General features: G+C 28.3%; 44 protein-coding genes, 2 tRNA genes and 2 pseudogenes (1 of these 48 running past the window's edge). 39 read left to right on the top strand and 9 right to left on the bottom strand.

Going from position 1 to position 57671, the window contains the following annotated elements; translation table 11 throughout:
* Positions 1-818 carry the 3' portion of an aminopeptidase gene (locus tag T352_RS0102860; RefSeq protein ID WP_035345062.1) on the top strand. 415 nt of this gene lie to the left of the window's left edge, so 818 of the gene's 1233 nt are visible here — the last part of the coding sequence; the start codon falls outside the window, past its left edge; it ends in the stop codon at positions 816-818.
* 42 nt (positions 819-860) lie between these two features.
* Here the strand turns inward: T352_RS0102860 and T352_RS0102855 are convergent, their stop codons facing one another.
* From T352_RS0102855 to T352_RS06320, 4 genes are all read right to left on the bottom strand, one after another.
* A complete protein-coding gene (locus T352_RS0102855) occupies positions 861-1811 on the bottom strand; it encodes a DUF4097 family beta strand repeat-containing protein (protein ID WP_026391678.1) in 951 nt (316 codons plus the stop codon).
* A complete protein-coding gene (locus T352_RS0102850) occupies positions 1798-2367 on the bottom strand; it encodes a DUF1700 domain-containing protein (RefSeq protein ID WP_026391677.1) in 570 nt (189 codons plus the stop codon). The genes T352_RS0102855 and T352_RS0102850 overlap by 14 nt, the downstream gene beginning before the upstream one ends.
* A gap of 1 nt (position 2368) precedes the next feature.
* On the bottom strand, positions 2369-2677 hold the full coding sequence (locus T352_RS0102845; protein ID WP_026391676.1) for a PadR family transcriptional regulator: 309 nt from the start codon (positions 2675-2677) through the stop codon (positions 2369-2371).
* Positions 2678-2750: 73 nt separating this feature from the next.
* Positions 2751-4310 carry a formate--tetrahydrofolate ligase gene (locus T352_RS06320; protein WP_084301371.1) on the bottom strand — a complete coding sequence of 520 codons (1560 nt, stop codon included), beginning with the start codon at positions 4308-4310 and terminating at the stop codon, positions 2751-2753.
* Between the two features lie 116 nt (positions 4311-4426).
* Here T352_RS06320 and T352_RS0102835 point away from each other — a divergent pair, with 116 nt between their 5' ends.
* Together T352_RS0102835 and T352_RS06845 are read left to right on the top strand one after the other, a co-directional pair.
* The gene (locus tag T352_RS0102835) at positions 4427-4966 is read left to right on the top strand and encodes an NADPH-dependent FMN reductase (protein WP_026391675.1); all 540 of its coding nucleotides are present in this window, start codon (positions 4427-4429) and stop codon (positions 4964-4966) included.
* A 137-nt stretch (positions 4967-5103) separates the two neighbouring features.
* Positions 5104-6690, top strand: coding sequence for an MFS transporter (locus T352_RS06845; protein ID WP_051615783.1), 1587 nt, complete (start codon positions 5104-5106; stop codon positions 6688-6690).
* A gap of 32 nt (positions 6691-6722) precedes the next feature.
* Here the strand turns inward: T352_RS06845 and T352_RS06310 are convergent, their stop codons facing one another.
* The gene (locus T352_RS06310) at positions 6723-8843 is read right to left on the bottom strand and encodes an ATP-dependent Clp protease ATP-binding subunit (protein ID WP_051615782.1); all 2121 of its coding nucleotides are present in this window, start codon (positions 8841-8843) and stop codon (positions 6723-6725) included.
* A gap of 134 nt (positions 8844-8977) precedes the next feature.
* On the opposite strand from T352_RS06310, the gene T352_RS0102820 reads away from it, so the two are divergent.
* The 20 genes from T352_RS0102820 to groL all read left to right on the top strand — a co-directional run bounded on the left by T352_RS0102820 (position 8978) and on the right by groL (position 30688).
* A tRNA-Cys gene (locus tag T352_RS0102820) sits at positions 8978-9052 on the top strand.
* A 460-nt stretch (positions 9053-9512) separates the two neighbouring features.
* Positions 9513-10751, top strand: coding sequence for an HNH endonuclease (locus T352_RS0102815; protein WP_035345059.1), 1239 nt, complete (start codon positions 9513-9515; stop codon positions 10749-10751).
* A 69-nt stretch (positions 10752-10820) separates the two neighbouring features.
* The gene (locus T352_RS0102810) at positions 10821-11945 is read left to right on the top strand and encodes a DNA cytosine methyltransferase (RefSeq protein WP_162151142.1); all 1125 of its coding nucleotides are present in this window, start codon (positions 10821-10823) and stop codon (positions 11943-11945) included.
* Positions 11932-12921 carry a DNA cytosine methyltransferase gene (locus T352_RS0102805; protein WP_162151141.1) on the top strand — a complete coding sequence of 330 codons (990 nt, stop codon included), beginning with the start codon at positions 11932-11934 and terminating at the stop codon, positions 12919-12921. The genes T352_RS0102810 and T352_RS0102805 overlap by 14 nt, the downstream gene beginning before the upstream one ends.
* A gap of 94 nt (positions 12922-13015) precedes the next feature.
* Positions 13016-14053, top strand: a complete 1038-nt coding sequence (locus T352_RS0102800) for a hypothetical protein (RefSeq protein ID WP_026391671.1) — start codon at positions 13016-13018, stop codon at positions 14051-14053.
* Positions 14043-15506, top strand: coding sequence for a hypothetical protein (locus T352_RS0102795; protein WP_026391670.1), 1464 nt, complete (start codon positions 14043-14045; stop codon positions 15504-15506). The genes T352_RS0102800 and T352_RS0102795 overlap by 11 nt, the downstream gene beginning before the upstream one ends.
* A 322-nt stretch (positions 15507-15828) precedes the next feature.
* Entirely contained in the window at positions 15829-16785 is a 957-nt protein-coding gene (locus T352_RS06840; protein WP_162151140.1) for a restriction endonuclease, read from the top strand.
* Between the two features lie 305 nt (positions 16786-17090).
* Positions 17091-17441, top strand: a complete 351-nt coding sequence (locus T352_RS06300) for an ArsR/SmtB family transcription factor (RefSeq protein ID WP_051615779.1) — start codon at positions 17091-17093, stop codon at positions 17439-17441.
* 45 nt (positions 17442-17486) lie between these two features.
* Complete coding sequence (arsB, locus tag T352_RS0102775) at positions 17487-18557, top strand: ACR3 family arsenite efflux transporter (protein ID WP_026391669.1); 1071 nt, start codon at positions 17487-17489, stop codon at positions 18555-18557.
* Positions 18550-18963 carry an arsenate reductase ArsC gene (locus T352_RS0102770; protein WP_026391668.1) on the top strand — a complete coding sequence of 138 codons (414 nt, stop codon included), beginning with the start codon at positions 18550-18552 and terminating at the stop codon, positions 18961-18963. Before arsB ends, T352_RS0102770 begins: the two co-directional genes overlap by 8 nt.
* A gap of 67 nt (positions 18964-19030) precedes the next feature.
* A complete protein-coding gene (gene gshAB, locus T352_RS0102765) occupies positions 19031-21280 on the top strand; it encodes a bifunctional glutamate--cysteine ligase GshA/glutathione synthetase GshB (protein WP_026391667.1) in 2250 nt (749 codons plus the stop codon).
* Between the two features lie 180 nt (positions 21281-21460).
* Entirely contained in the window at positions 21461-22351 is an 891-nt protein-coding gene (locus T352_RS0102760) for a helix-turn-helix domain-containing protein (protein ID WP_026391666.1), read from the top strand.
* Positions 22352-22724: 373 nt separating this feature from the next.
* Complete coding sequence (locus tag T352_RS0102755) at positions 22725-23729, top strand: LacI family DNA-binding transcriptional regulator (protein WP_035345055.1); 1005 nt, start codon at positions 22725-22727, stop codon at positions 23727-23729.
* A gap of 80 nt (positions 23730-23809) precedes the next feature.
* The gene (locus tag T352_RS0102750; protein ID WP_026391664.1) at positions 23810-24229 is read left to right on the top strand and encodes a GNAT family N-acetyltransferase; all 420 of its coding nucleotides are present in this window, start codon (positions 23810-23812) and stop codon (positions 24227-24229) included.
* Positions 24219-25163 carry a ribokinase gene (locus T352_RS06295; RefSeq protein ID WP_162151139.1) on the top strand — a complete coding sequence of 315 codons (945 nt, stop codon included), beginning with the start codon at positions 24219-24221 and terminating at the stop codon, positions 25161-25163. Before T352_RS0102750 ends, T352_RS06295 begins: the two co-directional genes overlap by 11 nt.
* Positions 25138-26058, top strand: a complete 921-nt coding sequence (gene rihC / locus T352_RS0102740) for a ribonucleoside hydrolase RihC (protein WP_026391663.1) — start codon at positions 25138-25140, stop codon at positions 26056-26058. Before T352_RS06295 ends, rihC begins: the two co-directional genes overlap by 26 nt.
* A 26-nt stretch (positions 26059-26084) precedes the next feature.
* Positions 26085-27530, top strand: a complete 1446-nt coding sequence (dcuC, locus tag T352_RS0102735; RefSeq protein WP_026391662.1) for a C4-dicarboxylate transporter DcuC — start codon at positions 26085-26087, stop codon at positions 27528-27530.
* Between the two features lie 149 nt (positions 27531-27679).
* Positions 27680-28687: a tRNA dihydrouridine synthase gene (locus T352_RS0102730; protein ID WP_407918975.1), complete on the top strand. Its 1008-nt coding sequence runs from the start codon at positions 27680-27682 to the stop codon at positions 28685-28687.
* Between the two features lie 121 nt (positions 28688-28808).
* A complete protein-coding gene (locus T352_RS0102725; protein ID WP_026391660.1) occupies positions 28809-29066 on the top strand; it encodes a co-chaperone GroES in 258 nt (85 codons plus the stop codon).
* A gap of 26 nt (positions 29067-29092) precedes the next feature.
* Positions 29093-30688 (top strand): chaperonin GroEL, encoded by a 1596-nt coding sequence (gene groL, locus T352_RS0102720; protein WP_026391659.1) that lies wholly within the window; start codon positions 29093-29095, stop codon positions 30686-30688.
* Between the two features lie 169 nt (positions 30689-30857).
* Here groL and T352_RS07325 read toward each other — a convergent pair whose 3' ends face one another.
* From T352_RS07325 to T352_RS0102710, 3 genes and pseudogenes are all read right to left on the bottom strand, one after another.
* Positions 30858-31799, bottom strand: coding sequence for a transposase (locus T352_RS07325; RefSeq protein ID WP_407918974.1), 942 nt, complete (start codon positions 31797-31799; stop codon positions 30858-30860).
* 195 nt (positions 31800-31994) lie between these two features.
* Positions 31995-32357 (bottom strand): annotated as a pseudogene (locus T352_RS07410) (transposase); the annotation flags it as partial.
* 95 nt (positions 32358-32452) lie between these two features.
* On the bottom strand, positions 32453-33196 hold the full coding sequence (locus tag T352_RS0102710; protein ID WP_051615776.1) for a hypothetical protein: 744 nt from the start codon (positions 33194-33196) through the stop codon (positions 32453-32455).
* A gap of 902 nt (positions 33197-34098) precedes the next feature.
* Between T352_RS0102710 and mgtA the strand changes: the two genes are divergently transcribed.
* The 15 genes and pseudogenes from mgtA (at position 34099) to T352_RS0102635 (ending at position 50031) form a co-directional block, all read left to right on the top strand.
* The gene (mgtA, locus tag T352_RS0102705; protein WP_026391656.1) at positions 34099-36756 is read left to right on the top strand and encodes a magnesium-translocating P-type ATPase; all 2658 of its coding nucleotides are present in this window, start codon (positions 34099-34101) and stop codon (positions 36754-36756) included.
* Between the two features lie 314 nt (positions 36757-37070).
* Positions 37071-37511: an acetyl-CoA carboxylase biotin carboxyl carrier protein gene (locus T352_RS0102700; RefSeq protein ID WP_026391655.1), complete on the top strand. Its 441-nt coding sequence runs from the start codon at positions 37071-37073 to the stop codon at positions 37509-37511.
* Positions 37501-38886, top strand: a complete 1386-nt coding sequence (gene accC / locus T352_RS06290) for an acetyl-CoA carboxylase biotin carboxylase subunit (protein WP_162151137.1) — start codon at positions 37501-37503, stop codon at positions 38884-38886. Before T352_RS0102700 ends, accC begins: the two co-directional genes overlap by 11 nt.
* Positions 38867-39736, top strand: coding sequence for an acetyl-CoA carboxylase, carboxyltransferase subunit beta (gene accD / locus T352_RS06285; protein WP_162151136.1), 870 nt, complete (start codon positions 38867-38869; stop codon positions 39734-39736). The genes accC and accD overlap by 20 nt, the downstream gene beginning before the upstream one ends.
* Positions 39729-40559: an acetyl-CoA carboxylase carboxyltransferase subunit alpha gene (locus T352_RS06280; RefSeq protein WP_051615774.1), complete on the top strand. Its 831-nt coding sequence runs from the start codon at positions 39729-39731 to the stop codon at positions 40557-40559. The genes accD and T352_RS06280 overlap by 8 nt, the downstream gene beginning before the upstream one ends.
* The gene (locus tag T352_RS0102680; protein ID WP_026391654.1) at positions 40543-41460 is read left to right on the top strand and encodes a beta-ketoacyl-ACP synthase III; all 918 of its coding nucleotides are present in this window, start codon (positions 40543-40545) and stop codon (positions 41458-41460) included. The genes T352_RS06280 and T352_RS0102680 overlap by 17 nt, the downstream gene beginning before the upstream one ends.
* Positions 41461-41467: 7 nt before the next feature.
* On the top strand, positions 41468-42400 hold the full coding sequence (locus T352_RS0102675; RefSeq protein WP_162151177.1) for a nitronate monooxygenase: 933 nt from the start codon (positions 41468-41470) through the stop codon (positions 42398-42400).
* On the top strand, positions 42397-43320 hold the full coding sequence (locus T352_RS06275; protein ID WP_162151135.1) for an ACP S-malonyltransferase: 924 nt from the start codon (positions 42397-42399) through the stop codon (positions 43318-43320). Before T352_RS0102675 ends, T352_RS06275 begins: the two co-directional genes overlap by 4 nt.
* The gene (gene fabG / locus T352_RS06270; protein ID WP_035345107.1) at positions 43313-44050 is read left to right on the top strand and encodes a 3-oxoacyl-[acyl-carrier-protein] reductase; all 738 of its coding nucleotides are present in this window, start codon (positions 43313-43315) and stop codon (positions 44048-44050) included. The genes T352_RS06275 and fabG overlap by 8 nt, the downstream gene beginning before the upstream one ends.
* A complete protein-coding gene (fabF, locus tag T352_RS0102660; protein ID WP_026391652.1) occupies positions 44047-45276 on the top strand; it encodes a beta-ketoacyl-ACP synthase II in 1230 nt (409 codons plus the stop codon). The genes fabG and fabF overlap by 4 nt, the downstream gene beginning before the upstream one ends.
* Positions 45276-45695 (top strand): 3-hydroxyacyl-ACP dehydratase FabZ, encoded by a 420-nt coding sequence (fabZ, locus tag T352_RS0102655; RefSeq protein ID WP_026391651.1) that lies wholly within the window; start codon positions 45276-45278, stop codon positions 45693-45695. The genes fabF and fabZ overlap by 1 nt, the downstream gene beginning before the upstream one ends.
* Positions 45682-46206 carry a biotin--[acetyl-CoA-carboxylase] ligase gene (locus T352_RS06265; RefSeq protein WP_051615771.1) on the top strand — a complete coding sequence of 175 codons (525 nt, stop codon included), beginning with the start codon at positions 45682-45684 and terminating at the stop codon, positions 46204-46206. The genes fabZ and T352_RS06265 overlap by 14 nt, the downstream gene beginning before the upstream one ends.
* A 117-nt stretch (positions 46207-46323) precedes the next feature.
* A pseudogene (locus T352_RS06260) lies at positions 46324-48087 on the top strand (ABC transporter ATP-binding protein).
* The gene (locus T352_RS06255) at positions 48084-49871 is read left to right on the top strand and encodes an ABC transporter ATP-binding protein (protein WP_035345051.1); all 1788 of its coding nucleotides are present in this window, start codon (positions 48084-48086) and stop codon (positions 49869-49871) included. Before T352_RS06260 ends, T352_RS06255 begins: the two are co-directional and overlap by 4 nt.
* A 76-nt stretch (positions 49872-49947) precedes the next feature.
* A tRNA-Leu gene (locus T352_RS0102635) sits at positions 49948-50031 on the top strand.
* A 243-nt stretch (positions 50032-50274) separates the two neighbouring features.
* Here the strand turns inward: T352_RS0102635 and T352_RS06250 are convergent.
* Positions 50275-51270: a calcium/sodium antiporter gene (locus T352_RS06250; RefSeq protein ID WP_051615770.1), complete on the bottom strand. Its 996-nt coding sequence runs from the start codon at positions 51268-51270 to the stop codon at positions 50275-50277.
* A 695-nt stretch (positions 51271-51965) separates the two neighbouring features.
* On the opposite strand from T352_RS06250, the gene T352_RS06245 reads away from it, so the two are divergent.
* A partial coding sequence (locus tag T352_RS06245; protein ID WP_156951180.1) for a CvpA family protein occupies positions 51966-57671 on the top strand: 5706 nt, incomplete at its 3' end.

Below are 57671 nucleotides of genomic sequence, written 5' to 3'. Positions count from 1 at the left end.
AATGGTTAGTTGTTGGTGCACCAAATAAAGTTTGGGCAAAGAAAGTTTTCCCAGAACTATCAGAAGAAGAAGCATACTTAAAATTATGGGAAGCAATCTTAAACACAGCAAGAGTATATGAAACAAATGATGTGATTAAAAAATGGGATAATCATAATAAATATTTAAGTAAACACAATGATGTTTTAAACAAATATAACTTTAAACACCTACACTTTACTAATAGTCTTGGAACTGATTTAATTGTTGAATTAGTTAAAGATCATGTTTGGGCAGGTGGAGCTGAAATATCAGGTAATGGTGTAACATTTAATCCTAATATTCCAACTGAAGAATCATTTACAATGCCATATAAATTTGGAACAAGAGGTAAAGTATTTGCAACTAAACCACTTAACTATCAAGGAAAATTAATTGAAGATTTCTATCTTGAGTTTAAAGATGGAAAAGTTGTAGCTTTTGATGCTAAGAAAGAAAAAGATGCGTTAGAACAATTAATTAATGCAGATAGTGGTAGTTCATATATTGGAGAAATTGCTTTAATAAGCCATGATTCTCCAATCTCAAATACAAATATTTTATTTTATAATACACTTTACGATGAAAATGCTTCATGTCATATGGCATTAGGTAAGGCTTATGCAATGAATGTTAAGGGTGGCACTTTAATGACTGATGAAGAATTAGAAAACGTTGGAGCAAACAATTCAGTTGTTCACAGTGATTTCATGTTTGGATCAAGTGATATGAAAATTGTTGGTTTAACAAATGACAATAAAGAAGTGGTCGTTTTTGAAAATGGAAACTTCGTAATCTAATTTTAAATATAATAAAATGGTTCTAAAAATAGAACCATTTTTTTAATATATATTGATATTTCCAGAAACTGAATTTATTTTATATTTTATATTGTATAAATCTAAGTTATCGGTTTTCTCCAAATATTTTTTTCCAAATATTTTAAGGCTTCCTGACTTAATACTAATGTTAAAACCAATTTGATCAGGTGTTCTTTTATCAGTAATACTAATATTACCTGATCTTGATTCAATTAAATTATCAAGACTTAAATTATTTTTTATTCTTAAATTTCCACTTACAATTTTAATACTTGATTTATTTGCTTCTAAGGAATCGATTGTTACATTACCAGACTTTGTGTTTGTTTTAAATATGTTAGATTTAATTGTACCAGTTCCTTTTAAGTTACCACTTGTTAAATTAACATTTAATTCATCTGAATTAATATTATTAAGTAATAAGTTTCCAGAATTTATTTTAATATTGGTTGATGAGTTAACATTTAAGTTATGAAGACTAATATTACCACTAACTGATTCTAAAGTTAATGCATTTATGTTCATACTGTGATCAATCTTAATATTTCCTGATTTATTATAGATATTTATTACATCAACACTTTCTTTATTTAAGTAAATATAAACTGTACTTACATTTCTAGATGTATAACCCATATTTATACTATTTAATAAGTTAAATGTATAATCTATTTTAAAATTTAAGGTGTCACCAATTACACTATTTTCAGCAGTCTCATCTTTTTGATTCAAGTAATATTCAATATAACTAGAAGTAGTTGATTCAATAATTTCAATATAACGGTTATCAGCATTAATATCTAGGGATTTAATATTATCATCAATTAAAATATTATCCATTTTAGTATATTTATAATCGTTATTAAAGATATTTTTAACATCATTAAAAGTTCCACCTTTTGCAAAGCCTAAGGCTAGTATGAATGATCCAATTAATGTAAAAATTATTAGGATTATATTAATTTTTTTCATTTTTCTTCACTCCTTTTAGAGTTATATTTGAGAATAATTTAATTAAATAATTATTTAAATTTTTACATAGTTTAATTAAATTAATTAAAATTATTAATGTAAGTGCACTTAATAGAATACTAGCACCAATTGAGACAAGTAGACTTCCAGTATTTGTAATAAAGACAATTCGGTTAATTAGTTCTAAAATAACAGCGAAAGGTATGGAGATAGTTGCAACAAACAGACTAAATATTACAATATATAAACCAAATATTATTACTAAATAAGTAATACCTAAAGGGATCCATATTGGACTTGTAAGTAAAAAGATTAATAATCTGTTGCTTGATCCAATTGATTCTTTTATTTTTATATTTTCTCGCTTATTAAGACTCTTAGGTAAAAACTCACTTCTAATTTCTTTATAGTTTAGAGATTCTTCGATTTCTTTTAATGATTCACCACTATCTAGTCGGTCATTTATTAACTCTTCATAATATGCAAGGATATCATCAAGTTCATCTTTATTTAAACCTTTTAGATTTTTTTTGATTTCTTTTAATATTTTCTCCATTTTAAATATCCTTTCTAATATTTTGTAATTTTTCGTAAATGTCTAACCATTCTTTGACAAATGATTCAATATGCATAATTCCCTTTTTAGTAATTTTATAGTATTTTCTATTTCTACCATTAAAAAGAAGATTATAAGTCTCAAGTTCATTTGCCTTTTCCAGTCGTCTAAGAATAGGATAAAGTGTTGATTCAGACATTTCAATATGTTTACTTAAGTTTTGAACAAGTTCATAACCATAGGAATCGTGTTTTCTGAGCTCTTCTAAAACATAGATTTCTAAAACACCTTTTTTTAACTGAGTTTCCATAATATCCCTCCACACACAGTATTATACATTGCATAGTATAGATTGTCAATAAAAAGTCTAAAAAATATTAGACTTAAATTGATAAAGCACGAGGATTATCATTTAATCCTGGCATTGTATTAATTCCTTTAGTTAGTGCTACAAAAAATTTAGCACCCATTTGAGGTCTTATTTCATTGATTTCTAAGATGAAATTAGTAGGTCTTCCTCTAAGACTACTATTACTTGATAGAGAACTATGGGTCTTAGCAATAATAACAGGTATGTTTTTAATTAAATCGTGGTAAAGATTTAACTGGAGTGTTGCCTTCTTACTAAAGATAACATCACTTGCACCATAGATTTTTTTTGCAAGTTTTTTTATTTTTAAGGTTGGACTATCTTCTAAAGTATAAGGTCTTGTTATTTTGCTTGCTTCTTTATTAGCTATTTCATTAATAATTAGTTTTGCTAGATTAACTGAACCCTTCGCTCCATCATCAAAACAAGATGATAATTCAACTTTATAGCCATTATTTTTACAATAGTTAATTAAAAAGTTAATTTCTTGCTCTTTATTATAATTATGTTTATTGATTGCAACTATAAAATCTAGATTAAATGATTTAATATTTTCAATATGTTTTTCTAGATTTTTAATACCCTCTTTTAAGGCCTCTAGGTTATCACTGTGATAATCATCCAACCCACCATGATATTTTAAAGAGTGAATAGTAGTAACTAATACTACTAAATCAATATTCTTTTTAGCTTCTAGCATTTTAACATCAATAAATTTTTCCATGCCTAAATCAGAACCAAAACCAGCTTCTGTTATTACATAGTCAGCTAACTTTAAACTAAGGTTTGTTGCAATGATTGAATTAGAACCATGAGCAATATTACCAAATGGACCAGTATGAACTAATGCAAGATTACCTTCTTTTGATAAAACAACATTAGGATTAATTGCTTCTTTAAGGAGAAGAACTAAAGCATTGATGCCACCGATATCTTTAGCATAAATAAAGTTTTTATTATTATCAAAACCAATTAAAATATTTTCAAGTCTTTGTTTTAAATCATCTATATCACGGCTAAGAGCAAGAATCGCCATGATTTCACTTGCTGCAGTTATTACAAACTTATCTTCTCTTAAAGTTGTTTTGATTTTTCTAAGAGAACGATCATTAATATCCATTGTTCTTGGCCAAATGACCTCTTCAATATTTAGTTTGTTACCATGATAGATATGGTTATCAATTAATGATGATAAAAGATTGTGGGCACTAGTAATTGCATGAAAGTCACCATTAAAATGGAGGTTAATGTTTTCCTCAGGTTCTAATGTTGCCATCCCCCCACCAGTTGCACCACCTTTTAAGCCAAACACAGGACCCATACTTGGTTCTCTAAGTGTAACAATTGATTTTTTATTCAAGAGATTAAAAGCATCATTTAAACCGATTGATAAAGTAGTTTTACCTTCACCTGCTGGTGTTGGTGTAACTGAAGTTAGTAAAATTAGTTTACCATCTTTCTTGTTTAGGGTATTTAAAATGGATAAGTCAATTTTTCCTTTATTATTGCCATAAGGAATATAGTATTTCATATCTATGTCATATTTTTTTAGTGTATCTAATAAATTATTCATCTTTAGTCCTCCTTGCTTCCCATATAATAACATATTTTTTAAATTAAGCATATAACTTTTATTAAAATGTAATAAGGGGTATAATAAATAATGAGAATCAAAAAGGAGATTAGAAGATGAAAATAGGTATATTAACAACAACAGTTAGAGAAGGAAGAAATAATCTTAAAGTTGCAAAGTGGGTTTTAGAAAATGGTTTAAAAAGAAATGATGGGACAACATACGAGATAGTTGACTTAAAAGATTTTGATTTACCAATAATGGGTCTAGGAACTAGTGAACAATTTTTAGAAGTTTCAAGATGGCAAGAAAAAATTGCTGAATTTGATGGGTACATTATTATTACAGCTGAATATAATCACGCACCAAGTGGCGTTTTCAAAAATGCACTTGATTTCTTAAAACCACAATTTGCAGATAAAGTAGCATCATTTGTTGGATATGGTGGTGTTGGTGGAGCACGTGCAATTGAACAATTAAAATTAGTATTTTCTGAATACCAAGTAGCAACAACACAAAGACAAGTAAACTTAATGTTAATGGTTGATTTCATAAACATGAGTGAATTTGCACCCAAAGATTATCAATTAGACTCACTTGAAGAATTATTTGTTCAAACAAATAAATGGGCAAAAGCACTAAAAACAATTAGATAAATAAATCAAAGAGCAAAAATGCTCTTTTTTTTATCTAATTGCCTAATATTAGAGGTTTAAATTTAATATGATATTCAAATTAACTACTATAAATGTTATAATTGTTATAGTTTAATAAAAATACATGAGGTGGCTAAATGAAGGATTTAAAATTCGATTATAAAAAAACAATTTATGTTGGTCTAGCATTTTTCTTAATTCAAATGTTTTGGCAAACATATGATAACATTATTGCAAAAATTCTAATAGATAAATTTGGTTTATCACAAGGAATGTCAGGTATTTTAATGGCATTAGATAATGTTTTAGCGATAGTACTATTACCATTGTTTGGACTTTTATCAGATAAGACAAGAAGTAGATTTGGTAGAAGAACGCCATATATAGTAATTGGTACACTTGTTGCAGCATTTGCATTTGTCTCATTATCATTTGTTGATAATAAACAAACAGTTTTAGTTGAACAAGCAGGAATTGTTAGTGAATATGATTTGATGTATGAAAAAATAAGTAGTCCTGATGGTATGACAAGAGAACAGTGGGACCAAATTATTTTAAATGATATTAATATTGAATCTTTAAGTGAAAAATATTTATCAATTGTTACTTATGTGGAAAATGGTGAAGTTAAAGATAAATATAAGGAAACTGATATAATAGGTGTTTTTGATCACCGTGATATAAGTGACATTTATTATAACTACTTAAGTATGAAAGCATGGGATCTTACTAAAAATAATGTTAAGAATTTAGTTTGGTTTATTGGTTTATTATTCATTGTTTTACTTGCAATGTCAACTTTTAGATCACCATCAGTTGCCTTAATGCCTGACGTTACTCCTAAGATGTTTAGAAGTAGAGCAAATGCTATTATTAATTTAATGGGTTCTGCTGGAGCAATTATCTCAATTGGATTAATGACTATTTTTGGATTAAGCAGCAAAAGTTATGTATCATATACACCGGCCTTTGTAGCAACAGGGGTCTTGATGTTAGTATCACTTGCAATATTCTTATTTAAAGTTAATGAAGTAAAAATGGTTAAAGAGTTAGAGTTAGATGTTGAAAAATATCACTTAGATGAACACATAGATGAAAAAACTCATGAAGCAATCCCACTTACAAAATCAGAAAAGATATCATTGCTATTTATTTTATTATCGGTATTTTTCTGGTATATTGGATATAATGCTATAACTTCTAAGTTATCAGATTATGCACCTAAAATGCTTAATATGGGCTTTACTACACCACTTTTAGTGGCTCAAGCTGCAGCGATAGTTTCATTTATTCCAATTGGTATCTTATCTTCTAAATTTGGAAGAAAGAAAATGATTTTATTCGGTGTAGCCTTACTTGCAGTATGTTTTGGTAGTGCATTCTTCTTAACAAAAGATACAAAAATGTTACTATATCCTGTCTTAGCATTTACAGGTGTTGCTTGGGCAACAATTAATGTTAACTCCTTCCCAATGGCAGTAGAATTAGCTACTGGTAAAGATGTAGGTAAGTTTACAGGATTATATTATGCCTTCTCAATGGCGGCACAAATTATTACTCCTATTTTATCCGGTTTCTTAATGGATGAGTTTGGAAGAGGAATATTATTCCCATATGCAACAGTCTTTGTTGTAATATCATTTATCACAATGCTATTTGTAAAACATGGTGATGTTAAAATTGAGAAAAAAGGATTGCTAGAAAGTTTTGATGTTGAAGACTAAATAAAAGAAAAATAAGAAGGATTATCTCCTTCTTATTTTTCTTTTAAAATGAAATTATTATTATAGTCTAGTAAATATTCTGTATTAGGAACTAGTTCATTATTTAGGATTGCTTTTGCTAAGAATGTTTCAATTTCTTTTTGAATAAATCGTTTTAAAGGTCTAGCACCATAATTTGGATCATAGCCTTCTTCTAAAACTAAGTCTCGTACATTCTTACTAAACTCAATTAATATATTATTTCTAACTAATCTTTCATTTAGATTTGCTAATAATTTATCAACAATCTTTCTTTGAACTTCTTTATTCAAGTTATTAAAGATAATGATATCATCAATTCGGTTTAAAAATTCAGGCTTAAAGCTCATTCTTACTAAATCCATTACTTTATCATTTGCATTAATATCATTTTCTAGTAAGTAAGAACTACCAATGTTTGATGTCATAATTATTACGGTATTTTTAAAATTGATAACTCTACCCTGACTATCAGTAAGTCTACCATCATCTAAAACTTGAAGAAGTAGATTGAAAATTTCTGGATGAGCTTTTTCAATCTCATCAAATAAAACAATTGAATATGGTTTTCTTCTAACTGCCTCAGTTAATTGACCGCCCTCATTATAACCGATATATCCAGGAGGAGAACCAATTAGTTTTGAGACACTATGGGCTTCCATAAATTCACTCATATCAAATCTTATAATCTTGTTTTCATCATCAAACAATACTTCGGCTAGAGCTTTAGCAGTTTCTGTTTTACCAACCCCGGTTGGTCCTAAAAATAGAAATGATCCGATTGCTGAATTTAAATTTTTAATCCCAGATCTTTGACGAAGAATTGCCTCACTTACAAGCTTGATTGCATGATCTTGGCCAATGACTCGATGTTTCAAGTTTTCTTCTAAATTAATTAATTTTTCTTTTTCTCCTTCAATTAATTTATTAACTGGAATATTAGTCCAGCGATAAACAACTTCAGCAATTGCCTCCTCAGTTACAGTTTCACTAATAAGTTCATGATTTTTTTGTAATAGTGTAAGTTCTTCAATTTCTTTTTCAAGTTTTGGAATTATACTATACTGTAATTCAGCAGCACGAGAGTAATCATTATTGTTAAATGTATTTTGTAGGTCGTTTCTTGCACGGTCTAATTGCACCTTTTTGTTTTTAATTACTTCTAGATTATTTTTTTCTTTTTCCCATTTTTCAGTTAACACACTATCTTTTTCTTTTAACTCTTTAATGTGTTCTAAAACTTCTTGTAGTTTTTCTTTAGAATATAAGTCTTTTTCCTTTTCAAGAGCACTACGTTCAATTTCCAAGCTTATTATTTTTCTTTTTAAATCATCCAATTCACTTGGCATTGAATCGATCTCAATTCTAATGGTTGCACAAGCCTCATCAACAAGATCGATTGCCTTATCTGGTAAGAAACGTTCGGTAATATATCTATCAGATAAAGTTGCAGCACTTACTAAAGCTTTATCGCTAATATTAACCCCGTGATGAGCCTCAAAACGGTCTTTTAGTCCTCTAAGGATACTTATTGTATCAGAAACTGTTGGCTCATTAACTAATACTTGTTGGAATCTTCTTTCTAATGCTTTATCTTTTTCAATATATTCACGGTACTCATTAAGTGTGGTTGCTCCAACACAGTTTAATTCACCTCGTGCTAACATCGGTTTTAACATGTTAGAAGCATCCATTGAACCTTCAGCACGACCAGCACCAACAATGTTGTGAATCTCATCAATAAATAAGATGATTTTACCATCTGACTCTTTTATTTTCTTTAAAACAGCTTGAAGTCTTTCTTCAAATTCACCACGGTATTTAGCACCGGCAATTAGAAGTGCCATATCTAGTTCATATACAACTTTATCCTTTAGTCCTAGTGGGACATCATTTTTATTTATTCGCTCAGCAAGACCTTCAACGATAGCTGTTTTACCAACACCAGGTTCACCAATTAAAACGGGATTGTTTTTAGTTTTACGTGATAAGATCTTTATCACTCTTCTAATTTCATCATCTCTACCAATAACTGGATCAACCTTACCTGATTTAACAAGCTCATTTAAGTTTCTACCAAATTTTTCCAAGATATTTGGATCATTATTATAATCATCCATTTGATTCATTTTCATATTATCATCCCTTTCATTGTTATTATACAACTAACAATTGGCACTGTCAAGTAATGAGTGCTAGTTTATTTAATCTTCTTTAACATTGACTTTTTACCAGATAAAAGTTATAATAATTAAGCGTATATTAATAGGGCTCCGTAGCCAAGCGGTAAGGCAGAGGTCTGCAAAACCTTTACGCGTCGGTTCAAATCCGATCGGAGCCTCCAATAAAATATTTGATTAGTAGCTTAAAAATAGCAAAAAAGTAGCAAAATCACCCTAAAACGGGTGATTTTTTGCATTTTTAGGGCTTTTTATTATTAAATTTAACATGTTTTTAAAATTAAAAATAATGAAATAATAAAATATAAAAGTCCGGGGTATGTGGTTGAACCTAATTAAATATATTCTGGGATATGCGATTGAACTCTATGAGAACAAGGGTTTGAACTGAAAACGATGGCTTTATAATGCTAATAAAAGATAATGAAGTTATTAATTATTTTAATAATATTTTTTAATTTATTTTTGAGTTCGAATCCGTTTAGTAGTCTCAATGTTTTTCTTCATTGGTTTTATATTTTATAAAATAACTATTTTTAGCATAAGTAATACGATTAAACTTTTAAATTTTTATTAAAAATGTTAAAATTATTATAAGGTAAACAAGAATAAAGGTGGGATATAATGGCAAGAAAAATGGTCATAGTTAGAAATAAAGAATACATATATGATATTTTATCTGATAAGTCTATATATTTATCTAAACACTTAAATGAGAGTGATTCTAAATTTATACTATATTATAAGTATTTAACACATTCTGATCTTCCAACTTTTGGTAAGGCTACAAGACCCAATATGATACATAAAAATTTATTGTACTATTTAACGGTTGATGAAATGAAAGAAATTGAAAAAAATACTAACAGACCCTTTGAGACTGCTCACCAATCCAATATAGGATTACCGAGAAGTTTTTGGATTGACTTAGGAATGAATGATCCAAGAATAAATGTAAAAAATAATGATGAATATGAAAAGTGTATTAATAATTTTGCAGACGTATATCTTGTTAACGATTCATTGAAATATTTTAATCATAAATATACCAATAAAGTTTTTGGAAAATTAAATAAAGGTATAGAACGACCTAACGAATGGAAAAAGGAAAATTGTGATATTTATTTAGATTATTCAAGTGATCTAACACCATTAAACTTATCACAAGCAGTACATGGAATTGGAACAAGTAACGATATTGAATTTCATAAACTTAGACACAACATGTTCAAAAATGATATTCTCTTTTTATTGATAGAAAAAATTAAAGATGGAAAAAACAAGCTTTATATTGCTCCAAGTAAAAATCCTACATTCTATACAATCATAGGTGAATCTAATTATGTTTGGGAACAATATTTAATTGAAGAAAATAAGAAAATTGAAAGTTTAATATTAAGGGAAGAGAATCTTTTTGAAACCATTGAATCGCAAACAAGAATACATCAAGATAAATGGCGTAGAATGCTAGCAGAAGAGATGATGAATTATACAACAAATGATGACGAAGTATTTTGTCCTTTTACATGGGTATCAGCTGATTTTAACAAAGTTGGGACTGTTTTTAGAGCGTCACATATAATTCCGTATTCAGAATCTAATGAAGATGAAAAATATGATATAAATAACGGATTATTACTATTAGCTAATGCTGATGCATTATTTGACAAATATCTGATATCTGTAGATGAAAACAAAGAACTAATTTATTCCTTTTTATTAGTAAACGATAGGAAGTTAATTAATCAATTATTATTACATCAACCTATTTTTAAGGATGTTCTTAATGAAAAAAGAATGAAATATTTAGAAAATCATAGAAAAACATTTTTCGAGAGAGAAATTAAAAGAAAAACTGAATAAAATCAAATACGCAGGTCTAAAAGTGTTGCTACGCAGGGTAAAGTATGATACAATTCTAGTGGTGATGAAATGATTAGATTAGGAACGGCTTTTAGCGGAATCGGAGCTATTGAACAAGCTTTAGAAAGAATGAATCTCGAACACGAGATTCTTTTTGCAATTGACAATGGTAATATTGTGATTGACATAAATGAAGATGAGGAATTGTCTAAAATTAAGTCAATGAATACAATTAAAGAAAAATTAGACTATGCAAATGGTTTATATAAAAAAAAGACTAGGAGAACTAACTTTGTTGAAATAACTTATTTAGAAAATTACAAAGTGAAGGATAATAACTTTTTCTACGATATAAAATTATTTGATGGTGAAGACTTTCATAAAAGTCTTGATCTATTTGTAGGTGGAAGCCCTTGTCAAAGTTTTTCAATGGTAGGATCTAGAGGTGGATTCGAAGATACTAGAGGAACATTGTTTTATGATTATGTTAGATTAGTGAAAGAAATTCAACCAAAAGTATTTATTTATGAAAATGTATTTGGACTTTTAAACCACGATAAAGGACGAACATGGGCAACTGTTCAAAATGTCTTTGAAGAACTAGGTTATCATTATAAGTGGCAAGTTTTAGATTCTAGAGATTATGGTATTCCACAAGGAAGAAGAAGAATATTTGTTGTTGGATTTAAAAATGAAAAATATTTAGAAAAATTTGATTTTCCTGCAACAAAAGAACTTGAATTTACGATGCAAGATTTTTTAATTGATAATTGTTCTATAGGGAACTTTAAAAGTGTAAATGGAAATATTAAAATTAAAAGAACAAAAGGAATACCAGATGATAAGTTATTTTTATCTGAGAAATTATTAGCTTACGTACTTTCTCCGGGAACAAAGAACTTTTACCATCCTAATGGAACTAAAACTGATTTACCTATAGCTAGAGCAATATTGTCTACACAAGGCAATAGCCATAGGGCTAGTGTTAACAATTATGTTACAACAGATGGTCGATTAAGAGCTTTGGATCCTAGAGAGTCTTTAAGACTAATGGGTTTTCCAGACACATTTAAAGTACCGGTGTCAAAAGCACAGTCTTATAAACAAAGTGGTAATTCAATTGTTGTTGATGTTTTAATAAATATAATGGAAAGTATTATGAAAACTGGAGTGTTTGAAAATGGAAAGAATTGAACCTAAAAAATTTAAATATAATGTAGTAAGTTTGTTTGCTGGAGTAGGTGGATTTGATTTAGGTTTTCATTACGCTGGTTTCAATATTATTTGGGCAAATGACTTCGACAAGTATGCTGTACAAACTTACAAGGAAAATGTTGGCAAGAATATAGTTCTAGGAGATATTAGGGATGAAAAAGATAATATACCTAGTCACGATGTATTAATTGCAGGATTCCCATGTCAGCCTTTTAGCACTTTAGGAAATCTTCAAGGATTCCAAGATGAAGAAAGAGGAACTCTGTTTTTTGAGATTGAGGAAATAATTAAAAAACATAAAACTAAAGTTGTTGTTTTAGAAAATGTTAAGAATATTATTAATCATGATAAGGGTAAAACTTTTGCAAAGATGATTCATAAGTTAGAATCATTAGGATACAGTGTTTATCATCATGTTTTTAACTCAGCAGATTATGGTGTACCGCAAAGAAGAAACAGAGCATTTATTATTGGATTTTTAGGCGAAAGTTTTAATATTGTAGACCCAGTTTTTCCTCCAAAACAAAAGTTGAAAGTAACAACACAAGATTTATTGGATAAAGAAGTAGATATTAAATACTTTTTAACAAAGAAAATTACACCAACAATTATGGGAACGGGAACAAAAAATTATGTTGTTAAACCAACAATTGATCAACCTATTTCTAAAACTTTAACAGCTACTATGGCAAAAATGCACAGAGCAAGTCAAGATAACTATATTACGGATGAAAAAAACTTTAATCGATTTAAAGATCCAAATAAAAATCCAATAAGAAGATTAACTCCAAACGAATGTAGAAAGCTACAGGGATTTCCATCTAATTGGAATCAAGTAGTTTCTGACAGTCAAGCTTATAAACAGTTTGGTAACGCAGTTACAGTTAACGTTAGTTATGCTGTAGCAAAAATGCTTTTTGATTATATGGAAAAAAACTTAAAAACTATAGATTGATTTGTTCATATCATGATACAATTAACATAAGTACATATCGGCAACAGTATAATTTTAAAATACAATCTTTTGAATATTAAACGAGGGGATATATATGCACGAAAAGAATACGAATAAAAGATCTGCAAATAGTCTTGCAAATGGTATTTCATTTCAATATGCTGCAGCAATTTTAATATTTATAACAGAGATGAAGAATATAAAATTTGTTGGAATTGAAGATACTGATGACATAAGAATTGTATTAAAAGATAATACAAACGTTTTCGCACAAGCAAAATCATCTTTAGAACCGGATAGACTTTATAATGAAAGTCACTTATCAACAGACATAAAAGATAGCTTAAACACACTGTATGATAACAAAGATAATGCTACTAAGCTTATATCTATTTTTAATTTTCACAATCCATTTGGTCAGCAGCCAAAATTTAATGAGACAAGAAGTAGTATAAAAAAATTTGAGGGGCTAACAACTGAATTAAAGAGAAAGATTGGAAAATACTGCCATAACGATGAAAAAATGCTTAAAATGCTTGAGTTTTGGTTTCTAAGATTTGAGGATGACTATAATCCTTTTAAAGATGTTGAAGAAATTGTTAATGAATATATAAAAAGAATAGACGCTAGTTATATTTATGCGAACGAATTAGTTACAGAATGGCATATGATTTTGGCTAATAATGCAAGAGATAAGAAAAAATTAATTGATTTCAAATATATTATTGGGTCTATTTTTAGTCATATCTTAAAAAACTCTATAAGATTCGATGATGTTATAAGTATTATTGACCCTATGGACATTGACATTTCTTATATTAGCAAAATGTCGCAATTTTTCAATGAAAAAATAAGGAACTTGGTTACTTTTGATGAATATGCAAAAGTGTTAAGTTCTTATACTGTGTTTCGTAGAGAAAACCCAATTCTATCAAGAGATGCCAATCTTTTATACAATGAATTTGCAAATTACTATTGCAAAACAATTGATAGTAATGTTGTGAAAATGTTTAGTGATGAAATTGATGCTACTTTATTAGCGACTACTTATCAAAAAGCATTAGTTATATCATATGCAATGAAAAGTGATGTTATTCACAGGATAAAAGAGGTGTTTAATTATGAAGATTAAAAAACTTATCATTCATAGGGGTATTTTAGAACCGATACAAATTTCATTTGATAAATATACAATCATAACTAGTGATGAAAATGCTAAAGGGAAAACTACTTTGATAAGATTCTTATTACATTCATTTGGTTATAAAATACCCTCTACTAAGAAAGTCGATATGACAGAACATATAACTATTTTGGAAATTGAAAATTCACAAGGATTGTTAAGACTTGAAAGAGATGGTGAAAATTTAACAATTACTTTTGGTGATGGAACTTTAAAACATTTTAATCTGAATAGCGACGACAATAGACTTCTCGTGCAGTCAATCGTTTTTGAGTCTAATAATTTCGATTTTTTGAATAATTTATTAATGGTCATGTACATAGATCAAGATAGAGGGTGGACATTACTTAATAGGGGAAAAGCGATTGGTAACAATAGATTTGATATAAATGATTTTGTGGCTGCAATATCTGGGATAAATGTTGGAGAAATAAATAATAAACTTAAAAATGTTGATAATGAAATAAAAAAATATCGCGCATTAAGAAATATGGTTTCGATAAAAGATAGTTTTGAATATGAAAAAAGCCATGATGAACAACAAGGTGTCGAAGAAAGAAATAGACTTTTAACAATAAAAACAGAATTGAAAATCAAAATTGACAAAATATCTAACCAGATTAAAACATTAGAAAACATATATAAAGGTAATGCAAATATGGTCGAGTATATAGCATCTTATAATTTACTTATTAGGCACAGAAGTGGTGAGAGGTTTGTGTTAATGCCAGATGACATAGTTGATTTTGATATTAATCAAAATATATTAGACTACCAAATCAAAAATGAATATCTAAATATAGAAAGATTAAATCAAGAATTAATTGAAATAAATTCAAAATTAAGAGAATATGATCAATTATTTAATGTTCAAGAAAGTACTAGTGAAATAATTAATAGTGTAATAACTTCAAATATTGATGTTATTAGCATTGATAGAATAATAACTAGTTTAGGCAAGGAAAAAAAATATTTGAATAAACAAAAAAATGAAACTATAGTCCATAGAAGTGATGTAATAAATAAAATAACCAATAATATTATTAATTTTTCTAAAGAGGTTGGTGTATATGAAAATTTAATTGCCAAAGAAAAAAACTTGCTTTTTACTAGTAATCTAAAACAATACTCTGGATCAATTTTACATAAAATAGTTTTTGTATTTAGGTTAGCATTAAATATTGCCGCTTCAGAAAAAATTGGTATAGACTTACCATTTATTTTTGATTCTCCGGGCGCAGCAGAATTGACAATAAATAATATAGAACAACTAATTTTATTAGCAAAAAACAATTTAAATAGTAACCAGATAATAATATCTACTATACATAAAGATATTCTTAAATTATTTAAAAAAAACACAAACAATGTTCATTTAGGTAAATTATTATTAGATATTTAACAGATTATAAAGGTTAAAATTACCACTTTTATAATTGGACGCCCCAATCGGATTTGAACCTGAAAACCATTTTGTTCATAAAATTCACTTCTCACGGTTTCCACTATTTACCCACCATTACTCAAACTGGTAAGAAATTAACCAATTACTTACTTACGCAAACTTTCTGTCGTTTTCCCATAGAGATAAATAGATTCCCTTATTTACTCAAAAAGGGTAAAAACTAACCAATAAAGGTAAACGAGAAGAAAAAGTGCTCATCCACCAAAAGAAAACCTTGGCTCCAAAATAATCTTAATTATGAGTAAGGAGATAAAATTATATGAATGTATTTGACTTTTCTTATGAATTTCCATCAACTATTGAAGAATTAGACAAATTTAACGGAAAAGAATTTGAAATATTTTTATTTAAGTTTTTCCAGGAATTAGGATACTCCACAAGAATGACAGATGATACTAATGATAATGGCATTGATTTAATTGTAAAAATGCCAATTGAACAAGGTACTAAAAATGTAGGCATTCAGGCAAAGCGTTGGAAATCAAAAGTTGGTGCTGATGAAGTTAGAAGCATGTTGGACGGTAGAGAACACTATAGTTTAAATGAGATTTGGATAGTCACCACCAGTGACTTGACGTCTGCTGCAAAAACTACTGCAATGAATAATAAAATTGAGATTATAAATCGAGATCGTGTTAAGATTTTTTTAGAAGAACTTAAAAAGAGAGAAAATGTTAAATTTAGGCAAAATAAATCTATTAAAAAGCAAAGTCCAGTTATACCAACTAGTGAAAATTTGGAAAAAGATGACAATGATCCATTTTTCATTGATTTAAAAAAACTGCGTAGTATGATTTCAAAAGAACATAAAATTTATCCAATTTACTTTGTTTATAATAATGCAACAATCAAAGAAATTATATTGAAAAAACCTGAAAACTTGGAAGAACTTAAAAATATTTCTGGATTAGGTGATCAAAAAATAAATTTGTTTGGTACACAAATAATTGAAGTTGTGAAAAAATATTTAGTTAACAAAGATGTAGAAATTAAAAATGAACTAATTTTACTAAGAAAGAAAATTAGTAAATATAATAAACTTAATAATGAATATTCTGCATATAATGATAATGTGTTAGATGAGTTAGTAAAACTATTACCAATAACAATAGAAGATTTAAAAGGTATTAAAGGCTTTAAAGAAGAAAACATTCAATTGTTTGGTCAATATTTGATTAAATCAATTATTGAAATTAAAAGTAAATACTTGAAATGATTATTATCTAAAGTATAGCAAGCTATACATAGAGCTAAATAAAAATTTAAATATATTATTAATTTAAGGGCTAAGTTTTGTGTTGAACGTGAGTTAGCCTTTTTTTATTTCGATGTATTGAAATTAAACTTGGGACACTTTAATAAGTAAGTATTCAATAGTAATGTTTAAATTTTCTTTATAGCCCTAACATTTCTTCCAATTGAAATGATTTGTAGATATAAATTACTATATTGACAGATATCAATATCAACTGTATAATTAATACATCGATATTTATCGATATCATTTTGGGAGGAATAACAATGTCTATTGAATATAGAGAATATGCAAATATTTTTAAAGCTTTAAGTGATCCAACTAGGTTAAAAATAATTGATATGGTCTCATGTAGTCCAATGTGTGCATGTGATATTTTAGAAAAAGTTGAGATTGTGCAATCAACCTTAAGTTATCATATGAAAATTTTAACAGAAAATAATCTAGTTACTTCAAAACAAAACGGTACATGGACTTGGTATTACATAAATCATGAAAAAGTAAATGAAGTCGTTTCATTTCTAAATGTTCTTTCATCTGATAAAAAATATTGTATTTGTAATATTGATATATTTCCTGATGAATATAATCAAACATGTAAATGTAGTAAAGATTAAACTTAAAAGTAGTTTAATGGATTTAAAATAAATGAAGGTGAATAGATGACAAATAGTAATTATAAAAATCAAGAAGGTATAAGTTTATTTCATAAATATTTAACTTTTTGGGTAGTAATTTGTATGGTTGTTGGTGTTTTAATTGGATACTTTATTCCTAGCATACCTAAATTTTTAAGTAAGTTTGAGTATGCACAAGTATCTATTCCAATTGCAATTTTAATTTGGATAATGATTTATCCAATGATGATGAAAGTTGATTTTAAGAGTGTTAAAGATGTAACTAAAAATCCTAAAGGTTTATTTATTACTTGGATTATAAACTGGCTAATTAAACCATTTACGATGTTTGCTATATCGTGGTTTTTCTTTTTTGTAGTATTTAAGGTCTTTATAACACCGGAACTTGCGACTAAATATTTAGCAGGTGCAATATTACTTGGTGCTGCACCATGTACGGCTATGGTTTTTGTATGGAGTCATTTAACTAAAGGAAATCCATCTTACACTGTAGTACAAGTAGCAACCAATAATTTAATTATTTTAGTACTCTTTATTCCTATTGTTAAATTATTACTTGGTGTAAGTAATATTCAAGTCCCATGGAATACCTTAATACTTTCTGTCTTATTATTTGTCTTAATTCCATTGGCATTTGGAATTGTTACTAGACTTTTTATAACAAGAAAGAAGGGAAAAGAATTTTTTGAACAAATATTTGTTAAGAAATTTGATCGAATTACGATTTTTGGTTTACTTGCAATGCTAGTATTATTGTTTATGTTTCAAGGGGAAGTAATTATTAATAATCCACTTCATATAATACTAATTGCAGTGCCACTTTCAATTCAAACATTATTAATTTTCGCAATTTCTTTTTTTGTAAGTAAGAAGGCTAAGTTAAGTTATGATATTGCAGCACCAGCTGCTTTAATTGGTGCATCAAATTTCTTTGAGTTATCTGTAGCAATGGCAATTGCAATATTCGGATTAAACTCACCTGTAGTTTTAGCAACAATTGTAGGTGTATTAACTGAAGTACCATTAATGCTTTTCTTAGTAAAAATAGCAAATAAAAATAAAAATAAGTTTATAGGAGGTAATTTGAATGAATAAACCAAAGGTGGGGTTCATTTGTGTTCATAATAGTTGTAGAAGCCAAATGGCTGAAGCTTTATCAAAACTCTATGCTAGTGACACATTTTTAGCATACTCAGCTGGAACTCACGAGAGAGATATGATTAATCAAGATGCGGCAAGAATAATTAAAAAATTATACGATTATGATATGAATGTTGAACAAAAGCCAAAATTAATTGATAGTCTCCCAGAATTAGATATTGTTATTACAATGGGTTGTAATGTTGATTGTCCGTGGCTACCAAGTAAGCATAGAGAAGATTGGGGACTAGATGATCCAAGTGGTCTTTCTGATAGTGAATTTATTAAAACTGCAAATTTAATCGAAGAAAAAGTTAAAGAGCTAGCAAAGCGAATAAATAATAAAGAAATAAAAATATAGTATAATTATAAATCCCTATTTTATAGGAATTTTCATCTGAATAATAAATGAAAGAGAAAATAGTAGTATGAATAATAGAAATATATACTCTGGTAATTTTGGCATTGAAAAGGAAAATATTAGAGTAGATAATAAAGGAAGAATATCAAAATTACCACACAGTAAAATATTTGGTGAAAATAACCCCTATATCACAAGGGATTTTTCTGAATCCCAAATTGAAATTATAACATCGGCTTTTGATACAATTGAAAAAGCTTTTAATGAATTGCATAACATTACTCATGTTGTTTTAAATACATTAGATAATGAACTATTATGGCCTCAAAGTAATCCACCAATCATAGAAGATGAGAAGGAAATAGAAATTGCAAACTATGAAAAAGAAACTAAGAGAGTATATAGAAATTACTTAAGTAATAAATATGGTAAGAAAAAAACAATAATTTCAGGGATTCATTTTAATATTTCATTTAGTGATGATTATCTTTTAAATTTATTTAATAATCAAACTAGTTTTAATGAAATTAATGATTTTAAAAATAATTTGTATTTAAAAATCACAAAATATTTTTTAAATGAAAAATGGTTATTTACAGAACTTTTTTCTGCAAGCCCAGTTTTTCACGAAAGTTATGTTGATAAATGTATAAAAAAAGCTAGTTTAAGTAAAACAAATGATTATTTGAGTTGTGAGTTAATCTCACTAAGAAATAGTGAGTGTGGATATAGAAATACCGAGTCGTTATATTTAGATTATAGTAATATGGAAGAATATAATAAGAGTTTAAAATATTATATTGATAATAAAATAATTATTAGTGAAAGTGAAATATATTGTCCTGTTAGAATAAAGAAAGATGCTTTAGGGAATATCTCATACATTGAACTTAGATTTATTGATATTAACCCATTATATTTTAATGGGGTTTCCTTAAATGATTTAAAATTGATTCATATATTTTTTATGTATTTTTCGAAGTTGGATGATTTTTATTATTCTATAGACCTACAAAAAGAATCAGATCAAAATAATTTTTTAGTAAACTACTTTGAAAAGAATATGGATATAGTAAACTATGAAAAAGAAAAACTATTATTAAAAGGAATTAAACTTTTAAATAATTTGAAAAACTTCTCTTCAAAGATAAAAGGATTACCATATAACTATGAAGATATTATAGATAGTGCAATTTTAAGACTAAAGGAAAATGATAAATCTTATTATAATATTATAAAAAATGAAATTGATAAAAGTAATTATGTTGACTATCACTTAGAAGTAGCAAACAAACATAAAAATTATGCTATAAATAATCCGCTACTCCAACTAGAATATGAAGGTTTAGAACTATCTACTAAGATATTATTGCAATCGGCAATCAAGTTAGGATACAAATATGAGATATTGGACCGAGAGGAAAATTTCATTTCCCTTACCGATTTAAACGGGAAAACCGAATACATAAAACAAGCAACAAAAACTAGTCTTGATAATTATAGTAGTGTCTTAATTATGGAAAACAAGTCAATCACTAAAAAAATATTAAGACAAAATAACATTAAAGTACCAAACGGATATACTATTACATGTAAAAAAGAAGGAATAGAATTATTTGAAGCAAAACTATTAACTAAAAATCTAGTAATAAAACCCAATAATACAAACTTTGGTTTAGGAATTACGATTTTTAAAGAAAAGTATACAAAAAAGGATTATTTAGATGCATTGGATTTCGCATTTAGTCATGATAAAACAGTTTTAATAGAAGAGTTTATTGAAGGTCTAGAGTACCGCTTTATTGTAATTGATGGTAAAGTAGAAGGTATATTGCATAGAAAACCGGCAAATGTACTAGGAAACGGTAAAAATACAATTAAAGAACTAATAGAAATAAAAAATAATCATCCGTATAGAGGCTTTAATTATACTAGTCCACTTGAGATAATTAAAGTTGACGATATTGTAATAAACTTTTTAAAAGCTCAAAAACTAAATATAGAATCAATCCCGAAAGAAAATGAATTAGTATATCTAAGAGAAAATTCTAACATTTCAACCGGTGGTGATAGCATTTCTGTAACCGAATATGTCGATAAGTCTTATTTTTATAAAGTTATAGATGCAGTTAATGCTCTTAACGTGAAAATTGCAGGCGTTGATGTTTTAATAAAGGACATTAAGGAACAAGCAAGTGACACAAACTATGCAATTATCGAACTTAATTTTAATCCTGCAATACATATTCATTGTTATCCGCTAGAAGGAACAAAAGAAGATATTGGCGATAAACTTATCTTGGCTATTTTTAAATAAAAAATAATAATACATAATATATAATGAATGTAGGAAATAAATTTAGATAAATTGATAAAGATTAATTACTTTATTTAATTTTAATTATACTAATATATTCGCCAAAATAGAGAGTAATTCCTTATATAAGATACATAATTTAAGTAGTATAAGATATATAATGTAAGTAGGGGGGATCTTATGAACAATTTAAAAAATATTATAAGTGATAACAGAAAAAAACTTAATATGACACAAAGGGATTTAGCTAACAAAATAAATGTTAGCGATAAACAAATTAGTAAGTGGGAGACAGGTATTAGTTATCCGGATATAACTATAATAAATAGTTTAGCAAAAGCACTAAATATTAGTGTCTTAGATCTATTAGAAAGTGAAGAACTAATAGGTATAGAAAATGAAGTTAAAATAGACTATAATCTCTTAGCTAAAGTTAGACAATCAACAATAATAGCTATATCATCAATCTTATTTACAGTAGTGTTAGTTTTAGTTTCGAGTTTAATTGGTGCAAGCTATGAGCAAGCGGGTATCATATTATTAGTAATATCTTTAATGTTGTTTTTTATAAGTATTACGTATTTACTATTAACAAACAATAAAGAAAAAAATAAGTTTAGTAATTATATGGATGATCAAATTTATAAAAAACCATATTATTATAAGAATGTTATTGTTATTTTGATATTAGCTATTCCTTTATTAATTTTACTTATAACATTTAAATATCAATATTTAGTCTTTAAAAATATAACTATTAATCAAATTATAATTAATATTATTTTACTAATAATACTTTTAATTATAGAAATACCAGGATATCTAAGAAAGAAATTAAACATAAAGCCGCTATTTAAAATCTTAAATGATGTATTCAAATATAGTGTCTTGTTAGTATTGATGTTACTAGCAATAAATACTTTGTTAATTAATGTATATCAAACTCATATTTTTAATTATGATTATTTATTTAAATACATTAAAGTATTATCTGTACTAACAAAAATCATCGTAATTATTCATTTGTTTTTTAAAATTTCCTTAGTATATTTAATTAAAGTTAAAGACTAAAAACCGAAAATGTGTGATAAAAAAATAAATGGTTAAGGCATTTGATTAACTTTTTATTATCTTTTAATGTTGGCAGGAGATAAAGGCTCATTTAAACCTGGTAGGCATATCATAAATTTCTTTACTAATTACTTTCATATCAAAGATATATCAAGTGAAAACTTAGAATGGTTGCATAAATGGCTATATATGTCTAATAAGAATTATTAACTTCATTTTATATAATAAATTTTAAAATTATCCAATAAGAAACTCTTTATTTTATAAAGTTAGCTTATTTTCTAACAGCCATAAATAAATAGTTTCTTATTTTTTTATTTAGTAGAACTATTTAATAAATATGTTATCATAAATGTAGAAGTGAGTTGATTTGATGAAAAAGATAACAATTAAAGATATTGCTAGAATGGCTGAAGTATCACCGACGACAGTTTCGTTAGTGTTAAATAAGAAACCTTCTAGAATATCAGAAGAAAAAAAAGAATTGATTTACAAATTAGCTAAACAGTACGGTTATACACCAAATTTAAATGCTAGAGGTTTAGTAAGTAATAAAACAAATATGATTGGTTTGATAATACCTGATATTGAAAATCCATTTTTTGCTAGTTTGGCAAAAGTTATTGAAGAAGAAGTTGATAAAAGAGGTCAGTCTTTAATTCTTTTAAATACTAATGATTCATATGAAAAGGATATTAGTGGACTAAGACTTTTAAATATGCGTGGTGTTGATGCTTTTTTAATTGTTTTTTCAAATGAAGCCTATAGTCATGAAAAGGAATTAAAGGAATTATTAGCAGAATTAAATAAGCCATTTGTATTATTGGATAGAACATTTGATACAATAAACTGTAATCAAGTTATATTTGACAACCATAAGGGACAAATGTTAGCAACTGAATTTTTAGTAGATAAAGGATTTAAGAATATCGGCTATATCGCTGCACCTGAACACAGTCTTAATGGAGAAAAAAGATTGATGGGTTATCTAGATGTTATGAAAAGAAATAATTTTCCAACTAATTTGTTTGTATATGGAAATTATCGATTTGATAGTGGTTATGAATTGGTTGAAGAATTAGTTAAGAAGGATATTGATTCTCTAGTTATTGCTAATGATGTTATGGCATATGGAGCATTAAAGAAATTAAATGAATTGGGAATTATGGTTCCTGATGATATTAGTGTTATTGGCTATGATGATTTAATTTATTCAAGCATGAGTTTAACATCGCTATCTACGGTTAGACAAGATCAATCACATCTTGGTCGTATTGGGGTAGAATTGCTATATAAAAATATAAGAGAAAAAACACACATAGAAAAAATTATTCTAGAACCAGAATTAATTATTAGGAAAAGTATAAAAGAAAAATAAAAAAAGTATTGACAACGCTTACAAGTTTATGATATTATATTTCTGTAATTAGGTAAAACGTTTTACCAAGAGGTGATAAAATGTCTTATATAATCAAAAAACAAAAAGAAGTTAACGTTTTAGATTTTATTGAAGTAAGAAATACAACTAACTTTATTAAATATACTAAAGAAGAACATGAAGAGAGCCTAAATAACTCTTTATTTGTTGTTGCACTATATGTAGGTAAAAAGCCTATTGCTGTAGGACGTCTAGTTGGTGATAACATAACAACTTTTTTTATTAAGGATGTAATCGTAATTCCTGAATACAAAAGTAATGGTGCAGGGAAAATAATAATGGAAGAGTTATTAAAATATATTAGCTTAAATGCAGCAAATCATGCATATATTGGTTTAATGGCAAGTTTAAATAGTGAAGGTTTTTATGAAAAGTTTGGTTTTAAGAAAAGACCTAATGATGAAATGGGAAGTGGGATGATTAAGTTTTATGAAAAATAATATATATGTGTTAGGAAGTATTAATATTGATTTAGTCATAAATGCACCAATTTTTCCAAATCAAGGAGAAACTGTTGCTGGTAAAGATTTTTTAATTAATTCTGGTGGAAAGGGAGCTAATCAAGCAGTGGCTGCTAAGAAATTAGGGGCAAATGTTAGTTTAATCGGTGCAGTTGGAAATGATCAATTTGCTCAACTAGCTTTAAAAGAAGCAATAGATAATAAAGTTGATATAAGTAATATTGTAAGAAAAGATTCTTCAACTGGCGTTGCAATGATTATTAAGCATGATGGTGACAATAGAATAATTTTAGATTCTGGAAGTAATGAACTCATAACTAAAAAAGATTTAATTGAAGGATTAAAAAAAGCTAAAGAAAATGATATTTTTATATCTCAATTTGAAGTTAATGAAAGTGCGGTCTATGAAGGTTTAGAAATTGCTAAAAATATTGGCATGATAACAATTTTAAATCCAGCTCCTGCAAAAATTATCAGTGATGATGTTTATAAAAACATAGATTATTTAGTTATTAATCAATCTGAATCACTAGTACTGACTAATATTTACCCAAATGACTATGATGATGTTTTAAAAGTATTTGAATATTTTAAAACAAAGGGACTCAAACATTTAATTGTAACCTTAGGTTCAAAAGGTAGTGTATATTTAGGAAGTGAAATATTTAAAACAAATGCCTATAAAATTAATCCTGTTGATACAACAGGTGCAGGTGATTCATTTATTGGAGCTTTTGCATATGGATTATCAAAAGGCATTAATCAAAAAGATAGTTTAGAACTTGCTAATGCGACCTCAGCACTAGTATGTTTAAAAGAAGGGGCACAGCAATCTATGCCTAATTTTAGTGAGGTAGAAAAATTTATGAGAGAAAGAGGGAAGAAAGATGAAAAAAAGACCAATAATCATTGATACTGATCCAGGAATTGATGATGCAATTGCTATAGCAATAGCACTAAAGGCCAAAGAGTTAGATGTTAGACTTTTTACAACTGTAGTAGGTAATGTTAGTCTAGATAAAGTTACTAATAACTTGTTGAAACTATTGACATTTTGGAATGTCGATATTCCAGTTGCTATGGGTGCAAGTGAACCATTAATTGAAAAATTAGTTGATGCAAGTAACGTTCATGGTGAATCAGGTATGGATGGATATGATTTTCCATCACCAAATAAAAGTAATCTTTTAAAAGAACATGCAGTAGAAGCTATGAGAAAGACAATTATGGAAAGTAAAGAGAAAATAACAATTGTTCCAATTGGCCCATTAACAAATATTGCTTTACTACTTAAGACATATCCTGAAGTTAAAAATAAAATTGAAGAAATTGTTTTAATGGGTGGTTCAGCGGGAAGAGGAAATCGTGGTGTTATGAGCGAATTTAATATTGCAACAGATCCAGAAGCAGCACAAATCGTATTTTCAAGTGGTCTAAAGATCGTAATGGCTGGACTTGATGTTGGTTGGAAGGCGTTAGTTTATCCTCATGACAGTGTCTTAATTAAAGATATGGGTAAAACAGGTGAAATGATTTATTCTTTACTACAAAAATATCGTGGTCGTGGTTTACAAAACGGCTTAAAAATGTATGATAGTACAGCAATAGCTTATCTATTAGAACCAGAAATGTATGAAGTTAAAGAAACGTATGTAGAAGTAGAACTTAATGGTAAATTAACAAGGGGAACAACAGTGGTTGATTTACAAAACTACTTAAAAAAAGAACCTAATGTAAAAGTTCTAACTGATATTAATGAAGAGATGTTTAAAAATTGGTTATTAAACGCACTTAAAAAATGCGACTAAAAAAAAGAGGAAAAAGGAGTTAGAAAATGACAGTATTAATGTACTTACTTGCGGCAATAGGAATTGGCGTAGTTGTTTACATGTTGATTAAAAAGTTAGATATTAAAATAACTTTATTTGTAGTAGGGATGCTTTTAGGTGTTGCAGCACTTATAATGAAGAAAGTCCCATTTGAAGGAGCAAACAGTCTATTTTATCCATTCAAAATGATTGTTGACCAATTTAAACGTCAGTTGCCAGCAGCAGGATTGATTATCTTAATGTTAGGTGGATATACTGCCTACATGAGTCATATTGGTGCAAACGATGTAACGGTTAATACACTTACTAAGCCACTTAAAAATATTAAGTCAGTTTATGTATTAGTACCAATCGTATTCTTAATTGGTAACCTATTATCTTTAGTTATTCCAAGTGCATCAAATTTAGCTGTAATTTTACTTGCAACATTATATCCAGTTTTAAGAAAATCTGGAATGTCCAAATTAACTGCAGCTGCAGTTATTGCTACAACTGCGACAGTTATGCCAACACCTCTTGGTGGGGATAATATTGTTATAGCTGGATTATTACAAGAATGGATGGGTGTAGACTTTACTCCTGGAGATTATGTGTTTAAATATCATGCATTAGTTTCAGTACCTACATTATTTGTAATGGCATTCTCACATTATTTCTGGCAAAAACATTTAGATAAAAAAGCTGAAAGATTAGGAACTGTAGTTGTAGAACAAGAAGAGATAGAATTAGCAGAAGTTAAAATAGAAGGTGGAGCACTTTATAAAACTGTTTATACATTACTACCTTTAATGCCAATTATTTTATTACTTTTAACTTATGGAATTAATTTCTTTGTTAAAAATTCAGCAAGTCAAATTCAGTTATCAGTTGAAATAGCAACAATTATTAGTTTTATAATTGCTATTATTTCAGAATTAATCTCAAAAAGATCAAGGGAAGCAAATTTAAGAACTACTTTATCTGATACAGAGTCGTTCTTTAAAGGAATGGGTGGAGCAATTGGTATCGTAGTATTATTAGTTGCAGCAGGTGTATTTGTTGATGGATTAAAAGCAATAGGTATTATTGATCATCTACAAACAACAATGCAAAATGCTAATTTCCCAGGATTTGTATTACCATTAATCTTAGTAATATTTAGTGCAATCATTGTAATTATTAGTGGTAGTGGTCTAGCGTTATTCTATGCAATGGCTCCACTTATGATTCCACTTGCAGTGGCAGCTAAAATCTCTCCACTTGCAGTAACAATTCCAATGGGACTTGCAGGAAACTTGTTAAGAGCTGTATCACCAGTGAGTGCAGTTGTTATGATTGTTGCAGGTACTACAAAAGAAAGTCCAATGGATATTATTAAGAGAACTTCAATGCCAATGGTCATTGGTACAGTGTTTATGTTTGTATTATCAATGGTATTATTCTTAACAGGTATTGTGGCATTACCAGCATAATATTTCAGAAAACAAATAAAGCAAATGATTTGATATTAAAATCATTTGCTTTATTTAATTTAATAAACCAAGTCTCTTTTATTTTATTTAATCTAAATAATAAGTTAATATCTTATTATATATTTGGTAATATGTTAAAATAGATAAGTATTAAAAGTTGCGAGGTAGTTATGAAGGAAAATTTTTGGAATAAATTAAATAAACCATTTTTCATTTTAGCACCAATGGAAGATGTTACAGATATAGTTTTTAGAAAAGTAGTTGCTAAGGCCGGTACTCCTGAAGTATTCTTTACAGAGTTTACAAATAGTGATAGCTATGCCCATGAAAAAGGAATATATTCACTAAGAGGAAGACTAAAGTTTGATCAAGATGAGAAACCAATTGTTGGTCATATTTGGGGTGATAATCCAGAAAACTTTGAAAAAATGAGTATTGATTTAGCAAAAATGGGCTTTGATGGAATTGATATTAATATGGGTTGCCCTGCCCCTAATGTTTTTAGACATGGAAGAGGTGCTGGTTTAATTTTAAGACCAGATGTTGCTAAAGAATTAATTGCGGCGGCTAAAAAAGGTGGCCTTCCAGTTAGTGTAAAAACAAGACTTGGTCATAGTAAGCTTAGTGAGTGGAAAGAATGGCTAACCCATTTGTTAAAACAAGATATCGCAAACTTATCAATTCATTTAAGAACTAAAACTGAAATGAGTAATTATGATGCTCACTGGGAATTGATGCCAGAAATACTTGCTCTTAGAGATGAAATAGCACCTAATACACTAATTACAATGAACGGTGATATTAAAGATTATAAGATGGGCATTGAAATGTTTAATAAATATAAAGTGGATGGGATAATGATTGGACGTGGGATATTCCATAATCCTTTTGCTTTTGATCCAGAAGAAAGAACAAGAGATACAAAAGAATACTTAGACCTATTTAGATATCACTTAGATTTATATGATAAATATGTCTTAGAAGAACCAACCTTAAAAAAACCACTTCACAGATTTTTTAAGATCTATATTAGAGATATTAAAGGGGCTAATAAACTTAGAACTAAATTAATGGATACTAAAGATACAGATGAGATTAGAGTGTTATTAGATGCATTTGAGAGTGGATTACTTTATGATAATTTAGATGAAAATTAAAAGAACGTAATGTTCTTTTTCTTTTTTTATATAAAAAGGCTTGACAAAAAAAATATTTTTATTATAATCGTAATTGAGATGGCACTCAGATACTAAGAGTGCCAAAGAAAGGGGTGAGATCATGCTGAAACCATTAAATGAATATGTTGTTTTATCGTTTGAAAAAGAAGAGACAAAGACTGAGTCAGGAATTATATTAACTACTGAGTCAAAAGATAAACAAGCCATTGGACGCGTAATTGCTGTTGGTCCTAAAGTACATGAACTTAAACCAAATGATAAAGTTATTTATCAAACATATTCAGGAACAAAAACAAAAATTGATAATGAAGAATACTTAATTATCAAACAAGAGAATATTTTAGCCATATATGAATAATTTAAATTTGTGAAGGAGTGATATTTATGAGTAAAGAAATAAGATATGGCTCAATTGCAAAAGAGAAGATTTTAGATGGTGTTAATAAACTTGCTGACACCGTTAAAGTTACTCTTGGTCCTAAGGGAAGAAATGTAATATTAGAAAAAAGTTATGGTTCACCATTAATTACAAATGACGGTGTGACGATTGCGAAAGAAATCGAATTAAGTGATCCATATGAAAATATGGGAGCAAAATTAGTCTATGAAGTTGCAAATAAGACAAATGATGAGGCCGGTGATGGTACTACAACTGCAACAGTTTTAGCACAGTCAATCATTCAAAAAGGATTTAAGGCAGTATCTTATGGAGCAAATCCAGTTTTAGTTAGAGAAGGAATTTTGAAAGCAGGAAAAAAAGTTAGTGAATTAATTTCACAAAAATCTAGTGAAATTAGTACTAAAGAAGACATTCAAAATGTAGCATCAATTTCTGCGGGTGACAAAGAAGTTGGTTATTTAATTGCTGATGCGATGGAAAAAGTAACTAAAAATGGAATTATAACTGTAGATGAGTCTAAAGGATTTGAAAATGAGTTAGATGTTGTCGAAGGGTTACAATATGATAAAGGATATATTTCTCCATATTTTGTAAATAATAGAGAAAGTATGTCAATTGAATTTGAGGATTCGTACGTTTTAGTTACAGATCATAAAATTCAAACTATTCAAGACATTTTACCAATCTTAGAACAAGTTGTAAAAGTCGGTAAACCTCTTTTAATGATTGCTGATGACATTGAAAATGAAGTTGTTTCAACTTTAATAATTAATAAATTAAGAGGAACATTTAATGTTGTTGCAACAAAAGCTCCAAGTTTTGGTGATAATCAAAAAGAAGTACTACAAGATATTGCAGTTATTACAGGAGCTAACTATTATAAGAAAGAACTTGGAATGAAGTTATCTGATTTAAAACTTGAGGACTTAGGTTTAGTAAATAAAGCTATTATTAAAAAAGATACAACAACACTAATCGGTGGTAAGGGTGATAAATCATTATTAAATTCGAGAATTGAAGAATTAGAAAAACAAATAAAAAATACAACATCTGATTATGAAAAAAAGCAATTACAAGAAAGATTAGCTAAATTATCAGGTGGTGTTGCAGTTATCAAAATTGGAGCTGCAACAGAGAGTGAATTAAAAGAAAAGAAATTACGTATGGAAGATGCTCTTAATGCGACAAAAGCAGCTGTCGCAGAAGGTATAGTAGTTGGTGGTGGAGCAATTTTAGTCGAAATATACAATGAATTAAATAAAAACTTTACCGATGAAAACCAGGATATAAATAAAGGTATAAAGGCGGTTATCGATAGCCTTCTTGTTCCTATGCATCAAATAGCTGAAAATGCTGGTTTTGATGGTGATTCAATTGTTGAAAAACAAAAGAGAATTCCTAAAAATGAAGGATTTGATGCTAAAGAAGGAAAATGGGTTAACCTATTGAAGGAAGGAATTATTGATCCGACAAGAGTTACAAGAAATGCAATTTTAAATGCAAGTTCAATTGCTTCTTTACTAATAACAACAGAGGCTGCTATTGCTGATATTAAGCCTATAAATGAAAAAACGTTATAATAATATTTAAAGGATAAAATGGGGCTGTAACGAAATGAAGACTTAAAACGCTTCAGGACGTTCAGTCCTTTTTTCTTTTGTTCATAATCCTTCAATGTGGATAATTTTCGTTTTTTAAGCGAAACGAAAAGAAGGTGCTCAAAATCTCCTACTTTCAATAGTTATTCAATTAGTTTGATCTGAATTTTTTCTTGTGTAATTTCGATAAATTGTAACCGATTGCGATTAAGATAAACTCGAATTTTACGTTTTCAATGCCACGTCTATTAAATCGCCTGAAGCCAGCGTTGCCTTTGATAACGCCGAATGCACCCTCGACTTGTGCTGACCGCTGCATTCTTAACTCAATGCCTAAGTTTGATTGAAGGTTCTCTCGTGCCTCTTTTTGTAGTGTCCATAGTGCTTCATTGATATCAACACGTCTTTTACTTGAAGGTACCTCATAGACATTATGACCTCTTTTACTGTGCCATAAGAATGTCAACATTTCACCATGCTCATCGTAGTAGTTACCAAGATTATCTTTCTTGAAATTCACGGGTCTTGTTGGATCACTACTATATTTCTTGTCACTCGTATCTTTACTGTTCATGCTGTACTTTTGATAAAGTCCCATATCATTCAACTTTAAGTACCGGTAGTTCTTTAATCCTCCATACCCAGCATCCGCTACCGGGTATTTCGGATAAAAGCCATATGCTTTCTTATAGCCTTCTAAGAATGGGATTAACGTTTGGTAATCACTTCTGTCTTGAAATACATCGACGTGTAATATGTACTCATTCGATACACCGATTTGAATGTTATATCCGGCTTTTAACTGACCGTTTCTCATGTGGTCTTCTTTCATATGCATAAATGTCGCGTCTTCATCTGTTCTTGCACAGTAGTTCCTACTTGGTCCTATCACTTCAATATAGTGATTATATTCAGTCAGTTTACTATGATAGTCACTCATCTTTTCATAATCTCTTTGTAGCGCCGTTTTTCTTTGTCCCTTTCCATATACGAATGATATTGACTTTTGACATATTTCTATTTCTAAATAGCTCACAATCTTCATTAATGTCTCAGGTTCATATGTTTCACCTAAAGGAAAAAAGATACCCATCTCTTGATATCGTTCATTCATCGCTTCTAGTTGTTTCGTTATCTTTCTATATAACTTATCACGGAACTTCTCTATCGAACCTTTCCACACAAATTTATATTTGTTTGCGTTCGCTTCGATTTTTGTGCCGTCTATGTATAGTTTGTCTACTTCGATTTGTTCTTTATTTATGATATATCGATTGATTTCATGAAAGATATCTTCTATGTTACCCTTTAGTCGTTCTTTTATGAACTGATTAATCGTTTGGTGACTTGGCTTTAGCTCATCTGTTAACCACATTAATCTAATGTCGTTCTTCGCCGCCTTCTCCATCTCTCTTAATGTCGTGATGTTCTCCATCATACAAAACAGTATCAATTTGAGCATGTTGACTGGATTATAACCGATTCTGCCTACGGTTCTATCGGTTTCTATGTATTGTCTAAAGTCGATCCTCCTGAATACTTCGTCAAATGTTCGTGCCTCACTATCAAATGGTATTTTTATTTCAAATGATAGTGGTACTTTTAACTGTTTTGGGTTAAAATATCCTTGTATTAAATCGAGGCTTTGCATACTTAAATTATACCAAAAAACCACCCTGGTCTTCCAAAGTGGTTTTCTTGTTTTATAGCCTATAACAATTCTATTTCGTTACAGCCCCATTTTTTCTACGCTTGTAATAATCTTTTGATTTTATTCACCATGTAGATGTTTGGCTCAAAATATTGGATTAAAAAGTTTAACATTATTTCTGCAGATTCTTTATTGAACTCATAGCCTTTTCGCATGTTCGAAATAAAGTTTTTATGTTCCTTGTAGCGTTCCTCAATTCGTCTTTCTGCGACAAAATAATCTGTATTTTGATTCGTTGGTGTAAAGACAACACCGAACAAATCAATAATCAAATTAAATGCATAACTTTGTATAAAGGTTGTAGCTGAAGCAATTTCACCACGCTTTAAGCGATTTAATCCAATGTAAATATTTGCTAAAGCTTCACATACATTGTATTCTATGTTTAGTTTTCGTTCACGTATTTTACGTGGACGAATTTTATCTAAATCAAAACCAGGTCTTGCATAATAAACTTTTCCTAATGTAAATGTTGCTTCAAGTATTTCATCTTCAGTAAAAATAGCAAATTCAGCGAAATTTCCATCTTTAAATAATGCTTTATAGCCATCATTAGAGTTTTGAAAACTGAAGACAATTTCATCAAAAGCCAGCCATTCGAGATTTTTCATAAAGTATGGTTTTGTTCCGTTTTTGACAATTAAGAAAAAGTCCATGTCTGAAAATTCATCCATACGGAAAGTTTCGCTCATACTACCTAAACCAAGTAAGCACAGACAATCATCATAGTTTGCGATACGTTGTGCAAGCTTAATCATACCATTAAGTGCATTTATCATATTTTTAGTCCTTTTTATTTTATTGTACTATTTGCTATGATGTTTGTAAAGGGCGATTGTAAAATGTAGATAAAAGGCGGAATGAAAATGCCTATTTACCAACATTTTTTTGTATACTGAAATAAGTACACTACTGAGTATACAAGGAATTATATGAAAATTATTAATTGTCCCTTTTGTAACGGAATTTTAAAAACGGGAAAATTAGGTTATCGATATATATATATAGAACACCCAATATTATTTTTGATGATGGATCAGAAAAAAAAGTCAATAAATTTAGCCTTTTAAATGGTAACGTGATTGATAAAGTATTTTATTGTGAGTCATGTCAGGTTATGTTAGCTGATCTAAGTTCTCAAACATAAAAACTACTACCTAAATACTGGATGGATTAGTCATAATAAAATTATTCATAATATTTACATTTAGCTGAGTTCATTATTTATTCAACTTGAAGAATTTTTTAATAACAATATAAGAACGAGAGATAAGCACAAACTCAACACAAATATATAAAAGTATGTTGCAAAATGAACACACCAAGTTGAAAGTATGTAGCATTTCATTTACAGCAAGACATTTTGAAATTAATTAGGGGCTGTAACGAAATGAACTTTGTTAAGCTCTAAAAGAAAAAGCCGGGTCTGGTAAAAGACGAGATATAAAGTAACCGAATAGTTATCCAGTGGATAAGTTAATATTTTAACTAATCTTCTTTTAATATGTCTAGAAATAGACTTTTATTATTATTTATCTACAATAAAATAAAAAGAAAAGAGCTGTAAGTTCCTGAAGCATCAAAACTTCATTTCTTTACAGCCCCGTTTTTTAATTATATTTAATGTACTTTCTCTCCTCAGCATTAAATGGTATAATAATTAAGTGTTGAAGGGAGTGATATGATGAAAAAGAATATAAAATCAACCAAACTAACAAACAATAATGTTGAAAAAGATTTAAGAAGGTATGCGGAAATACCCATTGAAGAGTTATACGGAGAACTTCAAACTTCTGTTTCCGGACTAAATCTTATTCAAGTAGATGAACTGAGTGATATTTATGGTAAGAATGTAATTACTATTGGTTCTAAAAATACAAAATTTAAGCGATTACTCAATTCCATCATCAATCCGTTTAATGTAATTTTATTAATAATTGGAATTATAACATTTATTTTTGATGTTGTAATTGAATTGTCTAAGGGTGGTAGAGCGGATTATTTAACTTTTATCATTATTATTATCTTAGTTATTGTATCTAGCGTTGTTGCTTTTATCCAAGCGGAAAAATCTAATGATGCTACGGAAAAGCTGACTAAAATGATTTCTAATAGAGCTGATGTTATTAGAAATGGAATCGAATATGAAGTTTTAATCGAAGATATATTACCAGGTGATATCTTAAGACTTACTGCAGGAGATTTAATTCCAGCCGATGTTAGATTTATTACTAACAAAGATACCTTTGTTGCACAATCAGCACTTACAGGTGAATCTAATCCGGTTGAGAAGTTTAATAAAGTAGATGACATTAATAATAAGGCTATTACTGATATTGAAAATATCGGATTTATGGGTTCTAATATTGTCTCTGGTAGTTCTTTAGCTATTGTTTTAAAGACAGGTAATAACACTTATTTTGGCTCAATGGCCGAACAGTTAACAGGAAATAAGAGTCAAAGTAGTTTTGAACAAGGAGTAGAATCTGTTAGTAGTTTATTAATTAGAATGATGTTAGTAATGATTCCTATTGTTTTATTAGTAAATGGGATTATAAAAAAAGATTGGCTTGAAGCTTTAATGTTCTCGGTTAGTATTGCTGTAGGTTTAACACCGGAAATGTTACCAGTTATAATGACATCGACACTTGCTAAAGGTGCTGTAACAATGTCAAAACATAAAGTTATTGTTAAAAATCTTGGATCAATTCAAACATTTGGTCAAATGGATATTTTATGTACTGATAAGACTGGGACACTGACGGAAGACAAAATTATTTTAGAAAAATATATGGATGTTAAAGGACAAGATGATTACCGTGTACTAAGACATGCTTATTTAAATAGTTATTTTCAAACTGGATTAAAAAATATGATTGATGTTGCGATAATTAATCGAGCAATTAATCATGATATCGATCAAATATCTAAAAGATATGAAAGAGAAGATGAAATTCCATTTGATTTTACGAGAAGAAGAATGAGTGTTGTTTTAGTTGATGAAAATAAGAAAAGACAATTAATAACAAAAGGTGCAGTTGAAGAGATTTTATCTATATCTTCTTTTGTTGAAATAGATGGAAAAGTTATACCACTTACAAGTGAGAGTAAAAAAATTGCCTTAGAAACATATGAAAAACATAATAATGATGGTCTTAGAATGATTGCTGTTGCACAAAAAAATGAAGTGCCTGATGAACATAGCTTTGGAGTTAGTGATGAGTCAGACATGGTTTTAATTGGTTTTATTGGATTTTTAGATCCACCAAAAGAAAGTAGTAAAGAAGCAATTTTAGCATTAAGTGCTCATGGAGTTAGAACAGTTGTTTTAACAGGTGACAGTGAAGGTGTTGCAATTAAGGTATGTAAGAAGGTTGGCATTAATGTTGATAATGTTTTACTGGGAATTGATATTGAAAAAATGACTGATGCTGAAATTAAAGAACAAATAAAACACGTAAACTTAATGGCTAAACTCTCACCAAATCAAAAAGAAAGAGTAGTTTCACTCTATCAAGAAATGGGTCATACAGTTGGTTTTATGGGAGATGGGATAAATGATGCCCTAGCTCTTAGACAAGCTGATGTTGGTATCTCTGTTGATAGTGCTGTTGATATTGCTAAAGAAACAGCTGATATTATTTTATTAGAAAAAGATTTAATGGTTTTAGAAGAAGGAGTTATTGAAGGAAGAAAGACCTTTGGTAATGTTAATAAATATATTCAAATGGCGGTAAGTGGTAATTTTGGTAATATGATTTCTGTATTAATAGCAAGTATCTTTTTACCATTTCTCCCAATGCTACCAGTCCAAATCCTTGTTCAAAACTTACTTAGTGATTTTTCACAGTTAGGAATTCCTTTTGATAAAGTTGATGAGTCTTATGTAGAAGAACCAAGAAAATGGAATACTAAATCAATTACTAGATTTATGCTTTGGTTTGGTCCAATAAGTTCAATTTTTGATGTTATTATGTTTGCTGTTATGTGGTACGTAATTCCTTCAATGCTTGGATTAAATCCAATAGAATCTTCTAGAATGTTCCAAGCAGGTTGGTTTATTTTTGGTACCTTATCACAAATTTTAATTGTTCATGTAATAAGAACTAAAAAGATTCCATTTATTCAAAGCAATGCCTCAAAACCACTTATTGCATCTTCATTAGTAATTGGTGCGATATCTCTTGCTATTGCCTTTACAAAAGTTGCGGTATCACTTGATATGGATAAATTACCTTTAATTTATTTACCAATTTTAACAGCTATTTTAGTTGGTTATATGTTATTAACACAGCTAATTAAAGTTATCTATATAAAGATTTATGATGAATGGTTATAACTAATATTTGAGATAAAACCTTTATTGCGCATTATTATAATGTGCTTAAAGGTTTTTTATTTTGAATCAACTTTTAAAATAAATAAATATTTAAATTTGGGAATAAAAATTAGAAACTAATAGTATGGTATAATCATCATATAAAAAATATTAATCATATAAATATGATATTTAAAATATATAAAATTTTAAATATATATTTTCTTAATATTATCTTTTTATAATGATTTGATATTTTAAAAAAAATATGATAGAATTGTTTATATTTTGAATATCAAAGAATTGATATTTGAATAAAAGAATAGGATGGTTATATGACATTAAAAGAGATTCAAAAAATTATTAAAGACTTTGAAGAATCTGAACTTACAGAATTAAGCCTAGAATTCGATGATGTTAAACTTAGACTTTCAAAAAATAAAGTAAGTGAAGTTATTTCAAATAAAACAGAAGAAATTAAAGAAAATATTAAAGAAAATAACGATGTTAAACCGGAAATTAATTTACCACTTGAAGAGATAAAATCTCCACTAGTTGGTACTTTCTATAGTGCAAATAATCCAGAAGGTGAACCTTTTATTAAGGTCGGACAAAAGATTAAAAAAGGTGATTCACTATGCATTATTGAAGCAATGAAAATAATGAATGAGATTACAAGTAGTGTAGACGGAATTGTTGAGAAAATTCATTATGAAAATGGTGAAGTAGTAGGATTTAACGACGTTGTAGTTACGGTAAAAAAAGATGGAATTTAAACAACATAAAATGTTAGTTGCTAATCGTGGTGAGATTGCTGTTAGAATAATTCGTGCAGCAAAAGAACTAGGAATTAGAACTGTTGCAGTCTATTCAGTTGCAGATAAAGATAGTCTACACGTAAAGCTTGCTGATGAGGCGGTATGTATTGGTGGAAGTAAGGCACAAGACAGTTATTTAAATATGAATAGCATTTTAAGTGCAGCTATTGCAACCGGATGTAATGCTATTCATCCCGGTTATGGTTTTTTATCTGAAAATGCTAAATTCATTAAACTTGTTGAAGAAGTTAATATAAATTTTGTTGGACCAAGTTCAGAAGTTGTTGCTAAACTTGGTGATAAAGCAATTGCTAAACAAATTGCTAAAAAAGCTCTTGTTCCAATCATTGAAGGTTCAGATGGATCAGTTAAAGATGCTAATGAAGGACTTAAAATTTCAAATAAAATTGGATATCCAGTTATGATCAAGGCTGTTAGTGGCGGTGGTGGTAAAGGAATTAGTGTAGTCTACTCTGATAAAGAGTTTTTAAGCGTATTTGAAAAAACTTCAATGGAAGCAGAAGCTAATTTTGGAAATGGTGAAGTATATATTGAAAAATTTATTGCTAATCCAAGACACATTGAAGTACAAGTAATTGCTGATAAACACGGAAATTATGTTCATTTATTTGAGCGTGATTGTTCAATGCAAAGAAGAAATCAAAAGATGATTGAAGAAGCACCATCAGGAATGATTAATGATATTTTAAGAAGAAAACTTGGCATGGCAAGTATTAGAATGGCAAGAAGTGTTGGTTATACTAATGCTGGTACGATTGAGTTTTTAATTGATCAGAGTGGGAAATTTTATTTTATTGAAATAAATACAAGAGTACAAGTTGAACATCCAGTTACAGAAATGATTACCGGTGTTGATATTGTACAAGAGCAAATTAAGATTGCTTATGGCAATAAAATGTTATTAAAACAAAGAGATATTAGAATAAATGGCCATTCAATTGAGTGTCGTATTAATGCAGAAAATCCATTTAATAACTTTACACCAAGCCCAGGTTTTATTAAAAGAATTTTAATTCCCGGTGGTAATGGTGTGAGATTTGACTCATTTATTTATCCGGATTATCAAATTCAACCATTTTATGATTCAATGATTGGTAAATTAATTGTTCATGCTCCAACTAGAAAAGAAGCAATTAGAAGAATGAGAGTTGCCTTAGAACAATTAGTGATTGAAGGAGTAGAGACTAATATTGAATATCAATATATGATTGTCCATCATCCAGACTTTATTAAGGGAACTTATGATACAGGATTTATTGCTAAATTCCATGCAGTTGTGATGGAGGAGTATAATGCTAGATCTATTAAATGAGCGAAAATTAAAAATTGAAGAATTTCAAAAAATTGCTAGAAAGAAAGACTATAAATATAAACCAGTAAATATACCTAATCATTTATTTACACAGTGTGAACACTGCCTTAGTGCTCTTTACAGCAAGGATTTAGAACAAACGGGATATGTTTGTCCGTATTGCGGCCATCATTTTAGGATAAGTGCAACTACAAGATTAAATATGATTATTGATAAAGATACATTTAAACCACTTTTTTCAAATATTGTATCGGTCAATATTTTAAACATGCCTGATTATGATGAAAAACTAGAAAAGGGGAAGAAAATGTCTAATTTAAGCGATGCTGTTTTAACAGGATATGGCTTAATTGATGATATTAAAGTAGCAATTGGTATTCTAGATAGTAACTTTATGATGGGAAGTATGGGGAGTGTAGTCGGAGAAAAGATTACGCTTTTAATTGAATATGCAACAACTAATAATCTACCTTTAATTATTTTTACTGCATCTGGTGGTGCTAGAATGCAAGAAGGAATTTATTCTTTAATGCAAATGGCAAAGACAAGTGCAGCACTAAATTACTTTAATAATTTATATATTAGTGTCCTAACTAACCCAACAACTGGTGGTGTTGCTGCAAGTTTTGCAAGTTTAGGTGATATTAATATTGCTGAGAAAACTAGTTTAATTGGTTTTGCAGGAGCAAGAGTAATTAAACAAACAATTAAACAAGATTTACCTGAAGGATTTCAAACTGAAAACTTTCAGCTCCAAAAAGGCCAAGTTGATTTGATTGTCGAACGAAAAAATATGAAAAAGACAATTTCTGATTTATTAAAATTACATAGAGGTATTGCTTATGAATGAGACATGGAAAAAAGTACTTCTTGCAAGAGATCCAAAAAGACCAACTTCAAAGACAATAATAAATGAAATTATTACAAATTTTATTGAACTTCATGGCGATAGATTAATTGGTGATGATAAATCAATTATTGGTGGAATTGGATATTTTAATAATATACCTGTAACAGTTATTGCTCAGGAAAAAGGAGTAACTACAGCTGAGAAAATAACTCATAATTTTGGGATGCCTCATCCAGAGGGTTATCACAAGGCAATTAGGTTAATGAAACAGGCAGAGAAGTTTAATCGTCCAATTATTACAATTATTGATACTCCTGGAGCATATCCAGGTCTTGGTGCTGAAGAGCGCGGTCAAGCTAACGCAATTGCTGTTAGCATCAAAGAAATGATGAATATAAAAGTACCAATAATAAGTATAGTTCTCGGTGAAGGTGGTTCTGGTGGGGCACTTGCAATTGGCGTATGTAATAAATTATACATGTTTGAAAATAGTATTTATTCAATTCTTTCACCAGAAGGCTTTGCAAGTATTTTATTTAAAGATAGTAGTAAAGCAGCTGAAGTATCAGAAATGATGAAACTTACAGCCCAAGATTTAAAATCATTTAAAATTGCTGATGCAATTATAAAAGAAGATGAACCGCTAAGCATTAATAAAACTAGTGGCATCAACAACTTAATAAAACAACTTAAAAAAGATTTTGATATTCTACTTAAGAAAGATAATGATACTTTAGTGAGAGAGCGATATTTAAAATTTAGAAAAATTGGTGTTTTTGCAAGTGAAACAAAGGAGGCACATAAGCATGAGTTACAAGAGTAAGATTGTTTCTACTGGCAAGTATTTACCAGAAGGTGTTATTACGAACTTTGATTTAGAAAAACTGGTTGATACAAATGATGAATGGATCGTATCAAGAACGGGAATTAACACTAGAAGGAAAGCTTTAGAGTCAGTATTAGATATGGCATATAATGCAAGCATGGATGCTATAAAAAAGGCAGAATATGATAAAGATAAAATAGATTTAATTATTGTTGCGACAATTACTAATGAAATTAAAAGTCCAAGTATTGCAAATTTACTTCAAGCAAAATTAGGCTTAAATGATAAGCAAGTTATGGCTTTCGATGTTAATGCAGCTTGTACAGGATTTGTTTATGCGCTTGAAGTAGCAACAAGTCTTCTTCAAAGTTGGAAATTTAAAAGTGCACTAGTTGTAGGTAGTGAAAAAATGACAAATATTGTTGATTTTACAGATAGAAATACATGTATTTTATTTGGTGATGGTGCAGGAAGTATGATTGTTGAACCTGGAGATATTGATTCAGTTTTCTATAATGATTCAAAAGGGGATAACACAAAAATATTAGAAGTAGATAAATATGTAAAAATGAATGGACCTAGAGTTTATCAATTTGCAGTTGATATTATTCCAAAGACTATTAATAAAATATTAAGAGACAATAATTTAACACTTGATGATATTGATGTTATTATTCCTCATCAAGCAAATAAACGTATTGTTGAATCAATTATTAAAGAAATGAATTTAAGTGATGATAAAGTAATTCTTAACATTGATAGATATGGTAATACCTCAGCTGCAAGTATTCCAATTACAATTGCTGAGTATAAGGAAGAAAATAAAGATTTAAAAACAATTTTAATTGTTGGTTTTGGTGGTGGCTTTACATGGGGCGCTGCAATCTTAAAAATTTAGGAGATAAATTATGAAAAACATTTGTGAATTATTAGATATTAAATACCCAATTATTCAAGGAGCTATGGCTAATATTTCTAAGGCTGAATTAGTTGCAGCAGTAAGTAGTGCTGGTGGTTTAGGCGTTATTGGTTCTAGTAATAATAATAAAGAGTGGGTTAGAAATGAAATTAGAAAAGTAAAAGAACTAACTGATAAACCATTTGGAGTAAATATTTTATTACTTAGTCCTCATGCAAATGATATTGCTGAATTAGTAATTGAAGAAAAAGTTAAGTGTGTAACAACCGGTGCTGGTAATCCTGGGCCATATATAGAAAAATGGAAAGAAGCAGGTATTATTGTAATTCCTGTTGTTCCAAGCGTTGCTCTTGCAAAGAGAATGGAAAAGGCTGGTGCTGATGCAGTTATTGCTGAAGGGATGGAAGCGGGTGGTCATATCGGTAGAATGACAACCTTTGCCTTAGTTCCTCAAGTAAGTGATGCGTTAAATATTCCAGTTATTGCAGCAGGTGGGATTGCAGATAGAAAAGGTGCTCTTGCAGCTTTTGCTCTTGGTGCTAAAGGGATTCAAGCAGGAACAGTATTTTTAGCAACCAAAGAATGTCCAATTCATGAAAATTATAAAAATATTGTAGTAAATGCTAAAGATACAGATACAGTAATAACCGGTTCTGATCAAGCGCCAGTTAGAGTTATTAAAAACCAAATGGCTGTTGAATATATTAGACTTAATAAAGAAGGTGCTAGTTTTGAAGAATTAGAAAAACTAACACTTGGTTCTTTATCAAAAGCAATTTATGATGGTAATTTAAATGAGGGATCATTTATGGCAGGACAAATCTCAGGTTTAGTAAGAGAAATTAAAACAGTCAAAGAAGTTATAGATGAATTTGTGATTGGTTTTACAACTTATAAAGAAAGTTTAGAGATTTTATGAAAGTAGGTTTAATGTTTTCAGGCCAAGGTAGTCAACATGCAAATATGGGACTTGATTTTTTCAAATTAGAAAAAAATAAAGAAAAAATTGAACTTGCTAATAAAATCTTTGGTTACGACACAATAGAAGCATTAAAAAATCTTAATGATGAACTTAACAAAACTAGTTATACTCAAGAACTAATGACACTAATGATGGTTTTAATTTACGATTATATAAAAGAAAAAGGGATTAAAGTATCTGGTGCACTTGGGTTTAGCCTGGGAGAATATAGTGCACTTTATGCAAGTGGCATATATAGTTTTAGCGATATCTTACATATCATTAAAGATAGAGCAAACTTTATGGAACAAGCAGTCTTAATAAATAAAGGGAAAATGGTTGCAATCTTAAATACTGATCCTAACTTAATTAAAGAAGTTGTTAGTTTGATTAATAATGATAAAGATATAGTAAGTATTGCTAATTACAATTCAAGGAAACAAATTGTTATTAGTGGTAATGAAAGTGGAATTAATAAAGCTTTAGAAAAGTTTAAAGAATTAGATGTAAAAAGAATGGTTAGTCTAAATGTAAGTGGTGGATTTCATAGTGAGTTAATGGATTTTGCAAGTCAAAAATTATCTTATCGTTTAGATAAGTATCAAATAAATCAACCCTTATTCGATGTATATCTAAATACAACATCTAAAGTTTTAAAAATAAATAGATTAAAAGAAGAGTTAGCATTACAAGTAAAATCTCCTGTTATGTTTTATCAAACAATTGAAAATATGATTGAAGATGGCTTTACTAAATTTATTGAAATAGGACCAGGAGTGGTACTTAAAAATTTAGTAGCAAAAAATTATGATGTAGAAGTTTATAATATAGAAAAACTTGAAGACATCGAAAATATTGGAGGATTATTAAATGAATGATTTAGTTGCAATCGTTACAGGTGGGGCAGTAGGAATTGGTAGAAGTATTAGTCTTGAACTTGCAAAAGCAAAAGTCAAAGTTGTTATTAACTATAGAAGTAGTGCACAAAGTGCAGAAGAACTTGTAAATGAAATAACAAGTTTTGGTGGAGAAGCTATTGCGATTAAGGCTGATATTAGCAATTTTAATGATGCTAAAAACTTAGTAGATAAAACAATAGAACATTTTGGTAAATTAAATATCTTGGTAAATAATGCAGGTATAACTGATGATGCTTTAATCTTACGAATGAAAGAAGAGAGTTTTGACAGTGTTATAACAACAAACTTAAAAGGAGTTTGGAATATGTGTAAACATGCATCAAGAGCACTTCTTAAAGCTGAATATGGAAGAATAATTAATATCTCTAGTGTTTCTGGAATTAAAGGAAATATTGGTCAAAGTAATTATAGTGCAGCAAAGGCTGGAGTAATTGGCTTAACCAAAAGTCTAGCACGTGAGTTTGCTTCAAAAGGGGTAACTGTTAATGCAGTCTCACCAGGATTTATTGACACAAAGATGACAAGTGTTTTAAGTGATGACATTAAAAATCAAGTGTTAAATGAGATTCCATTAAAGAAATTTGGTGACACAACAGATATTGCTAAAGCAGTTTTATTTTTAGCAAGTAATGATGCAAAATATATAACAGGACAAACTTTATCAGTTGATGGGGGACTTTCAATATGAGAAGAGTTGTTGTTACAGGACTTGGAACTATTAATGGTTTAGGTAATAATGTTAATGAAACATTTACTAAAATGATTAATGGGGAAAACGGAATAGATTTTATTACCTACTTTGATACAACAGATTTCAAAGTTAAACTTGCATCAGAAATTAAAAACTTGAATTTAGAAGATTATTTAGATAAAGGTGAAATTAGAAGATTAGACCGAGTTACTCAGTATGGATTAATTGCTGCAGATGAGGCAATAAAAGACAGTAATTTAACTGAGTTTGATCCTTATCGTTATGGGGTTTTCTTTACAAGTGGGATTGGTGGCTTAAATACTTTTTATGAAGAAATTGAAGTTGCTGTTACTAAAGGACCAAATAGAGTATCACCATTTTTTGTACCTAAAACAATTATTAATATGACAGGTGGAGCAATTAGTATTAAATATGGTTTAAAGGGACCAAATATTCCGGTTGTATCTGCTTGTGCAGCATCAACTAATGCGATAGGTGAGGCATTTAGAAATATTAAACATGGTTATATCGACTTTGCAATTACTGGTGGGGCTGAGGCTTCAATTAATCAAATAGGTATTGCAGGATTTAGTGCAATTAAAGCACTAAATACGACAGAGGATAAAAATAGAGCATCAATTCCTTTCGATCTTGAACGTACAGGATTTGTGATGGGTGAAGGTGCAGCCGCACTAGTTTTAGAAGAATATGAACATGCTAAAAAAAGAGGAGCAAAAATTTATGCAGAAATCGTTGGATATGGTTCAACTGGTGATGCACACCATATGACTGCACCAGATCCAGAGGCAGAAGCAATTGCAAGAGCAATCACTCTTGCTGCAGATGAGGCAAAAATTAATTTAGACCAAATCGATTACATTAATGCTCATGGGACATCAACAATCTTAAATGACAGAACTGAAACATTTGGAATTAAGAAAGCATTTAAAGATCATGCTTATAAAGTAAATATAAGTTCAACCAAATCAATGACAGGTCATGCTTTAGGTGCGGCTGGTGCACTGGAATCTATTGCTGTTATTAAAGCATTAGAAAACAATGTTGTGCCACCAACAATTAATTTAAACGTAAGTGATCCTGAATGTGATTTAAACTATACACCAAATGTTGCTGTAAAAAAAGAATTAAATTATGGGCTAAATATGAACTTAGGCTTTGGTGGCCATAATGCTGTTTTAATTTTTAAGAAGGGAGAATTATAATGCTTAATAAAAATGACATTGAAAAAATTCTTCCACATAGAGATCCATTTTTATTAGTAGATGAAATTATTGAAGTAACTGATACTAAAGCAAAAGGCATCAAATATGTTAATGAAAATGAATACTATTTTAAAGGTCATTTCCCAAATGAACCAGTTATGCCAGGAGTTTTAATTATTGAAGCACTGGCACAAGTTGGTGGTATTGTTGCTTTATCAAAAGATGACCTAAGAGGTAAAATTGCATATTTAACAGGAATTAGTGATGCGAAGTTTAGAAAAGTAGTAAAACCCGGCGATAAATTAATTTTAGAATGTGAAATGACTAAATTTAGACGTGGCTTTGGCTTTGGTGAAGGGAAAGCTTATGTAGATGATGAGTTAGTTTGTGAGGCGAAGATAAGCTTTGCAATTAGATAAGAAAATAATTCATTTAGATATAATTGATTCAACCAATGATTATTTAAAAAGAGAGTATTTAAATTTAGAAAATAAAACAATTGTAAAAGCAGGTTATCAAACTTTAGGTCGAGGTCAGTTTGATAGACTATGGCAATCAGAATCTAATCAAAATTTACTATTTTCAATTCTTTACAAAAACTATGAATTAGATAAAATAAGTGATTTAAAAATACTGATTAAGGATTCCTTATTAAAACTACTAAGTAAATATAATATCAAAGGAACATTTAAAGAACCAAATGATATTTTAGTAAATGGCAAAAAGATTCTTGGTATTTTAATTGAAAGTAAGATTAATAGTAATTCTAATTATTATGATTATGTAATTGTTGGAATTGGAATTAATATTAACCAAACATTATTTAATAATTTAGAAGCAACTTCCTTTAAAATATTAAATAATAAAAATTATATAGTAGATGAAATTTTAAATAAGTTGTTAGAGATTATAGACTCTAGCAACTTTTAATCTAATATAATAATGCAATTTAACATTATGTTTTTATTTATAAAAAAACTATGATATGATTAATAATAAAAAAGAGAAAGGGTATATTAAATATACTTAAATTATAGAGGTGTAATTATGTTAAAAATGTTTAAACACCTAGGGATAAAAGAAGTAATATCAATTATTCTAAGTATTGGTTTAATTGTGCTTCAAGTATGGTTAGACTTAAAACTTCCTGAATACATGAAGGAAATTATGACCTTAATTCAAACCCCAGGTAGTGCTACAAAAGATATTTTAGTAGTTGGTGGTAATATGTTATTACTTGCACTTGCTAGTTTATCAGCCGCTGTTGTAACAGGATTCTTCATGGCAAGAGTTGCTGCAGCCTTTTCCAGAAGAGTTAGAGGAAAAATGTTTGATAAAATTACAAGTTTTTCAAATGAAGAAATTAACAATTTTGAAACAGCAAGTTTAATTACAAGAACAACCAATGATGTTAGTCAAATTCAAATGTTTATTACAATGGGAGTTCAGTTACTTATTAAAGCACCAATTATGGCTGTTTGGTCAATTATTAAAATCTATAATGTTGGAGTTGAATGGTCAACAGCAACATTCGTGACATTAATTTTATTAACAATTTTAATTGCAATAATAATGATATTTGTTATTCCTAAGATTAGAAAAGTTCAAAGTCTAACTGATGATGTTACAAAATCAGTTCGTGAAAACTTAAAAGGTGTTAGAGTAATTAGAGCTTATAATGCTGAGGGTTTCCAAGAAGATAAATTTGATGTAAAAAATAAAAATTTAACTAATGTAGTATTATTTACTAATAAAGCAATGTCATTTATGATGCCAATTATGAACTTTTTAATGAGCGTTTTAATGGTTGCGATTTATTATATAGGTGCAATTTTACTTAAAAATCAAATTGGAGATCCTTTATTACAAGTAGATACATTTGCTAATATGTTAATCTTTAGCCAATATGCAATGATGGTAATTATGGCATATATTATGTTAGTAATGATTTTTTTCCTATTACCAAGAAGCTTGGTATCAGCAAAAAGAATTAATGAAGTATTATATACTAAACCAAAAATTGTTGATGGAAATATTGATTTAGAGGATACTAAATTAAAAGGTACTATAGAATTTAAAAATGTAAGTTTTAAATATCCAGAAGCAGAAGAATATGTCTTAAAAGATATTAACTTAGAAATTAATAAAGGAGAGACTGTTGCATTTATCGGTTCAACTGGTAGTGGTAAATCAACTTTAATTAATTTAATTCCAAGATTTTATGATGCATCAAGTGGCGAAGTTTTAATTAATGGAATAGATGTTAGAGATTATAAATTATTTGATTTAAATGAAAAAATTGGTTATGTTGCCCAAAAAGCTGTTTTATTTAAAGGTAAAGTAAGTGATAATATTGCTTTTGGTACAAATAAAGAAAGAATAAACGATGAAACGGATATTTGGGAAGCATTAGAAATTGCCCAAGCTAAAGATTTTGTTAGTGAACTTGAAGATAAACTAGACAGTGATATTGCTCAAAGTGGAACAAACCTATCAGGTGGTCAAAAACAAAGATTATCAATCGCAAGAGCAGTTGCAAAAAAACCTGAAATTTTTATTTTTGATGATTCATTCTCAGCACTTGATTTTAAAACAGACAGAGCACTAAGAACAGCATTAAAAGAAAAAACTAAAGGAACAACAAATCTTGTTGTTGCTTAAAGAATCGGAACTATAATGGAAGCTGATAAGATTGTTGTTTTAGATGAAGGTGTAATAGTTGGTGTTGGTAAACATAAAGATTTATTAAAGAGTTGTAAAGTTTATTTAGAAATTGCTTTATCCCAATTAACAGAGGAGGAATTACAATGAAAAATAATAAAAATGTAATGCCTCAAAAACCTAAAAACTTTAAAAAGGGAATGGGTAAGATTCTTAGATATTTAAATAACTTATATATTCCAATTTTAATTGCTTTAGTATTTGTTATTGCAGGTACTGTAATTGAAGTTATTGGACCAGATAAGATTAAATTATTAACCAATGAAATTGTTAAACTATTAATTCCAGGAACAAATGTAACTGATACAATGGCAAGTGTTTTATCTATTGTTATATTACTTGTTGTTTTATATTTACTATCAATGTTATTTAATATTATTCAAAGCTATATTATGGCAATTGTTACTGAAAAAACATCATTTAGACTTAGACAAGATATAAGTAAAAAAATTAATTTAGTTCCCTTAAAATACTTTGATTCATCAAGTACTGGAGATGTAATTAGTAGAGTTACAAATGATGTTGATACAATTAGTCAAACCTTAAACCAAAGTATAGCAACATTAATTAAATCAGTTGTTATGATTTTAGGATCCATCTTAATGATGTTTATAACTAGTCCACTTCTTGCAGTTACTGCAATTGCAGCAAGCTTAATTGGATTTGTTTTAATTGGTGTAATTATGTCAAACTCACAAAAGTTTTTCATTAGTCAACAAACAGATTTAGGTAAAATGAACGGATTTATTGAAGAGTCATATACTAACCATAACGTAATAAAAGCATATAATGCAAAAGATAGTTTTAAAGAAGGTTTTGAAAAGATAAATACAGATTTACATAGTAGTGCATGGAAATCACAGTTCTTCTCAGGTCTAATGATGCCTTTAATGAGCTTTATTGGTAACTTTGGCTATGTTTGTGTGATTGTTGTAGGTTCTATTCTAGTTAACAAAGGAAAAACTGATATCGGGACAATTATGGCCTTTACAATATATATTAGATTATTTAACCAACCACTAACTCAACTTGCTCAAGTTGCAAACAACTTCCAAAGAACTGCTGCAGCAAGTGAAAGAGTATTTGAATTCTTGGAAGAAGAAGAACTTTCAAATGAAGAAGATAAGACATTAGAAATTACTGAAACTAAAGGATTAGTAGAATTTGAAAATGTAAAATTTGGTTATGTTGAAGATAAAACAATCATTAACGATTTTACAGCATATGCTAAAGCAGGTAGTAAAGTAGCTATTGTCGGACCAACAGGAGCTGGTAAAACAACTATTGTTAACTTATTAATGAGATTTTATGAACTAAATAGTGGTTCAATTAAGATTGATGGAATTAATATTAGTGATGTAAAACGTGAAAATGTTCATAATCAGTTTTGTATGGTACTTCAAGATACTTGGTTATTTGAAGGTACAATCTTTGAAAACATTGCCTATAGTATGGAAAATGTTACAAAAGAAGATGTGAAATTAGCATGTAAGAAGATTGGCTTACACCATTTCATTAAAACACTACCTAATGGTTATGATACAGTTTTAACTGAAAAATCAAGTGTTTCAGAAGGTCAAAAACAATTAATTACAATTGCAAGAGCAATGATTAAAGATGCACCACTCTTAATTTTAGATGAGGCTACTTCATCAGTTGATACAAGAACTGAAAAGATTATCCAAGAAGCAATGGATGAATTAATGAAAGGTAGAACTAGTTTCATTATTGCTCATAGACTATCGACAATTAAAAATGCTGATTTAATACTTGTTATGGATAATGGAGACATTATTGAAAAAGGTAATCATGAATCATTAATTAAAAAAGATGGTTTTTACGCTAAATTATATAATAGTCAGTTTGAGATGTAAGAAAGGCAAGTTTGCCTTTCTTTTTTATAAATATTTGTTTACATTCATTTTCCTTGGTGTTATAATTTATATATTGCCCCGAGTGGTGAAATGGCAGACGCGTCGGACTCAAAATCCGATGGAGAGATCCGTGCCGGTTCGAGTCCGGCCTCGGGGACCAAAATATATTAAATAAGTAATAAAAACACTTAAATTTACAAGATCAAAAAATGGTCTTGTTTTTTATTTGATAAAAGTATAAATCTTTCGTTCTAACTAATATAGTTTAAAGAAAAAGATAGAATATAAAAATAACAAAATATAATTGTATTTAAAGATAATGAATTAAGTTTGTTTTTAATATAGATCTTTAAATATAAAAAAAAGTAATCTTTAAATTAATTATTGATTACTTTTAAGAATATTACATGTAGTTTATAAATAAAGATATTACATTAGCTTGAGATAAATCTCTGTTGATAATAAAAAACATATAACCAAAATATAGAACTAATAAAATTATACCGTGAAGTCTTGTTATTTGTTTTCTTCTTAAAGCAAATAGGTAGACAATAATTGTGGCGATACTTACAAAAATGATATCAAAAATCGCAGTTTGATTAAAACTAATTGGCGTAATAAGGGCACTAAACCCTAAAATAAATAAGACATTAAAAATATTAGATCCGATAATATTACCGATTGCAATATCTGATTCTTTTTTGCTTGCGGCAACTATTGATGTAACAAGTTCTGGCAATGAAGTACCAATTGAGATAATAGTAAGTCCTACTAATAATTCAGACATTCCTAGTAAAAGCGCGATTTCTTTAGCACCATTAGTAACTAAAATTCCACCTAAAGCAATACCAATTGCACCAATTATTGTTATAATAATAGCTTTTTTAATGGGATATGTCATTTCAATTTCTTTTTTTTCATCCAACTTAATTTCGGTATTTGGTTTTTTAATTAACATTACAACAAACGAAATCACTAAAATTGTAAGTAATAATCCTTCAAGTCTTGTAATAACATTTTGTGTTCCAAGTAGATAATACATCGGAATTAAAAGTAAAACTGAAAAAATTGCAACTGGTAAATCTCGCTTTATTAAGTCTTTATGTACAACTTGTGGAATAATAATCGATGATATTCCTAAAATTAATAATAGGTTGAAAATATTTGAACCTATGACATTACCAAATGAAATATCACCAGATCCTTTAATCGCACTTGAAATACTTACTGCTGCCTCAGGTAGTGATGTACCAAATGCAACAACCGTTAACCCAATAACTAAACTTGATACTTTAAAGTGCTTTGCAATTGAAGATGCACCATCAACAAAAAAATCTGCTCCTTTGACTAAAATTAAAAATCCCCCTAAGAGTAATAATGTTGGTAAAATAAAATTCATGTAAATTCCTCCTGTCCATTTAACTATTATACATATTTAATAAAAAAGTTAAAGTGATATAACTTAAAAAATATTTTAATTTAATGTATATTGATCTTAAATGTAATGAGGTAGTAATTTTGAAGTTAAATATGGATTCATATAACAAAGTTGAAAAAAATATGGGATATAAAGAGTTAAACTAGTAACATAAATTCTTATGTTTACAAATTTGCAAATTTAGTAAAGACAAATGGAGAAATTTTAGTTTTAGAATCAGGAACTAGCATTCCTAATGGGTTATTTTTAAGTGATATGCTAGATTTTAAAACAAATACTAAGTTTGATGGAATAATTATTTTTGATAATACTTTTTATTATAGTGTATTAGATCATGTTATGTAAAACTTGTTCATACATTAAATAAAAATAATATTTTTGTCATAGAAAAGATGGAAAAATATCTAGATAAATTTAAAGAAAGAGATCTAATCCTAATTGATTTAAAGAAATAGGATGAGTCTCTTTTTCTAATAAAAAAATTTTTTTTAAGATTTTTATAAAATAAAATAGGAAAATATAAGTTTTATATGTTAAAACATCAGATAAATTGTTCGTTTTTACTCAGTTATTGCTGATATTTGTTTTTTTACCATTTATGATGTGATATAATATATTATATAATTCACAATTTAAAGGGGGATTACATGGGGAGCATGGAAAATATTATCAGAATTGTCCAGTGGACAATTTTTCTACTAGTTTTATTGATAAACTTTTTGGTTGGTTATAAAAGGGGATTTAAAAAATCTTTATTTTATACTTTATCAAGTTTAATTTTATCAATAGTACTTTTATTTGGACTTTCGTTTATATCTATAAGAATTGTTTTTAAGACTCCAGGAGCATTACTGAGTTTTACGGACAAGTTTTTTAGTTTACCCGAAAGTGTTAGAGTTTATTTAGTTAATCCAGAATTAAGTCCATATGTATTTGCAATACTAGACTTAGTGTTAAGGATTGTTTTACTATTGATCTTATATCCATTAGTAAAATTCTTAATAACTTTAATTGTTTCTAGACCGATCTGGAATAAAATTAGAAGAAGCAATGATTCAGGATTAAATATCAGTCGTAAACCTTCATTCGAAAGTAGACTTAGTGGTGGAATGTTTGGAATAATTAGAGGTGTTATAGTCGTATTTATTCTATTCTTACCAATTATCGTTTTCTCTGGAGCAGTAAATAGCTTCCAAGTAGAAGATGGAACTAACGAAAGAAACGTTCTTAGAATGATTTTTAAGACATCAAGTGGAGATGAAGAAGAGAAAAGCGACATAGATGCTATACTAGATGGCTTACAAGCTTTTACTAATGAAGGAATTGGACTTTTTTCAAAACGTGTAAAGTTTGGTGAAAAGAGTGTTGATGAGATTGTTTTTGACTCATTATTCTCAACAACAATCAAAACAAAAGATGGCGAAAAAGTTGATTTAAAGTTCGCTGAGGAATTAAATTTACTTGGTGGAGTTGCACAAATTCTCTATGAAAATGGTTATATTGATAAATCATTTAATTTTGAAGATATTAATCATCAAGATGACTATAAAAATATCGATCAAATTCTAACTAATTTAGGAGATTCGACATTAATCAATTTACTATTACCAATAGGAATTGATGTTCTAGATCAAAATGAATTTTTCGATAAATTATTAAAATTTGACGTATCTGAAAACATTTATACTAAAGAAAGTTTTGAACAATTAAAATTACTTTCCTGGCAAAAGGAAATGTCAACAATTTCAAAATTAATCAATGAACTATTATTAATTGATGACGTTAGAGGTTTAATGGCAATTTCTAATAATCCAAAAGATATATTGAATTATGAATTTGAAACTCAACAAAGAATTTCTAAAGCAATTGATTTAATTTCAAAACTTGATTCAACAGTGGGAATTAATATTGCTGTTGAATACATGTTAAAACAAGAATCAATCCAAAAGAAAATTACTTGGAATGATAATCCATATGAATATTTACATGAAAGATTAGAATTTATTTTCAGTAACCCTAAATATTTTAAAGGTGAAGATGGTGCAATTAAAGATATTGCACAATTGTCAGAGGTAATCTTCTCAGAAGAAAATCAAGATTACGACTTTACTAAATTCTTTGCTGAAGGTAAATTTGATCCAAAAATATTATTAGAAGAAGATACTTCAAAAATAATTAATGATGTTTTAGGTGAATTATCTGGTTTTGAATTAGCGATGAAGAGTATTCCACTTGGTGTTGATTTATTTGTTTACACAAATTCATTTACTGCAGGTGATACGGCTGATCAAATTAGTGGTTCATTAGACGGTGTTGATTTTGGTAATGAAATTACTAATGTAAAAGACATTTACCAAAAACTATTTATGTTGGGATTAGAACCATATTTTGAAGATGAAGCTCAAGTAATTGCAGTTACTGATAGTCTTTTAAGTAATCCAGAAACATTTACTTCACTAAAAGAAATTATTAATTTATTATTTGAAGATAGTAATTTTATTAATGAAGTGTTAGAAATTGTTTCAGTACCTTTAGTTGAAAAACTTGTAAAAGATGAAGAAATTAAAGATATTTCTTTAAAAGTTTTAAGTTCAGAAGACTTTAAAATTGGTAAAGAATTAAGCAATATACTTCAAGTTTTAGAATATGGATATAAAATTACTAATATAGAAGGTGCAGTAGATTTAATCCAAAATAAAGAGTATATTGCCCTACTTACAAAACTAGAACAATTGGATTTAGAAGAGTTTAATACTTTTAAATCAAGAATTCTTTCATTACAAACAATTAAAAGTGCGGGAACAGATATCTTATTATTTGCTAAAGATAAAGCAAAATTAGACGATATATTTATTCCTGAGACAATTACATATGAATCACTAAGTCGTGATTTAAATAAAGTATTCGACTTAACTTATAATTTAGCATTAAGTGCAAAAGAAAAAGGATTTACTGATACTAATTATAAAGATTTCAACTTAGCTAGTCTTTTAGATTATGAAAATTTAAGAACTATCTTAAACTTTGATCCGCTTTTAGATAAAGATTCAATCTTACTTTATACAGCAGCACATAATATTAAAAACCTAGAAATCAACCAAAAAATAATTACCCTTCCAGATAACCTAGAAGAAACTCCAATAAATGAGGAAGCTTGGATCTTAGAATTAAATAATATTATTAGTGGAACATTAAATCTAATTGAACCATTTAAAGGTTCAAACGAAGAATTTATATTATCAATTAATAATTTAACTAACATTAAATCACTAAATGATTTACCTGTAAGTTTAGTTACAAGATTTGAAGATAAACAGTTATTAAACAAAACATTTTCAAACATACTAAGCTCAGAAATTATAAAATCTTTAGGCTTAGAAATTGCTGAAGATGCACTAAATAAATCATCAAAATTATCTAAATTAGATTTATTACAAGATGGTTATGGCTCTGAAACTTTTAGTAAAGAATCACTATTAGAATTAATTGAAATTGCTGTTGATGTGTTTAAGGAATTTAAGACTACAGATACCTCTGTTGGTGCAAACGTTGATGCTTTAACAACAGAAATATTAATTGATAGATTCAACAATATGCCAAATGCATTAATTAGCAAAATATCATATTCAAAATTAATAAATAATATTTTTAGAAATACACTAATAAATGAAGGATTTAAAGAATTAGTAGTTGATATGACTAAAAATATTAAGCTTCCAAGTGAATTAAATGGAATTATTGAAGAATCATTCAAATTTGAGGATTCATTAGATAGTAATTTAAAGATTAAAGAAGAAACTTTAAACCAAATTTTATTCTTAGCAAAAGACTTAAATATTCCTGCAAATATTAAATCACTTGAAAAAGATGCTCTTGAAAAATACATCGATAATACAATTAATGAAAATAACGTAAGAAACATTTTTGAAATCGATGTAGTTAATGAATTGTTAAGAAATGTAACTGTAAGTGATCAAGTCTATAATTTTGGTATGAAGTATTTTGAAAAAGGAATTACTTCATTAAATAATAAAAATTTTAATATTTATCCAAATTATGACGCATATTATATAACAATTATTAATTCATTAGTAAATAGTGAAAGACAATTAAAGAGTATTGAATTTGAAAAATTAGCATCACTTTATCAAACATATGTAAAAGATATCAAAAATGATACAACACTTGATAAAACTAATTTAACATTAATTGCTGAAAAATTATTTGTATCTTCTCATTCAGATAAAAATGCTTATCAACTTCTAAGTGAATTAGATTTAGTAAAAGGATTGTTGGGTAAGGCATTAAATGATGATGAGATATTAGATTTCACAGCAAACTTAATTAATGAAGCAACCGTTATTGGTGGAAGAAAATATTTAAATCTTGAATCATCAGATTTAAGATTTGATTCAGCGTTATTTGATCAAAAAGGGTTGATGGAAAACCATTTATATGATTTATTAATTTTAATTGCAACCCAAGATTTAAATATTATTAAGCGTGGTAGTTTTGATTTGGAAGACTTGGAAAATCTATTAGTTGTTCCAGCTAATACTAACCATACTAGATTAAATCATATCTATAACTCAAAAGTATTTGAATCAGTATTAAAGAATTTAAGTACTAATGATAAAGTAAATAATGCAATGATTGAATTATTAAATGAAAATGCTAATAAAGTATCAGATAAATTAAATATAAGCGGATATAACTTTACTACAAATGATTATAGTCTAAGTTGGAATTTATTAAATTATGAAGCAACACTAAGTTTAGTAAACTTTATTTCTGATTTAAAGATTAGTTCATTTAAGGATTTATCAAATATTAAGACAATCGAAGATGTTAAAAAAATCTTAGAAGTAGAGGATTCAATTACTCAAATTGATAATTTGACAAGTATTCCATTAGTATATTATTTATTTGAATCATCAGCATCAAACGAAACAGTTAAAGAAATGATTACAGAGATTATTAATGTTAACGTAATTAATAAATTTGCTCCAAGTATGGACCCAATTGATTCATCAATCTTCTTTATTGATGATAAGTATATTAATAAAACCGAATTAAATAATCTTATAATCGCAGGATTTGGTGCAAATATTGATTTAGATAGTAATTTTGCTGATCCAAGGCTGTTAAACAAATTAACTGAAGACGTAAAAGTTGCTGGAGTTAATAAAAAAGCTATTGAACAAATATTAGGATCAAAGATTATCTACTATGGTATTGATTCAATTGTTAGAAATGAATCAATTGCAGAATTTGCTGCTTCCAAATTAAATAGTATCTTGAAAAATAATAAAATAGAATTAAGTTTATCAAAAGAAGATTTAAGAATATCAAATAAAGCACTTAACAATGAACAAAAAATCCCTGTTGAAGACTTTATTGGAATCATTGATACATTTAACTCACTAAACTTAGTATCATATGATGAGTTAACAAGTATTAAAGAATTTGGTAATCTAAAAGATGTTATTCATTTAGGATTCTATGACTCATTATTTGATGTAGGAATAATTCATCACTTTATTAGTGATATGTCAAAAAATGATAAAGTACTAACTTATGCAGCTAAAGAAATTAACAAGTTAATTGCGAAAAATAATTTCGAAGGAAAAATTTCAAAGGACTCATTATTATTACCAGAATATATCTTAGATAATAATAAGTTAATTCCAAAACAAGAATTAATGACTATTATTGAAGGAGTATATGGAATAAATATTGACTCAATTAGCAATATAAAACTAGAAAGTACTTTTGATATCCAAAATATTTTACCTTTAGCAACAGCTAATAAATTCTTAGAATCAGAGATTGTTCATTATTCTATTGATAAATTAGCACAAAGTGGTAAATCAAGAAATGAGTTAGCACGTCAAATTAATAAACAATTAGAAAAACTAAATATCAGTGGCAAGTTTGAAGGAAATGACTTTATCCTACCAGTTAATATCTTAGACAGTAAATCAAGAATCAAAAAAGCTGATCTAACAACAATGTTAGAAGCAATCTATATGCTTGAGATAGAAAACTTCAAAGAAATTAAATTAGTAGGAATGGAAGATGTAAGAAGAATGGTTCCAGAACAAGTAGTTCATACTTTACTAGAAGCAGATATCTTCCATTACTCCGTTGATAAATTAGCTCAAAGTGGTAAATCAAGAAATGAGTTAGCACGTCAAATTAATAAACAATTAGAAAAACTAAATATCAGTGGTAAGTTTGAAGGAAATGACTTTATCCTACCAGTTAATATCTTAGATAGTAAAGCAAGAATCACAAAAGCAGATCTAACAACAATGTTAGAAGCGATCTATATGATTGAGATTGAAAACTTCAAAGAAATT

Origin of the sequence: Haploplasma modicum ATCC 29102 (assembly GCF_000687835.1) — a bacterium.
In the GTDB taxonomy this organism is placed as follows: Bacteria; Bacillota_I; Bacilli_A; order Acholeplasmatales; family Acholeplasmataceae; genus Haploplasma; species Haploplasma modicum.
Note: the sequence above shows the minus strand (reverse complement) of the source record. Positions and strands in the feature narration are given on the sequence as shown.

Excerpts from the sequence above, each read along its gene's own strand:
- T352_RS06300 (WP_051615779.1), top strand. The coding sequence starts at position 17,091 with ATGTCTATTGAATATAGAGAATATGCAAATATTTTTAAAGCTTTAAGT.
- accD (WP_162151136.1), top strand. The coding sequence starts at position 38,867 with ATGCTAGATCTATTAAATGAGCGAAAATTAAAAATTGAAGAATTTCAA.
- T352_RS06275 (WP_162151135.1), top strand. The coding sequence starts at position 42,397 with ATGAAAGTAGGTTTAATGTTTTCAGGCCAAGGTAGTCAACATGCAAAT.
- groL (WP_026391659.1), top strand. The coding sequence starts at position 29,093 with ATGAGTAAAGAAATAAGATATGGCTCAATTGCAAAAGAGAAGATTTTA.
- T352_RS06280 (WP_051615774.1), top strand. The coding sequence starts at position 39,729 with ATGAATGAGACATGGAAAAAAGTACTTCTTGCAAGAGATCCAAAAAGA.
- T352_RS0102835 (WP_026391675.1), top strand. The coding sequence starts at position 4,427 with ATGAAAATAGGTATATTAACAACAACAGTTAGAGAAGGAAGAAATAAT.
- T352_RS0102815 (WP_035345059.1), top strand. The coding sequence starts at position 9,513 with ATGGCAAGAAAAATGGTCATAGTTAGAAATAAAGAATACATATATGAT.
- T352_RS0102770 (WP_026391668.1), top strand. The coding sequence starts at position 18,550 with ATGAATAAACCAAAGGTGGGGTTCATTTGTGTTCATAATAGTTGTAGA.
- dcuC (WP_026391662.1), top strand. The coding sequence starts at position 26,085 with ATGACAGTATTAATGTACTTACTTGCGGCAATAGGAATTGGCGTAGTT.
- T352_RS0102700 (WP_026391655.1), top strand. The coding sequence starts at position 37,071 with ATGACATTAAAAGAGATTCAAAAAATTATTAAAGACTTTGAAGAATCT.
- T352_RS0102795 (WP_026391670.1), top strand. The coding sequence starts at position 14,043 with ATGAAGATTAAAAAACTTATCATTCATAGGGGTATTTTAGAACCGATA.
- T352_RS06295 (WP_162151139.1), top strand. The coding sequence starts at position 24,219 with ATGAAAAATAATATATATGTGTTAGGAAGTATTAATATTGATTTAGTC.
- fabZ (WP_026391651.1), top strand. The coding sequence starts at position 45,276 with ATGCTTAATAAAAATGACATTGAAAAAATTCTTCCACATAGAGATCCA.
- T352_RS0102845 (WP_026391676.1), bottom strand. The coding sequence starts at position 2,677 with ATGGAAACTCAGTTAAAAAAAGGTGTTTTAGAAATCTATGTTTTAGAA.
- fabG (WP_035345107.1), top strand. The coding sequence starts at position 43,313 with ATGAATGATTTAGTTGCAATCGTTACAGGTGGGGCAGTAGGAATTGGT.
- T352_RS06845 (WP_051615783.1), top strand. The coding sequence starts at position 5,104 with ATGAAGGATTTAAAATTCGATTATAAAAAAACAATTTATGTTGGTCTA.
- T352_RS06310 (WP_051615782.1), bottom strand. The coding sequence starts at position 8,843 with ATGAAAATGAATCAAATGGATGATTATAATAATGATCCAAATATCTTG.
- T352_RS06250 (WP_051615770.1), bottom strand. The coding sequence starts at position 51,270 with ATGAATTTTATTTTACCAACATTATTACTCTTAGGGGGATTTTTAATT.
- T352_RS0102850 (WP_026391677.1), bottom strand. The coding sequence starts at position 2,367 with ATGGAGAAAATATTAAAAGAAATCAAAAAAAATCTAAAAGGTTTAAAT.
- T352_RS06320 (WP_084301371.1), bottom strand. The coding sequence starts at position 4,310 with ATGAATAATTTATTAGATACACTAAAAAAATATGACATAGATATGAAA.
- T352_RS0102855 (WP_026391678.1), bottom strand. The coding sequence starts at position 1,811 with ATGAAAAAAATTAATATAATCCTAATAATTTTTACATTAATTGGATCA.
- T352_RS0102725 (WP_026391660.1), top strand. The coding sequence starts at position 28,809 with ATGCTGAAACCATTAAATGAATATGTTGTTTTATCGTTTGAAAAAGAA.
- T352_RS0102750 (WP_026391664.1), top strand. The coding sequence starts at position 23,810 with ATGTCTTATATAATCAAAAAACAAAAAGAAGTTAACGTTTTAGATTTT.
- T352_RS0102710 (WP_051615776.1), bottom strand. The coding sequence starts at position 33,196 with ATGATAAATGCACTTAATGGTATGATTAAGCTTGCACAACGTATCGCA.
- T352_RS0102805 (WP_162151141.1), top strand. The coding sequence starts at position 11,932 with ATGGAAAGAATTGAACCTAAAAAATTTAAATATAATGTAGTAAGTTTG.
- rihC (WP_026391663.1), top strand. The coding sequence starts at position 25,138 with ATGAAAAAAAGACCAATAATCATTGATACTGATCCAGGAATTGATGAT.
- mgtA (WP_026391656.1), top strand. The coding sequence starts at position 34,099 with ATGATGAAAAAGAATATAAAATCAACCAAACTAACAAACAATAATGTT.
- T352_RS0102680 (WP_026391654.1), top strand. The coding sequence starts at position 40,543 with ATGAGTTACAAGAGTAAGATTGTTTCTACTGGCAAGTATTTACCAGAA.
- T352_RS06255 (WP_035345051.1), top strand. The coding sequence starts at position 48,084 with ATGAAAAATAATAAAAATGTAATGCCTCAAAAACCTAAAAACTTTAAA.
- T352_RS0102800 (WP_026391671.1), top strand. The coding sequence starts at position 13,016 with ATGCACGAAAAGAATACGAATAAAAGATCTGCAAATAGTCTTGCAAAT.
- T352_RS06840 (WP_162151140.1), top strand. The coding sequence starts at position 15,829 with ATGAATGTATTTGACTTTTCTTATGAATTTCCATCAACTATTGAAGAA.
- accC (WP_162151137.1), top strand. The coding sequence starts at position 37,501 with ATGGAATTTAAACAACATAAAATGTTAGTTGCTAATCGTGGTGAGATT.
- T352_RS0102810 (WP_162151142.1), top strand. The coding sequence starts at position 10,821 with ATGATTAGATTAGGAACGGCTTTTAGCGGAATCGGAGCTATTGAACAA.
- T352_RS0102760 (WP_026391666.1), top strand. The coding sequence starts at position 21,461 with ATGAACAATTTAAAAAATATTATAAGTGATAACAGAAAAAAACTTAAT.
- fabF (WP_026391652.1), top strand. The coding sequence starts at position 44,047 with ATGAGAAGAGTTGTTGTTACAGGACTTGGAACTATTAATGGTTTAGGT.
- T352_RS0102755 (WP_035345055.1), top strand. The coding sequence starts at position 22,725 with ATGAAAAAGATAACAATTAAAGATATTGCTAGAATGGCTGAAGTATCA.
- arsB (WP_026391669.1), top strand. The coding sequence starts at position 17,487 with ATGACAAATAGTAATTATAAAAATCAAGAAGGTATAAGTTTATTTCAT.
- gshAB (WP_026391667.1), top strand. The coding sequence starts at position 19,031 with ATGAATAATAGAAATATATACTCTGGTAATTTTGGCATTGAAAAGGAA.
- T352_RS07325 (WP_407918974.1), bottom strand. The coding sequence starts at position 31,799 with ATGGGTATCTTTTTTCCTTTAGGTGAAACATATGAACCTGAGACATTA.